Annotated in this window: 69 protein-coding genes, 1 tRNA gene and 1 pseudogene (1 of these 71 cut by a window edge); 58 read left to right on the top strand and 13 right to left on the bottom strand. The window is 60.0% G+C overall.

The annotated features are described in order from the left end of the window. The 35 genes from ACYAR8_RS08345 to ACYAR8_RS08175 form a co-directional block, all read left to right on the top strand. Positions 1-78, top strand: partial view of a hypothetical protein gene (locus tag ACYAR8_RS08345; protein ID WP_463579619.1) — the end only. Its footprint begins 486 nt before the window's first position; the window shows 78 of its 564 coding nt (coding positions 487-564); its start codon lies off the left edge, out of view; it ends in the stop codon at positions 76-78. A 152-nt stretch (positions 79-230) separates the two neighbouring features. Further along, entirely contained in the window at positions 231-794 is a 564-nt protein-coding gene (locus ACYAR8_RS08340) for a hypothetical protein (RefSeq protein ID WP_463579618.1), read from the top strand. Positions 795-964: 170 nt separating this feature from the next. After that, a complete protein-coding gene (locus ACYAR8_RS08335; protein ID WP_037010788.1) occupies positions 965-1,333 on the top strand; it encodes a DUF3450 domain-containing protein in 369 nt (122 codons plus the stop codon). Next, on the top strand, positions 1,333-1,671 hold the full coding sequence (locus ACYAR8_RS08330) for a hypothetical protein (RefSeq protein WP_463579617.1): 339 nt from the start codon (positions 1,333-1,335) through the stop codon (positions 1,669-1,671). The genes ACYAR8_RS08335 and ACYAR8_RS08330 overlap by 1 nt, the downstream gene beginning before the upstream one ends. After that, entirely contained in the window at positions 1,671-2,168 is a 498-nt protein-coding gene (locus ACYAR8_RS08325; protein ID WP_463579616.1) for a DUF2514 family protein, read from the top strand. Before ACYAR8_RS08330 ends, ACYAR8_RS08325 begins: the two co-directional genes overlap by 1 nt. Then, entirely contained in the window at positions 2,165-2,293 is a 129-nt protein-coding gene (locus ACYAR8_RS08320; RefSeq protein ID WP_369304320.1) for a hypothetical protein, read from the top strand. Before ACYAR8_RS08325 ends, ACYAR8_RS08320 begins: the two co-directional genes overlap by 4 nt. 274 nt (positions 2,294-2,567) lie before the next feature. Next, the gene (locus ACYAR8_RS08315; RefSeq protein ID WP_463579615.1) at positions 2,568-2,927 is read left to right on the top strand and encodes an HNH endonuclease; all 360 of its coding nucleotides are present in this window, start codon (positions 2,568-2,570) and stop codon (positions 2,925-2,927) included. A gap of 182 nt (positions 2,928-3,109) precedes the next feature. Further along, entirely contained in the window at positions 3,110-3,595 is a 486-nt protein-coding gene (locus ACYAR8_RS08310; protein WP_282372748.1) for a phage terminase small subunit P27 family, read from the top strand. Beyond that, positions 3,595-5,328 carry a terminase large subunit gene (locus ACYAR8_RS08305; protein ID WP_463579614.1) on the top strand — a complete coding sequence of 578 codons (1,734 nt, stop codon included), beginning with the start codon at positions 3,595-3,597 and terminating at the stop codon, positions 5,326-5,328. Before ACYAR8_RS08310 ends, ACYAR8_RS08305 begins: the two co-directional genes overlap by 1 nt. Continuing rightward, positions 5,325-5,489 carry a hypothetical protein gene (locus tag ACYAR8_RS08300; protein WP_463579613.1) on the top strand — a complete coding sequence of 55 codons (165 nt, stop codon included), beginning with the start codon at positions 5,325-5,327 and terminating at the stop codon, positions 5,487-5,489. The genes ACYAR8_RS08305 and ACYAR8_RS08300 overlap by 4 nt, the downstream gene beginning before the upstream one ends. Continuing rightward, positions 5,482-6,792, top strand: coding sequence for a phage portal protein (locus ACYAR8_RS08295; protein ID WP_463579612.1), 1,311 nt, complete (start codon positions 5,482-5,484; stop codon positions 6,790-6,792). Before ACYAR8_RS08300 ends, ACYAR8_RS08295 begins: the two co-directional genes overlap by 8 nt. 3 nt (positions 6,793-6,795) lie before the next feature. Continuing rightward, positions 6,796-7,638: a head maturation protease, ClpP-related gene (locus ACYAR8_RS08290; protein WP_074891347.1), complete on the top strand. Its 843-nt coding sequence runs from the start codon at positions 6,796-6,798 to the stop codon at positions 7,636-7,638. Positions 7,639-7,649: 11 nt separating this feature from the next. Next, positions 7,650-9,026, top strand: coding sequence for a phage major capsid protein (locus ACYAR8_RS08285; RefSeq protein ID WP_463579611.1), 1,377 nt, complete (start codon positions 7,650-7,652; stop codon positions 9,024-9,026). A gap of 48 nt (positions 9,027-9,074) precedes the next feature. Further along, on the top strand, positions 9,075-9,503 hold the full coding sequence (locus ACYAR8_RS08280; RefSeq protein ID WP_463579610.1) for a hypothetical protein: 429 nt from the start codon (positions 9,075-9,077) through the stop codon (positions 9,501-9,503). Positions 9,504-9,506: 3 nt separating this feature from the next. Continuing rightward, complete coding sequence (locus tag ACYAR8_RS08275) at positions 9,507-9,992, top strand: head-tail connector protein (protein WP_463579609.1); 486 nt, start codon at positions 9,507-9,509, stop codon at positions 9,990-9,992. Then, positions 9,992-10,354, top strand: a complete 363-nt coding sequence (locus ACYAR8_RS08270; protein ID WP_463579608.1) for a head-tail adaptor protein — start codon at positions 9,992-9,994, stop codon at positions 10,352-10,354. The genes ACYAR8_RS08275 and ACYAR8_RS08270 overlap by 1 nt, the downstream gene beginning before the upstream one ends. After that, a complete protein-coding gene (locus ACYAR8_RS08265; RefSeq protein ID WP_463579607.1) occupies positions 10,347-10,808 on the top strand; it encodes a hypothetical protein in 462 nt (153 codons plus the stop codon). The genes ACYAR8_RS08270 and ACYAR8_RS08265 overlap by 8 nt, the downstream gene beginning before the upstream one ends. Positions 10,809-10,823: 15 nt before the next feature. Next, the gene (locus ACYAR8_RS08260) at positions 10,824-11,411 is read left to right on the top strand and encodes a phage tail terminator protein (RefSeq protein ID WP_463579606.1); all 588 of its coding nucleotides are present in this window, start codon (positions 10,824-10,826) and stop codon (positions 11,409-11,411) included. Continuing rightward, the gene (locus ACYAR8_RS08255; RefSeq protein ID WP_463579605.1) at positions 11,408-11,605 is read left to right on the top strand and encodes a DUF2635 domain-containing protein; all 198 of its coding nucleotides are present in this window, start codon (positions 11,408-11,410) and stop codon (positions 11,603-11,605) included. The genes ACYAR8_RS08260 and ACYAR8_RS08255 overlap by 4 nt, the downstream gene beginning before the upstream one ends. Beyond that, entirely contained in the window at positions 11,602-13,101 is a 1,500-nt protein-coding gene (locus ACYAR8_RS08250; protein WP_463579604.1) for a phage tail sheath subtilisin-like domain-containing protein, read from the top strand. Before ACYAR8_RS08255 ends, ACYAR8_RS08250 begins: the two co-directional genes overlap by 4 nt. A gap of 57 nt (positions 13,102-13,158) precedes the next feature. Further along, positions 13,159-13,506, top strand: coding sequence for a phage tail tube protein (locus tag ACYAR8_RS08245; protein WP_074891334.1), 348 nt, complete (start codon positions 13,159-13,161; stop codon positions 13,504-13,506). 35 nt (positions 13,507-13,541) lie between these two features. Then, entirely contained in the window at positions 13,542-13,826 is a 285-nt protein-coding gene (locus tag ACYAR8_RS08240; protein ID WP_463579660.1) for a phage tail assembly protein, read from the top strand. Positions 13,827-13,956: 130 nt separating this feature from the next. Beyond that, positions 13,957-16,044: a phage tail tape measure protein gene (locus ACYAR8_RS08235; protein ID WP_463579603.1), complete on the top strand. Its 2,088-nt coding sequence runs from the start codon at positions 13,957-13,959 to the stop codon at positions 16,042-16,044. Further along, a complete protein-coding gene (locus tag ACYAR8_RS08230; RefSeq protein WP_463579602.1) occupies positions 16,045-17,331 on the top strand; it encodes a DNA circularization protein in 1,287 nt (428 codons plus the stop codon). It begins immediately after the preceding gene. Between the two features lie 6 nt (positions 17,332-17,337). Then, positions 17,338-18,441 (top strand): phage baseplate assembly protein, encoded by a 1,104-nt coding sequence (locus ACYAR8_RS08225; RefSeq protein ID WP_463579601.1) that lies wholly within the window; start codon positions 17,338-17,340, stop codon positions 18,439-18,441. Continuing rightward, positions 18,438-18,950 (top strand): phage baseplate assembly protein V, encoded by a 513-nt coding sequence (locus ACYAR8_RS08220; RefSeq protein ID WP_463579600.1) that lies wholly within the window; start codon positions 18,438-18,440, stop codon positions 18,948-18,950. The genes ACYAR8_RS08225 and ACYAR8_RS08220 overlap by 4 nt, the downstream gene beginning before the upstream one ends. After that, on the top strand, positions 18,947-19,351 hold the full coding sequence (locus ACYAR8_RS08215) for a phage GP46 family protein (protein ID WP_463579599.1): 405 nt from the start codon (positions 18,947-18,949) through the stop codon (positions 19,349-19,351). The genes ACYAR8_RS08220 and ACYAR8_RS08215 overlap by 4 nt, the downstream gene beginning before the upstream one ends. Further along, on the top strand, positions 19,341-20,378 hold the full coding sequence (locus ACYAR8_RS08210) for a baseplate J/gp47 family protein (protein ID WP_463579598.1): 1,038 nt from the start codon (positions 19,341-19,343) through the stop codon (positions 20,376-20,378). Before ACYAR8_RS08215 ends, ACYAR8_RS08210 begins: the two co-directional genes overlap by 11 nt. Continuing rightward, positions 20,369-20,965, top strand: a complete 597-nt coding sequence (locus ACYAR8_RS08205; RefSeq protein ID WP_463579597.1) for a YmfQ family protein — start codon at positions 20,369-20,371, stop codon at positions 20,963-20,965. The genes ACYAR8_RS08210 and ACYAR8_RS08205 overlap by 10 nt, the downstream gene beginning before the upstream one ends. A 9-nt stretch (positions 20,966-20,974) precedes the next feature. Then, on the top strand, positions 20,975-21,844 hold the full coding sequence (locus ACYAR8_RS08200) for a glycine-rich domain-containing protein (RefSeq protein WP_463579596.1): 870 nt from the start codon (positions 20,975-20,977) through the stop codon (positions 21,842-21,844). 4 nt (positions 21,845-21,848) lie between these two features. After that, positions 21,849-22,247 carry a tail fiber assembly protein gene (locus ACYAR8_RS08195; protein WP_463579595.1) on the top strand — a complete coding sequence of 133 codons (399 nt, stop codon included), beginning with the start codon at positions 21,849-21,851 and terminating at the stop codon, positions 22,245-22,247. Positions 22,248-22,300: 53 nt separating this feature from the next. After that, positions 22,301-22,726 carry a cell wall hydrolase gene (locus ACYAR8_RS08190; RefSeq protein ID WP_463579594.1) on the top strand — a complete coding sequence of 142 codons (426 nt, stop codon included), beginning with the start codon at positions 22,301-22,303 and terminating at the stop codon, positions 22,724-22,726. A 45-nt stretch (positions 22,727-22,771) separates the two neighbouring features. Continuing rightward, positions 22,772-22,990, top strand: coding sequence for a hypothetical protein (locus ACYAR8_RS08185; RefSeq protein WP_463579593.1), 219 nt, complete (start codon positions 22,772-22,774; stop codon positions 22,988-22,990). Further along, positions 22,987-24,231 (top strand): SGNH/GDSL hydrolase family protein, encoded by a 1,245-nt coding sequence (locus tag ACYAR8_RS08180; RefSeq protein ID WP_463579592.1) that lies wholly within the window; start codon positions 22,987-22,989, stop codon positions 24,229-24,231. The genes ACYAR8_RS08185 and ACYAR8_RS08180 overlap by 4 nt, the downstream gene beginning before the upstream one ends. 210 nt (positions 24,232-24,441) lie before the next feature. After that, entirely contained in the window at positions 24,442-25,212 is a 771-nt protein-coding gene (locus tag ACYAR8_RS08175; RefSeq protein WP_463579591.1) for a DNA adenine methylase, read from the top strand. Here ACYAR8_RS08175 and ACYAR8_RS08170 read toward each other — a convergent pair. Then, positions 25,196-25,906, bottom strand: coding sequence for an SOS response-associated peptidase (locus ACYAR8_RS08170; RefSeq protein WP_463579590.1), 711 nt, complete (start codon positions 25,904-25,906; stop codon positions 25,196-25,198). The genes ACYAR8_RS08175 and ACYAR8_RS08170 overlap by 17 nt on opposite strands. A 98-nt stretch (positions 25,907-26,004) precedes the next feature. Between ACYAR8_RS08170 and ACYAR8_RS08165 the strand changes: the two genes are divergently transcribed. The 4 genes from ACYAR8_RS08165 (at position 26,005) to ACYAR8_RS08150 (ending at position 27,840) form a co-directional block, all read left to right on the top strand. Continuing rightward, the gene (locus tag ACYAR8_RS08165) at positions 26,005-26,301 is read left to right on the top strand and encodes a hypothetical protein (RefSeq protein ID WP_133773017.1); all 297 of its coding nucleotides are present in this window, start codon (positions 26,005-26,007) and stop codon (positions 26,299-26,301) included. Further along, positions 26,294-26,644, top strand: a complete 351-nt coding sequence (locus ACYAR8_RS08160) for a LexA family protein (protein ID WP_463579589.1) — start codon at positions 26,294-26,296, stop codon at positions 26,642-26,644. The genes ACYAR8_RS08165 and ACYAR8_RS08160 overlap by 8 nt, the downstream gene beginning before the upstream one ends. Positions 26,645-26,646: 2 nt before the next feature. Further along, positions 26,647-26,925 carry a hypothetical protein gene (locus tag ACYAR8_RS08155; RefSeq protein ID WP_463579588.1) on the top strand — a complete coding sequence of 93 codons (279 nt, stop codon included), beginning with the start codon at positions 26,647-26,649 and terminating at the stop codon, positions 26,923-26,925. 156 nt (positions 26,926-27,081) lie between these two features. Beyond that, positions 27,082-27,840: a COG4705 family protein gene (locus ACYAR8_RS08150; protein ID WP_463579587.1), complete on the top strand. Its 759-nt coding sequence runs from the start codon at positions 27,082-27,084 to the stop codon at positions 27,838-27,840. Between the two features lie 40 nt (positions 27,841-27,880). Here the strand turns inward: ACYAR8_RS08150 and ACYAR8_RS08145 are convergent, their stop codons facing one another. Further along, complete coding sequence (locus ACYAR8_RS08145) at positions 27,881-28,060, bottom strand: DUF3606 domain-containing protein (RefSeq protein WP_463579586.1); 180 nt, start codon at positions 28,058-28,060, stop codon at positions 27,881-27,883. 305 nt (positions 28,061-28,365) lie between these two features. Between ACYAR8_RS08145 and ACYAR8_RS08140 the strand changes: the two genes are divergently transcribed. From ACYAR8_RS08140 to ACYAR8_RS08130, 3 genes are all read left to right on the top strand, one after another. Next, positions 28,366-28,472 (top strand) — tRNA-Pro (locus ACYAR8_RS08140). Between the two features lie 301 nt (positions 28,473-28,773). Beyond that, a complete protein-coding gene (locus ACYAR8_RS08135; RefSeq protein WP_463579585.1) occupies positions 28,774-29,145 on the top strand; it encodes a hypothetical protein in 372 nt (123 codons plus the stop codon). A gap of 127 nt (positions 29,146-29,272) precedes the next feature. Further along, positions 29,273-29,614: a hypothetical protein gene (locus ACYAR8_RS08130; RefSeq protein WP_463579584.1), complete on the top strand. Its 342-nt coding sequence runs from the start codon at positions 29,273-29,275 to the stop codon at positions 29,612-29,614. A 63-nt stretch (positions 29,615-29,677) separates the two neighbouring features. Here the strand turns inward: ACYAR8_RS08130 and ACYAR8_RS08125 are convergent, their stop codons facing one another. Beyond that, positions 29,678-30,178, bottom strand: a complete 501-nt coding sequence (locus tag ACYAR8_RS08125) for a hypothetical protein (RefSeq protein ID WP_463579583.1) — start codon at positions 30,176-30,178, stop codon at positions 29,678-29,680. A gap of 307 nt (positions 30,179-30,485) precedes the next feature. Between ACYAR8_RS08125 and ACYAR8_RS08120 the strand changes: the two genes are divergently transcribed. The 10 genes and pseudogenes from ACYAR8_RS08120 to ACYAR8_RS08075 all read left to right on the top strand — a co-directional run bounded on the left by ACYAR8_RS08120 (position 30,486) and on the right by ACYAR8_RS08075 (position 37,405). After that, entirely contained in the window at positions 30,486-30,905 is a 420-nt protein-coding gene (locus ACYAR8_RS08120) for a hypothetical protein (RefSeq protein ID WP_074887397.1), read from the top strand. 578 nt (positions 30,906-31,483) lie between these two features. Then, positions 31,484-31,615 carry a hypothetical protein gene (locus ACYAR8_RS08115; protein WP_463579582.1) on the top strand — a complete coding sequence of 44 codons (132 nt, stop codon included), beginning with the start codon at positions 31,484-31,486 and terminating at the stop codon, positions 31,613-31,615. Next, positions 31,602-32,882, top strand: a complete 1,281-nt coding sequence (gene umuC / locus ACYAR8_RS08110; protein ID WP_463579581.1) for a translesion error-prone DNA polymerase V subunit UmuC — start codon at positions 31,602-31,604, stop codon at positions 32,880-32,882. The genes ACYAR8_RS08115 and umuC overlap by 14 nt, the downstream gene beginning before the upstream one ends. Positions 32,883-32,976: 94 nt before the next feature. Beyond that, complete coding sequence (locus ACYAR8_RS08105) at positions 32,977-33,324, top strand: metalloregulator ArsR/SmtB family transcription factor (protein WP_074887525.1); 348 nt, start codon at positions 32,977-32,979, stop codon at positions 33,322-33,324. 75 nt (positions 33,325-33,399) lie between these two features. Further along, positions 33,400-33,870 (top strand): arsenate reductase ArsC, encoded by a 471-nt coding sequence (locus ACYAR8_RS08100; protein WP_074887402.1) that lies wholly within the window; start codon positions 33,400-33,402, stop codon positions 33,868-33,870. 11 nt (positions 33,871-33,881) lie between these two features. Further along, positions 33,882-34,583 carry an arsenical resistance protein ArsH gene (arsH, locus tag ACYAR8_RS08095; protein WP_463579580.1) on the top strand — a complete coding sequence of 234 codons (702 nt, stop codon included), beginning with the start codon at positions 33,882-33,884 and terminating at the stop codon, positions 34,581-34,583. 133 nt (positions 34,584-34,716) lie between these two features. After that, a pseudogene (locus ACYAR8_RS08090) lies at positions 34,717-35,742 on the top strand (methyl-accepting chemotaxis protein); the annotation flags it as partial. Positions 35,743-35,772: 30 nt separating this feature from the next. Continuing rightward, complete coding sequence (locus tag ACYAR8_RS08085) at positions 35,773-36,645, top strand: methyl-accepting chemotaxis protein (RefSeq protein ID WP_463579659.1); 873 nt, start codon at positions 35,773-35,775, stop codon at positions 36,643-36,645. Positions 36,646-36,819: 174 nt separating this feature from the next. Next, entirely contained in the window at positions 36,820-37,038 is a 219-nt protein-coding gene (locus ACYAR8_RS08080; RefSeq protein WP_463579579.1) for a hypothetical protein, read from the top strand. A gap of 148 nt (positions 37,039-37,186) precedes the next feature. Further along, entirely contained in the window at positions 37,187-37,405 is a 219-nt protein-coding gene (locus tag ACYAR8_RS08075; RefSeq protein WP_108120191.1) for a hypothetical protein, read from the top strand. Positions 37,406-37,464: 59 nt separating this feature from the next. On the opposite strand, the gene pseH is transcribed toward ACYAR8_RS08075, so the two are convergent. Next, a complete protein-coding gene (pseH, locus tag ACYAR8_RS08070) occupies positions 37,465-38,019 on the bottom strand; it encodes a UDP-4-amino-4,6-dideoxy-N-acetyl-beta-L-altrosamine N-acetyltransferase (RefSeq protein ID WP_074887414.1) in 555 nt (184 codons plus the stop codon). 169 nt (positions 38,020-38,188) lie between these two features. Between pseH and ACYAR8_RS08065 the strand changes: the two genes are divergently transcribed. Continuing rightward, positions 38,189-38,521, top strand: a complete 333-nt coding sequence (locus ACYAR8_RS08065) for a glycine zipper domain-containing protein (RefSeq protein WP_074887418.1) — start codon at positions 38,189-38,191, stop codon at positions 38,519-38,521. Between the two features lie 10 nt (positions 38,522-38,531). After that, positions 38,532-38,930, top strand: a complete 399-nt coding sequence (locus ACYAR8_RS08060) for a DUF2934 domain-containing protein (protein WP_463579578.1) — start codon at positions 38,532-38,534, stop codon at positions 38,928-38,930. Positions 38,931-39,003: 73 nt separating this feature from the next. Here ACYAR8_RS08060 and ACYAR8_RS08055 read toward each other — a convergent pair whose 3' ends face one another. After that, complete coding sequence (locus ACYAR8_RS08055) at positions 39,004-40,215, bottom strand: MFS transporter (RefSeq protein ID WP_463579577.1); 1,212 nt, start codon at positions 40,213-40,215, stop codon at positions 39,004-39,006. A gap of 153 nt (positions 40,216-40,368) precedes the next feature. Next, positions 40,369-41,529 carry a murein transglycosylase A gene (mltA, locus tag ACYAR8_RS08050; protein WP_463579576.1) on the bottom strand — a complete coding sequence of 387 codons (1,161 nt, stop codon included), beginning with the start codon at positions 41,527-41,529 and terminating at the stop codon, positions 40,369-40,371. 301 nt (positions 41,530-41,830) lie between these two features. Here mltA and ACYAR8_RS08045 point away from each other — a divergent pair, with 301 nt between their 5' ends. Next, positions 41,831-42,517, top strand: coding sequence for a hypothetical protein (locus tag ACYAR8_RS08045; protein WP_425438854.1), 687 nt, complete (start codon positions 41,831-41,833; stop codon positions 42,515-42,517). Between the two features lie 118 nt (positions 42,518-42,635). After that, complete coding sequence (locus tag ACYAR8_RS08040; RefSeq protein ID WP_463579575.1) at positions 42,636-44,630, top strand: methyl-accepting chemotaxis protein; 1,995 nt, start codon at positions 42,636-42,638, stop codon at positions 44,628-44,630. 68 nt (positions 44,631-44,698) lie between these two features. Here the strand turns inward: ACYAR8_RS08040 and ACYAR8_RS08035 are convergent, their stop codons facing one another. From ACYAR8_RS08035 to ppnN, 3 genes are all read right to left on the bottom strand, one after another. Beyond that, on the bottom strand, positions 44,699-45,145 hold the full coding sequence (locus ACYAR8_RS08035; protein ID WP_074887530.1) for a CBS domain-containing protein: 447 nt from the start codon (positions 45,143-45,145) through the stop codon (positions 44,699-44,701). A gap of 150 nt (positions 45,146-45,295) precedes the next feature. Beyond that, positions 45,296-45,889, bottom strand: a complete 594-nt coding sequence (locus tag ACYAR8_RS08030) for a GNAT family N-acetyltransferase (RefSeq protein WP_463579574.1) — start codon at positions 45,887-45,889, stop codon at positions 45,296-45,298. Positions 45,890-46,098: 209 nt separating this feature from the next. Continuing rightward, a complete protein-coding gene (gene ppnN, locus ACYAR8_RS08025) occupies positions 46,099-47,472 on the bottom strand; it encodes a nucleotide 5'-monophosphate nucleosidase PpnN (RefSeq protein ID WP_065991552.1) in 1,374 nt (457 codons plus the stop codon). A gap of 200 nt (positions 47,473-47,672) precedes the next feature. Here ppnN and ACYAR8_RS08020 point away from each other — a divergent pair, with 200 nt between their 5' ends. Together ACYAR8_RS08020 and ACYAR8_RS08015 are read left to right on the top strand one after the other, a co-directional pair. Further along, positions 47,673-48,200 carry a sterol desaturase family protein gene (locus ACYAR8_RS08020; RefSeq protein WP_463579658.1) on the top strand — a complete coding sequence of 176 codons (528 nt, stop codon included), beginning with the start codon at positions 47,673-47,675 and terminating at the stop codon, positions 48,198-48,200. 131 nt (positions 48,201-48,331) lie between these two features. Next, complete coding sequence (locus ACYAR8_RS08015; RefSeq protein WP_108120205.1) at positions 48,332-49,051, top strand: dienelactone hydrolase family protein; 720 nt, start codon at positions 48,332-48,334, stop codon at positions 49,049-49,051. Between the two features lie 21 nt (positions 49,052-49,072). Here the strand turns inward: ACYAR8_RS08015 and ACYAR8_RS08010 are convergent, their stop codons facing one another. From ACYAR8_RS08010 to ACYAR8_RS07995, 4 genes are read right to left on the bottom strand one after another with little or no spacing between them, the layout of a single operon-like run. Further along, positions 49,073-49,792, bottom strand: coding sequence for an SDR family oxidoreductase (locus ACYAR8_RS08010; RefSeq protein ID WP_463579573.1), 720 nt, complete (start codon positions 49,790-49,792; stop codon positions 49,073-49,075). Positions 49,793-49,848: 56 nt separating this feature from the next. Further along, a complete protein-coding gene (locus ACYAR8_RS08005) occupies positions 49,849-50,832 on the bottom strand; it encodes a sugar-binding transcriptional regulator (protein WP_463579572.1) in 984 nt (327 codons plus the stop codon). A 36-nt stretch (positions 50,833-50,868) separates the two neighbouring features. Then, on the bottom strand, positions 50,869-51,735 hold the full coding sequence (locus ACYAR8_RS08000) for a carbohydrate ABC transporter permease (protein WP_463579571.1): 867 nt from the start codon (positions 51,733-51,735) through the stop codon (positions 50,869-50,871). A gap of 1 nt (position 51,736) precedes the next feature. Further along, entirely contained in the window at positions 51,737-52,642 is a 906-nt protein-coding gene (locus ACYAR8_RS07995; protein ID WP_463579570.1) for a carbohydrate ABC transporter permease, read from the bottom strand. Positions 52,643-52,810 lie beyond the last annotated feature (168 nt).

Raw genomic sequence — 52,810 nt, 5'->3', positions numbered from 1 at the left:
GAGCAACTGGAGGAGGCGGCCGTTATCCATGCGACCCACATCTTCGACGCCGAACAAATTTTCATCGATGCCGCTTGACCATGATTGCCGTTTGGCCGTAAATTAACCCCATCATGTCGATCTTGCGTGTTATGAGAGAGACTTCAGAAGCCCCGCCAATGTGCGGGGCTTTTTGTTGGTCCTGATTTGTTGATAGCATCCGGAATCAATGGAAAATGGACTGACCGGATATGATTGCCCGACTGCTTTTGCTGAGTTTGATCGTCTTACCGATTGCCGCATCGGCTGACAAAAAGAAGGCGGATGACGTCGAGTATCTTTTGCCTGCAGATTTTGACGATGCAAGCGTCTCAGATAAGTCCGATCAAAAGCCCGGACTGCAACTAACGGCGAAAGCATTTCAGGCCGGCATGAAGAAATTTATCGGTGACGATGTTGATTGTAAGACTGCGAAACTGACTGCCCCCAGCAGCATGAAAAAGGGCAAAGTGGTTTATCAGCAGATTGATGTTTCGGGCTCCAAGCTGGACGTGTTTTTGGACATGGGAGCCGAAAGCCGTATCACCAATGTTCGCTTCGAGTCCGCCATTAAGGATCAGGATCACTTGGTAGCCATGTTGTGCGCAACGTACGGCTTGATGCGGACCATTGAGCCAAATCACATAACGCCTGCGGCCGCCAAGAAAGACGCGCTACATCTCTGGCAGGAGGCGCAGACCAAGCCTTTCTCGAAAGCCTTCATGTTCAACACCTTTAAGGCTCAGATGGTGCCTTTTCAGGTGAACGTCTTTTGATGTAACAGCTACCCGATCCCCGCATTAAACATTTACGAGCCCCGGCATTTGCCGGGGCTTTTTCGTTTTCGGCTCTGCCACACCCATCGCTCCAAGCTGGGAGTGCTGCTGTAGCCGTCTCAAATGCTCCGTCTTGCCCGCATCCTCGGGCTTTTTTATTCGAGGTAACGATGGACCCAACCGACCTCGGCCCAGGCACAGCTACCTGGCTGGGCGGTACTGGGACTGTTCTATTGGCAGGCTTCCTGTGGTTGAGGAAGTTCCTGTCCCGTGATGCAGCAGATCGCGCCATGGACAACGCCGATATCGGCACTGTCCGAAGGCTTAACGAGCTGCTCGACTCGGAGCGTGCTGCTCGGAAGGAGTCTGACGCCCGGGCCGACCAGTTCGCGAAAGAACGCAACGAACTTGCAGCCGCTGTAGGCCGTATGGAGGGAAAGATCGAAGCCCTCACAAGCCAGGTCGCACAACTCACAGATAAGGTGGCCAGCCAGAGCTCGGAAATCGCCCGGCTGTCCCAGCTTGGAGGAGCAGCCTGATGGACAGATGCGCAATGGAATTCATAGCCCGCCGCTGGTGGCGTCGGGTGGAGGTATGGGTCATCGCTTTGCTGATGGTAGCCGGATCGTTTTCGCTAGGATTCGGTGCGTCGCAATGGTCGCTCGCGAGTTGGTACAGCAACCAGGTTGCGCAGGTCCGCGCTGGCTACGACGAAGCGCTGAAGCAGCGTGATCTGCGCCTGAACACGCTGGCAGACAAAGCGGGTAAGGCCGCGGAGAAGGTGGAGGCTGCCGCCAGCACCGCAACCGAGGCCGCCGGTGTTGCCAGCAAGGCTGCTGACAAGGTCAACGAGGCCGTCGACAGAGTGTCGCCGTAATGGGTGCGCTCAAGCTGGTACCTGTGTGGGCATGGCTGCTGTTGGTTCTCCTGGCAGTGACTGGTTATCTGTACCTCCGGCTGGACCACACGACCACAGCCCTGGCTACCGTGACAGGCGAGCGGGACGTCGCCACTGCGCGCGCTGCATCGATCAGCAAGACGTTGAGCCTGCAACGCCAACTCACTGAAGACTCGAACAAGGCGACAGACCATGCCACCGAACAAGCTGAACATGTCACGGCTGCTGTTGCTGTTTCTGATGACCGCGCTCGCAGCCTGCAGCAACAAGTCACCGATCTGCTTGCCAGCCGAAAGCGTTGTTCTACCGACCTTGCCAGCACAGGCAAGACAAGAGACGACCTCGCCGCTGTGCTCGCCGACCTGCGTCGAAGCGCTGACGAAGAAGCGGGAAGCCTGGCAGCAGCGCTTGACCGAAGCCGAATAGCTGGTCAACTGTGCGAGGCAATGTACTCCGCAGCAATGAAGGCGAGATGAAGAAGTCCTGGTACGTCACCGTGCCGGGCTATCCACCATTCCCCATGATCATGCCGGAAGACCACGACTATGCAGGCGCGCTGGCAGTTGCGCGTTGCAAGTGGCCGGAGTGCAGCGTTGAGTAGTCCGATGGACAATCAGAGACCGCCTCTCCGGAACCCGCCACCTCCGACCACCGAGTGGTTTGGCCGGCCTGCTGGCTGGCAACCACCACCTACGCCGCCGCCTATGCGCGGCGGATCAATGCCGCACGCGCATGGCGTTCCAGTCCTGATCATCGCTGTTGCCCTTCTTGTGGGGGTTGCGATTGGCTTTAGGATGGCTGGCGGCTTGTGACGGGCTCATGGTGATCCGCACCTTCACCGACGGTTAGCCGTCACACCTTATACGGAGGCGCAGATGCCGCAGAGAACTCTCAAACCGTGCGCCGCCCGGGGTTGCAATGTTCTGACGCGAAACACTAAGTACTGCGACACCCATCTGGATCTCGCCAAAGCATGGGGAACCAGGCAAGGCTCAGGCCGTGGCGGCAGGCCCTGGCGCCGGCTGCGAGATCAGATTCTGGCCCGCGATCATTACCTGTGCCGCTGCGAGGAGTGCGTGCGGCTTGGCCGAGTGCGTGCTGCGACTGAGGTCGACCACGTCGTGGCGCTGGCACATGGCGGCACTGACTACCCAAGCAACCTCAGGGCGATCCATCACGACTGCCACAAGCTGAAGACGGCGCGCGAGGCGCAGGCTGCACGCGCCAACGGGTGAGGCGTGGCGGGATGCTGTGGCACGTGAGTGGCCCTGTGTGGCACGTCAACTACCCGACCGCTCGTCGGTCCTGCACCGTTTTGGGGCGGGGGGAGGGTCGAAAGTCCAGGGGTTTACGAGGCGGACACCGCCTGCCCGTCGTTTTTTTACACCCGCGAAATTAAAAATTCAGGAGTTGCGCGATGGGAGGCACCGCCACGGTCGCCGGCCGTGGTCGCAAACCCAAACCAACGGCCAAGAAAGCATTGGCCGGGAACCCGGGCAAGCGTGCGCTGAACACCGCCGAGCCCCAGTTTTCAAAGATCACCCAGGTAGATCCTCCTGAGTGGTTCAGCCCTCGGGCCGCCACGATGTGGAACATGATTGTTCCAGAGCTGCTGCGCGAGAACGTGGTTGCCATCACCGACTTGCATAACGTGGAAGCCTTCTGCACCGCCTATGACAACTGGCGCATGGCGCAGGAGTCGATCAAGGCGCACGGCATTGTGGTGACCGGCGCCACCGGTGGCCCCATGAAGAACCCAGCCTTGACCGCGGCGAACGAGACGATGCGTCAAATGGTGACCTTCGGTTCGATGCTCGGCCTGGACCCGGCCAGCCGCACGCGCCTGATCGGCGGCAACAAGGAAAAGGAAACCAACGAGTTCGCCAAACTATTGAGTAGCTGATGCCCAAACTTTCCCATCCCAACGTCGACAAGGCGATGGCGTGGGGTCGGTCATTGCTGCGCGGAAAGGTGCCGGCCTGCCGTTTCATTCACCAAGCTGTGCAACGTCACTTTGATGACCTTGCCGCCAGCCGCAAACGAGGCTTCCGCTACAAGTTCGATCCGATCAAGGCTGAGAAAAAGCTCAAGCTGATGCAGCTCCTGCCGCACACAAAGGGCGAGTGGGCTTTCAAGCGTCAGCTGATCAGTCTGGAGCCTTGGCAGTTGTTCGGCCTGGCGGTCACGTTTGGCTGGGTCAAGAAAAAGGGCGGCCACCGTCGCTTCCGCGAGAGCTACTGGGAAGTGCCTCGCAAGAACGGTAAATCCGTTGTCGCCGGTGGCGTTGGTATCAGCATGTTTGTAGCTGACGGCGAGTTCGGCGCCGAGGTGTACGCAGGTGCAACCACAGAGAAGCAGGCGTGGGAGGTGTTCCGGCCTGCGAAACTGATGGTCAGCAAATCGCCGATGTTGATACAGGCGGCCGGGATTGAGGTCAACGCCTCGAACATGAATATCCCGTCCGACTTCAGCCGTTTTGAGCCTCTGATCGGTAACCCTGGCGACGGTGCGTCGCCCAGCTGCGCGATCGTCGACGAGTATCACGAACACCCGACGTCGGCCCAGTACGACACGATGCTCACAGGTATGGGCGCGCGCCGTCAGCCGCTGATGTTCATCATCACCACTGCGGGCGCGGATATCGAAGGGCCGTGCTACGACAAGCGGCGCCAGGTTGTAGAGATGCTGGCCGGAACGGTTCCGGACGAAGAGCTGTTCGGCTGGATCTGGACTCTGGACGAAGGGGACGACTGGACCGATCCAAAAATGCTGGCCAAGGCCAACCCGAACCATGGCGTATCGGTGTTTCAGGAGTATCTGGAAAGCCAGCAGGCACGGGCGATTCGTTCTGCTCGCTTCGCAAATACGTTCAAAACCAAGCATCTAAACCTTTGGGTCAGTGCCAAGGCCGGCTTTTTCAACATGGAAAGCTGGAAGGCCTGCGAAGACACGACGCTGACGCTCGAACAATTCGAGGGCCAGGAATGGATTGCCGGTTTCGACTTGGCCCGCAAGCTGGACATGAATTCAAGGGCTCGCCTTTTCTGGCGGGTCATCGATGGCAAGACCCATTACTACAGCATCAAGCCGAAATTCTGGGTCCCTTACGACACCGCTTACAACACCGATAACAAGCGCATGGCCGAACGGTTCCAGGCTTGGGTCAACTCCGGGCATCTGGAGGTGACCGATGGGGCGGAAATTGATTACCGCGAGATCCTCGAGGACACGAAGGAAGCCAATCATCACGCCCCTTTGAGCGAATCACCCATCGACCCCCACGGTGCTACGGGTCTGAGCCATGACTTGGACGACGAGGGCTTCAGCCCGATCACGATTACCCAGAACTACACCAACATGTCAGACCCCATGAAGGAACTGGAAGCGGCTATCGAAGCCGGCCGCTTCCACCATGACGGCAACCCGGTCATGACCTGGTGTATTGCCAACGTAATTGGCAAGCATCTACCAGGCAACAACGACGTCGTACGCCCGATCAAGCAGGGCGACGACAACAAAATCGATGGCGCGGTTGCGCTGATCATGTCGGTCGGTCGGGCGATGACGAAAGTCGTTGTCGGCGATGGCGGCGTGGACCGATTCATGGATTCAATCCGGGACCCCATATTCGAATGAACACAGCATCGATTATTTATTTGCTGATCGCAGTGCTGGGCTTCGCCTGTGCTGTGGCAGGCGTTTACATCCTGCTCGGCGTCGGCTGGGCACTACTTGCCGCCGCCTCATCGTGCTTCGTTGCTGCGGCCTTCATTAGAAGGGGACTGACCAGTGGCTAAGTCTCTGCGATCTGTTTTAAGCAGTGCGGTGACGGCGCCACGCTCTTCGATCATCGATTGGGTGGGGCGATCGATCTCTGGCGGTGCTTCCGGGATTTGGGCGCAGACAGTCGGCAGTACTTCTGCCAATGGCAAGACAGTGACGATCAACAAGGCCATGCGACTGGCGGCCTGCTGGTCCTGTGTGCGCCTCATTTCCGAAACGATCGCCACGCTGCCCCTCGGCTTGTATCGCCGAATGCCGGACGGCGGTCGAGAGGTTGCCGGCGACAACGACCTGCACTGGATACTCAATACCAATCCCAATAGCCGAATGACGGCGGTCCAATTCTGGGAGGCCGTAGTTGCTTCCATGTTGCTGCGAGGTAATGCCTTCGTCGAGATCATCCGCATCAGCGGCCGAATTGTGGCGCTTGAATTCTTGCTGCCCAACCGGGTGGAGCTTGATGTAGCTGAAAACGGTGAGCTCCTCTACCGGTACCGGGAGAAGAACGGAAAGCTACGCGATATCGCCGGCAGCGACATGATGCACATTCCCGCGTTCTCTCTGGACGGGCAAGTCGGGCTCTCACCCATCGCTTACGGCGCCGATGTCTTTGGCGCCGCGATGTCGGCTGAAGACGTGGCCAGTGCCACCTTCAAGAACGGTATGCACCAGACCGTCGCCTTCGAAGTTGATCAGACGCTGAACAAGCAGCAACGCGACGACTTCCGGGATTACGTTCAGCGTATCAGTGGCGCGATGAACGCCGGCAAGTCACCCGTTCTCGAGAAGGGCGTTAGTGCCAAGGTAATTGGTATCAACCCCATTGATGCTCAACTGCTGGAATCTCGCGAATACAGCGCCGAGGAAATCTGCCGGTTCTACATGGTAGACCCGACGCTGGTTGGCTACAGCGATAAAGCTTCGAACTGGGGCACTGGCCTGGAGCAGAAGCTGCTGCGGTTTCTGACCTTCACGCTGCGCAGTTACATGCGCCGCATCGAGGAGGCGATCAGCCGCAAGTTACTGACGCCTGCTCAGCGCCGGCAGATCTATCCGGAGTTCTCCATTGAAGGCTTGATGCGGGCTGACAGTGCCGCGCGCGCCACGCTGTATTCGCAGATGGTGCAGAACGGCATCTATACCCGCGACGAATGCCGGATGAAGGAGAACCTCCCAAGGATGGGAGGCAATGCCTCAGTGCTCACCGTACAAACCAACCTCTCCCCAATCGACCAACTCGGCCGGGGCGACGACGGGCAAGCCGCAAAAGCTGCTCTGCAGAACTGGCTCGATCAGCCGGCAAATTCGAAGGACTAACTCATGCAACCAAAAACCAGAGCTGGCAGTTTCAACTGCGAGCTGAGTCCGCGTGCGCTCGATAAATGGAATCCGGCCATCAAGGCCGCCGTGGAATCAACCAACGACACCATCACCATCTACGGCGTGATCGGCCAGGACTGGTACGGAGAGGGTGTGACCGTCTCACGTATTGATGCCGCCCTGCGCTCCATCGGCGACAAGCCGGTCGACGTCTATATCAACTCGCCGGGTGGCGACATGTTCGAAGGCCTGGCCATCTACAACCGTCTTCGCGAGCACAGCCAGGCGGTAACCACAAAGGTGCTTGGTCTGGCTGCCTCCGCTGCCTCTGTCATCTACATGGCGGGCGAAAAGCGCGAGGTCGCGAGTAGCGGCTTTCTGATGATCCACAACTGCTGGACCGTTGCCGTCGGCAACCGCCACGACCTGCGCAACACCGCAGACACCATGGAAGAGTTCGACGCGGCAATGGCTGATCTGTACGCGGAAGGCAGCGGCCAGGCCGTCGTGGACATCACCGAAATGCTGGATGACGAGACCTTCATCCGAGGCAAACGAGCGGTGGAGCTCGGTTTCGCAACCGGACTGCTGTCATCCGACGAGATCACCGAACGCGAAGACGAGCAGACCCAGCAAAGCAACGCGCTCAAAGCCATGGATGTGGCTCTCGCAAAAGCGGGGATGGCCCGCAGCGAGCGCCGCGAACTCTTCGCCAATTTCAAGTCCAGCACGCCGCGCGCTGCTGGCGGGGGTACGCAACACGCTACCTCGTCCGACAGGCCTCGCGCTGTCGAGCTCGACCTTGCACCCCTGCCAAAACTCTCTTTCTCAATTCCTGCGTGAGGCTTCACACCATGATGAAATTTCGTCTGTCCCCGGCATTCTTGATGGCGGTGCTGGCCATCGCTGCCTTGATTCCGCTGACCTTCGGCGTAACCCCCCAAGCCATCGGCGGCGCGGTTTTTTTGGTCGGGTTCGCGACCACGCTCGTGAAACGCGGTACCTCCCGCTATACCGGCTGGAATGCCCAGATGGGCAAGATCGGTGAGGCCGACATCGAAACCCAGTACAAGGAAACCCAGGCCAACCTCAAGGACATCGGCGATCAGCTCAAGGCACATGCCGAGATGGCACAGAAGCACGTTGATCGCCACGAGGGCCTGAGCAAGGAAACTTCGGCCAAGGTCGACGAACTGCTGATGAAGCAGGGCGAGCTCCAGGCCCGCGTGCTTGAGGCCGAGCAGAAGCTGGTTAATGCCAACCGCGACACTCAGCGCAACGAGCCACCAAAGTCCGCTGGCGAACTGTTCGTTGCCAGCGATCAAATGGAAGGTGTCAACTCGTCCTTCCGTGGCTCTCGTCGCGTCTCTGTACCGCGCGCCGCAATTACCACCACCTCTGCCGGCGGCCTCGCTGCTACCGAGCGCTTGGACACTGTCGCCCTGCCGGGCGTGCGCCGGGCGACCATTCGCGATCTGGTCGCGCCTGGTCAAACCGAAGCAGGCTCGCTCGAGTACGTTCGCGAGACAGGCTTCACCAACAACGCCGCGATCGTGGCGGAAGGGGCGGCCAAGCCTTATTCCGAAATCACCACCGCGTTGATCACTGCACCGGTCCGCACCATCGCTCACCTGTTCAAGGCGTCTCGTCAGATCCTCGACGATGCAAAGGCGCTGCAAAGCTACATCGACGCTCGTGCTCGCTATGGGCTGCTGTTGACCGAAGAGGCCCAGCTGCTTTACGGCAGCGGCGCCGGCGCGAACCTGCAAGGGCTGGTTCCGTTGGCAAACATCTACGCCGCTCCAGCGGGTTGGAGCGCAACCGGCGAGCAGCGCATCGACCGCCTGCGCTTGGCTCTTCTGCAAGCCGAGCTGGCTGAGTTTCCTTCCGATGGCATCGTGCTGAACCCGACTGACTGGGCCCTGATCGATCTGCTCAAGGACGACACCGGTCGCTATCTCATCGGTCAGCCACAAGACGGCACCGCGGCTCGCTTGTGGAACCGCCCTGTCGTAGCCACTCAGGCGATGAAGGCAAACGACTTCCTGGTTGGTGCCTTCAAGTTGGGCGCGCAGATCTTTGACCGCATGGAAGTGGAGGTCCTGATCTCTACCGAAAACGACAAGGACTTCGAGAACAACATGGTCACGCTACGCGCCGAAGAGCGCCTGGCCTTCGCCATCTACCGAACCGAAGCGTTCGTCACCGGCAAGCTCGCTGCAGCTGCTTAAACCCGACCCCTGAAATGGGGCGGCGGTGCCGTCCCATCGAGGTGAGATATGCCAGACGTATTGATCAAGCCGCTGCGGGCCTACGAGGACCGCGGCACCATCCGCGACGTTGATAACGAGCCTTACGCAGCACCGGTATGGCTTGCGAAGGAGTTGGAACAGCTCAAGCTCTGCCAGATCGTGAGAGAAGGTGGCGCATCGGTGATGGATCTGCCAGCCAAATCTGACCCGACCTTTGCGTTGAAAGTCGCCAAGAAGGGGCAGCGCTGGATTGTCGCTGACGCCCAGGGTGTCCAAGTCGGCGACTTCATCGGCAAGCGAGATGAAGCCGAAACCGAACTCGCAAAACTAGTGGCGGCCGCGCAGTTAGCCTCTGCTGATGCACCGGAAACGCCAATCGCTCCACCCACCGAGCCGTTGGTCGCGGACGAAGATTCACCTCCGCCGATCGAGTCGGACGAGACCGTTCAGGAGTAAGCAATGTCCGCGATCAGTATCGATCTCGCGATCGAGTATCTGCGCGCCGAGGACGATGATCGCGAACTCATCCAAGGCTTGCTGGAAGCGGCAGAGGAATCAGCTTGCAACTTCATGGCGCGCCATCTTTACGCTGATGCTTCCGCTAAGGCGGCAGGGCGTGCAGACGCTATTTATTTGCAAAGCCAGGCCAGATTCACCTATAGCGCAGCTATAGCAGCGGCCGGGCTCATCTATGAAGAAGATGATCGTTTGTCTGCGGTTGAGATTGCTGAATACGACCTTAAGCATGCGATCACTCAGTCAGAAGCTATGAGCCTGGGCATTGTACTCACTCCTGCGATTCAGGCTGCGTGCCTGCTCATCCTGGGGCACCTCTACACCAACCGCGAGGATGTTGTGGCCGGCGCCGGGACGATGACTGCAGTTGCGCTGCCGCAAGGTTCGAGGTCTTTGCTTGCACCTTATCGTGTGCAGATGGGGGTTTGATGGCGATGTCTGAACCTGGTGCCGGCGACTTGAACCGCCGCGTTACCCTGAGGCGGCGCTCAGATTCTCCTGCCGATGGCGGTGGTCTGGCTTCGCAGTTCAGTGGAGAAAAAAAACGCTGGGCACGCATCGAGCCTGTTGGCACTGCCATTTACCATGACAGTGTGCAGACCGATTCCAAGATTACCCACCGCATTACCTTGCGGTATCTAGGCGTTCTGCCCATCGATTTTGAGGTGGTTCACGGCGCCGTTGTTTACCGTGTCAGCCGTGCAACCGATATGAACGGCAGTCACAAATTCACCGTTCTTGAAGTCGAGGAGCTTGGCACGGATCAGCCAGGAGGTAGCCTGTATGGCTAGACCTGCAGCTTATTTGCACTTCGGCGACTTCGACAGCTACGGCAAGCTCGACTTCGACAAGAAAGAGATCCGCAAGGCGATGCGGCGTGCGGGTGTTCTGGTTCGTGCCAGGTCCCGAAAGCTCGTCAGCAAACGCGGGGCATCGGAAACAGGTCAGTACCCTGGCTTACGAAAGGGCAATCTGCGCCGGTCGATCTCCTACCGGGTGAGTCACTCGGGATTCATGGTCAAGATCGAGCCGAAGAAAACAGCGGAGATGAAGGCCTTCTATCCGGCATTCCTCTGGTACGGCGTTCGCCGCGGCGCCAAGCGAGGAAAGTCGCACAAGAAGCAGGCATCAACAGGCGCATGGCGAATCGAGCCGCGGCAGAACTACATGGTCGATGCTTTGGAAAGCAGCGCCAACGATGTACGAGCCATTCTTCGCCAAGCCTTCGCCGCCGCGCTTCGATGATCCCAGAGGCAACCTATGAAAATCACCCCTGTGGTGCTGCAACTGCGGCAGCGCTGCCCTGTGTTCGGTGGGCGGGTCGCAGGCGGTATCGACTTCGACGCGGTGAAATCCAGCCAGCAGGTTGACCGGCCTGGAGCGTTCGTCATCGCCACCGGTGACGACGCGACGGACAACGACCTGCAGAACGGCATCCGGCAAGACATCACAGACGCATTTGATGTGGTGGTCATCCTGGATGCCAAAGACCAGCGCGGGCAATTGGCGGTGGATGTGCTGCACGACATACGTGCGCAGTTGTGGCTCGCGTTGGTGGGCTGGAGGCCCGCCGCTGAATACGACCCGATCACCTACGACGGCGGCGACCTGGTGCAGATCGACCGGGCGTTGGTGATCTATCGCTACTCCTTTGTGACTGCATTCCAGCTGGGTCGCAACGCTGACAGCCAGCCGCCCGAAACTTGGCACGAACTCGAACTCGATGGGCTTGCGCGTCTGGAGGGCTACGACATCAACGTCGATTGCATCGACCCTGCAGACCGCAATCTCAAATACCCCGGCCCTGATGGGCGCATTGAAATACAAATCAAAGAGGACATGCCATGAACCGCATTACCGTGGTGCCGGCCAAGGGCCGCGCGGTGCCGGATCCGGAAACCGGGGAGCTGTTGCCCGCTGAAGGGCGCGAGGTGCCGGATGATATCTACTGGCGCCGCCGCATCAACGATGAGGACGTGAAAATCAAGGAAGAAGACGCGCCCGCCAAAACCCCGTCCGCCAAAGAGGTCTCGACCAAATGAGCGTAGGATTTCAGCAAATCCCGCAGGACATCCGTGTTCCGCTGTTCTATGCGGAAATGGACAACTCAATGGCAAACAGCGCACCGAGCACGCTGCGCCGTTTGATCGTCGGTCAGGTCAACGAAACATCGACCTCAGCACAGATCGGCAAGTTGACGCTGGTGTCCAGCGTGGCGCAGGCAAAAGCCATCGGCGGTCAGGGTTCGATGCTCGCCGCCATGTACAGCGCCTGGCGCGAAAACGATCCGGTCGGCGAAATCTGGTGCTTGCCGCTGAAAGTAGCCACCGGCGCGGCAGCCACCGGCAAGGTGTCGTTTACCGGCACGGCCACTGAACCCGGGTTGGTCAACCTGTACATCGGCGGCGATCGCGTTCAAGCGAGCATCCCTTCCGGTAGCAGTGCCACGGCAGCCGCTGCAGCGTTGGCGACAAAAATCAACGCCGCCGCCGATCTGCCAGTGTCGGCAACGGCGGACACCGGCGACGTCACGCTGACTTCCAAATGGAAAGGTGCCTCTGCGAACGACATCAGTCTGGTGCTCAACCGACTGGGCCAGAGCAATGGAGAGGTGACGCCTGCCGGTCTGACCGTTGCCATCACCGCGCTTGCTGCGGGCGCTGGCTCGCCAGACGCTACCGCTGCATTGGCCGCTCTCGGCGATGCCCCATTCGAGTTCCTGTGCGTGCCTTGGACCGACGCCACCACGCTCGATGCGTGGAAAGTCGCGATGAATGACATGAGCGGGCGCTGGTCGTGGGCCAAGCAGCTTTACGGTCATGTGTTCGGCGCGATGCGCGGCACGCTCGGTGTTCTGGTTGCAGCAGGCCAGGCGCGCAACGACCAGCACGCCACCATCTTCGGTTTTGAACCAGGCGTTCCCCAGCCTTTTTGGCAGGTGGCGGCAGCCGCTGCGGCCCGTCAGGCGGTGTTCATCTCCGCCGATGCCAGCCGGCCGACCCAGACGGGTGCGCTTGTAGGCATCGACCCGGCACCGGAAGGCAGCCGCTTCATGATCAACGAGTACCAGTCGCTGCTGCAATACGGTATCGCCACGCTGTACTTCGAAGGCGGTTACATGCGCATTCAGCGCGCGATCACCACCTACCAGAAGAACGCGTACGGCCAGCCGGACGACTCTTACCTGGACAGCGAGACCATGCACCAGAGCGCATACATCGTGCGTCGTCTGAAGTCGATCATCACCAGCAAGTACGGTCGTCACAAGCTGGCGAACGACGGCACGCAGTTCGGTGACGGGCAGCCTATCGTCACACCGAATGTGATCCGAGGCGAACTGATCAGCGAGTACGGAAAGATGGAAGACGACGGCCACGTCGAGAACTCGGAGATGTTCCAGCAGTATCTGATCGTCGAGCGCGACAGCAACAACCCGAACCGCGTGAACGTGCTGTATCCGCCGGACTACATCAACGGCATGCGCCTCTTCGCGTTGCTCAACCAGTTCCGGCAACAGTACGCCGCCGACGCGGCGTAAGGCTGTCCCATCACCCAAGCCCGCCTCGCGCGGGCTTTTTAGTTTGGAGGCCCAGCCATGGGGCAGAAAGTTGCAGGTACCTGCTACGTCAAGGTCGACGGTATGCAGTTGACCCTGAAAGGCGGGATGGAAGCGCCGCTGTCGGACAAGACCCGGGAAACCGTGGTCCCCGGTTATTTCAAGGAAGAAGACGTTGCGCCGTTCATCAAGGTGACGGCCGTGCACACGCCGGGTTTCCCGCTGAAGAAGCTGGTAGACGGCACCAACATGACCATTACCGGCGAGTTCAAGAACGGCAAGGTCTACACGCTTTCTGGCGCGTATATGGTGGAGCAACCCACCTCGAACGGCGAAGAAGGCACCATCGAATTGCAATTTGACGGCATCAAAGGGGTTTGGTCGTGAACGAAGAAGAAACCGTTGTAGATCAAAACGCACCCATCAAATTGAGCTCTCCCATCCAGGCCCACGGCGAAACGTTGACCGAGTTGACGCTGCGCCGGCCAACCTCGAAAGAGGCGCGGGCGATCAAGGCGTTGCCTTACCGCATGGGCATGGACGAATCGATCGCGATCGATCTGGACGTGGCCGCCAAGTACATCGTCGCTTGCGCTGACATCCCGCCGAGTTCGATCGATCAGCTCGACCTGTCTGACCTCAACACCCTGGCGTGGAAGGTGGCGGGTTTTTTCATGACGCCGGCGTCGACTCCATCGAAGGCCTGATCAGCAGCGTGTATGACCTGGCGTTCTTCTGGAAGGTTGACCCCGAACAGATGATGGCCAGGCCATTGGATGAAATCCTTGAATCGCTGGCGCACGGACAGCGGATCAATCGCACCCAGCAGGTGAATTGATGGCAGATAAATTTCAGCTCAAGGCGCTCATCACGGGCGCCGACAAGCTGTCTCCGATGCTGGCCGGCATTCAGAAGAACATCTCGGGCTTTCGCAAGAATCTTCAGGCAACAGGGCTGGGCAGCATCGGGTTCAAGGAAGCGATTACGGGTGGTGCCCTGGCTGCGCCGTTCGTGGTGGGCACGCATGCTGCCATCCAGTTCGAATCGGCGATGGCTGACGTGCGCAAGGTCGTCAACTTCGACACCCCGAAACAATTTCAGGAGATGGGCGACGACATCACCAAGATGTCAGCACGTCTCCCGATGGCCGCCACCGATATCGCGAAGATCGTTGCGGCGGGTGGCCAGGCCGGCATCGCTCGGGACGAGCTGAAAGGGTTCGCCGAGGATGCGGTCAAGATGGGCATTGCCTTCGATCAGACCGCCGAGGAAAGCGGCGACATGATGGCGAAGTGGCGGACCTCTTTTAAGCTCACGCAGACTGACGTGGTCGGCCTTGCCGACAAGATCAACTACCTGGGCAACACCGGTCCGGCAACCGCCAAGCAGATCTCCGATATCGTCACGCGTGTCGGCCCGCTCGGCGAAGTGGCCGGTGTGGCCTCGGGGCAGATCGCGGCGCTGGGCGCGACAATGGCCGGCGTCGGCGTTGAGCAGGAGGTGTCGGCAACCGGCATCAAGAACTTCATGCTGGCGCTGACCAAGGGCAGCGCCGCAACCAAGCAACAGGCACAGGCGTTCAAGGCGCTGAGGCTAGACTCCAAGCAAGTCGCGGCAGGTATGCAAAAAGATGCGCAGGGCACGATGCTCGGCGTTCTCAAGCGCATATCTGCCGTCGATGCGACCAAGCGGCCAGCATTGCTGACAAACCTCTTCGGCAGCGAGTCGATCAGCGCTATTGCGCCGCTGCTGACCAACATGAAGCTGCTCGAAAGCAACTTCAAGAAGACCGGAACTGCTGAGCAATACGCAGGATCCATGCAGGCGGAGTACGCATCCCGCGCTGCAACGACTGAGAACAACCTCACGCTGATGCGCAACGCCGTGATGCGCAACAGCATCATGCTCGGCAATGCTTTCCTTCCGGCGCTCAACGCGGTCGTGACTGCATTGCAACCGTTGCTGAACGGAGTGGGCGACTTCATCCGTGACAACCCCAATCTCGTCCAGGGCATTGCCGCAGCCGCGGTGGCCTTCACGATTCTGCGGGTGGGGATCATCGCCGCGGTGGTGGCCACAAAGCTGTTGAGCCTGGCGCTGCGGGCCAATCCCATCGGCTTGATTGCAACAGCGATTGCCCTCGCAGTCGGACTTATCGTTGCCAACTGGGACACCATCGGGCCCTACTTCATGCAGCTCTGGTCAGTGATCAAGTCGGCCGCGCAGGTTTTTTGGAACTGGTTGAAGATCGCTTTTAGCTGGTCGCCAGCCGGGATGATCGCTGCGAATTGGGGGGCCGTGAGCGACTACCTTCAAAAGTTCTGGGACTTCATCAAGTCAGCAGCCGAAGGCTTTTGGGCATGGATAAAAGCTGCATTTGCCTGGTCACCCGTCGGCCAGATCATTGAAAATTGGGAGCCACTCAAGACGTTCTTTTCGGCGCTTTGGGAATTCATCAAGGTGGCGGCCGAAGTTGGCTGGACCAAGCTCAAGGACCAGATCGGCTTTGACCCGGTGCAGCTTGTCACCGAGAAGTGGGAGCCGCTGGTGGCGTGGTTCAAAGGGTTCTTTGATCGCATCAAACCTTACATTGAGCCACTGATGGATGCCGGGAAGTGGGTTAACGGCAAGGCAGCAGGCGCTGCTGACTGGGTTAAAGGAAAGGCGTCTGGCGTTGCCGACTACTTTTCCGGCAGCGACCCGACCGCCGCCGGCGCCGGTTTGCTTGGGCGTGGTACCGCAGGTCTTCAAGGCGCGACCCAAAGCCTGTTGGCCGGCGGTAACAAGACCCAGCTTCAAGGCGAGATGGTGATGCGCTTCGAAGGTGCCCCGGCCGGTCTGCGGGTGGAACCAGCCAAAACCAATCAGCCAGGCCTCACCGTCACACCAAGCGTTGGTTATCGATCCCTGTCCGGAGCACAGTAAATGGCCGACACCTGGCGCGACCAGCTGTTGCCGGCGTCCTTCCGTGGCGAGACGTTCCTCATCGAGGACACGTCCGTTCCGGTCGGGCGCAAGGTTCAGCTTCACGAATACCCCAAACGGGACCAGGCTTTTGCTGAGCAGATGGGCAAGGTGGCCCGGGTTCACAAGGTCAGGGCCTTCATCATTGGTGATGACTGCTTTGCCCGCCGGGACAAACTGCTGACGGCGCTCGAAAAGGAAGGCGAGGGGACCCTTGTCCATCCCTGGCTGGGCCAACTGTCAGTTGTGCCTGGCGCTTGCGAGATGTCCCACAGCCGCCGTGAAGGCGGCATGGTCAGCTTCGATCTGACGTTCTATCCCGGCAATGCGGTGCAAAACCCTGCGGTCAAAGCCAACACTGCGAAGATGCTGGGGCAGACCTCCGCAAGCTATTGGAGCGGGGCGCTTGATCGGTACCACTCCGCCATGGCGAAAATCGACACGGCGCGCATCAACCTGATCGGCCTGCAGAACCAGGTCACAGGGGTATTCGGCATTCTGTCCGGGCAGTTCTCACCGCTCTCCGGCGTCATCGGCACGGTGACCTCGATGGCGCAGATGCTGATCAATGCGCCCGGGTCACTGTCGGGTTTATTCACCGGCTACTTCAGCGATCTGGGTCTGTCTTCCCTGGTGCCCAAGGGCTCAGAGAAAAAGAGCAGTGCCAACGCGGCAGCGTTCGACAGTTACACCACGGCGGTGGCCACAGTCTCCAGTCAGGCAGAAGACGCGTCGACCATCAATGAGGTTGCCGGCGGCAGCGGCGGTGATACCACTGCCGCCGCGCAAGCGTTGGCCGACTTGGTGCAGGACGCGCTGCTTGTCCAGGCGGCGGCGACCGTTGCCGAAATGCCGGTGGTGACACCGCCGGAAGCCGACGCACCCGCCGCCTCGGTCGAGCAGCAGTTAGTTGACCCGACAGAACGACCTGAAGTCCCGGTCGCAGACGACGTCATCGCGGCACGCGACGAACTGGATGAAGTGTTCTGGCAGGCGGCGCTGAAGTCTGATGCCACCTATTACCCGCTGGTCAATGCCACCCGGCAGCATGTAGTCCGCCACCTGACAGCCGTCGCCGCATCCGGCGCCCGGCTGGAGACCGTCACACCGCTGGAAACCTCTCCGGCGCTGGTGCTGGCGTTTCGGCGCTTTGGAGACGCCACCCGCGAGGGCGAGGTGGTTCAGCGCAACAAAATCATCCACCCCGGTTTCGTGCCGGCCTCACCGCTGCAGATCGCCCGGGAGTAAATCAGCATGTCCGATCCATCAACGGCTGTGACCCTGACCGTTGATGGTCTGGACTATTCCGGCTGGACCTCGGCGGAGATCACCACAGGACTTGAACGACAGGCCGCCAGCTTCAACATCGGCATCACTTGGAAGTGGCCGGGGCAAAACATCCTGCGCCCGGTCAAGCAGGGCGCGCGTTGCGAAGTGCGGATCGGGGGCGACCTGATCATCACTGGCTGGGTGGATGCCACGCCGATCAACTACGACGACGAGAAAATCACCACGTCCATCACCGGCCGCTCGCTGACGGCCGACCTAGTGGACTGCGGCGCTATCAACAAGCCCGGGCAGTGGAAGGGGCAGAGCGTCCAGAAGATCGTTCAGGCCATCGCCGCCGAGTACGGACTCACCGTCAAGAGCGAGATTTCCACGACAGGAGGGTTGGCTGATCACACGATCGAGCCAGGGGAAACAGCGTTCGAATCCATTGACCGGTTGCTCAGCCTGTTCCGCGTGTTCAGTACCGACAACTCCCGCGGTCAGGTGGTGCTGGCCGAGGTCGGCAGCGGCGGCCGGGCGAGTGAAAGCCTGGAACTGGGGCGAAACATCCTCAAGGGCGACGCGCCGCTGGATTTCACGCGGGTGTTCTCCGATTACCGAGTGATCGGGCAACGATCCGGTACCGACGAAGATTTCGCCAAGACCACCACCGAGGTCAACGCCGCCGTCAGCGATCCCCGAATGACCCGCCGCCGCGTGAAGGTGATCCACGAAAGCGGCCAGCTCAGCGACAAGATGGCGGCAGACCGGGCCAACTGGGAACGCGGCACGGCGCTGGGCAAGGCGCTGGAGACGACCTACGAAGTACAGGGTTGGCGACAGACCAGCGGAGCACTCTGGCGGCACAACACGATCGTGCGTGTCATCGACCCTCTGATTGGTTTTGACCGCGACATGCTGATCGCCGAGGTGACTTATCGCCAAGACGAGAACGGAACCACATGCCGCCTGCGTGTCGGACCGCCCGAAGGCTACCTGCAAGAACCTGACGATCCGCACAAACACCGCAAGGTGAAAAAGCAAGACGGCTTCGAATACCTGCTCCCTGCGGACTGGAAAGACAAATGAATAGATTGATGAACGTGCTGACGCGCGGCGTGGTGGCGCTTGCCAATTCGGCAAGCAAGCTGCAGACGCTGCAGATGCGCCTGACCGCCGGCGAGCTGAAGGATGGCATGGAGCATCTGGAGCCTTACGGCTTCACCAGTTGCCCGCACGCAGGTGCCGAGGCGCTTGCCGGTTTCATGGGCGGCGACCGTTCCCACGGCGTGGTGATCGTGGTGTCGGATCGGCGTTATCGAATTCAGGAACTGGAGCCAGGCGAGGTCGCGATCTACACCGACGAAGGCGACAAAGTCCACTTCAAGCGCGGAAGGGTGATCGCAGTAGAGACCGGAACGCTCAACATCACCGCCGCCGATTCGGTGAACTTCAACACGCCGAAGATCACGCAAACGGGACAGATCATCAGCCAAGGCGACCAGTTGGCCGGTGGCGTCAGCCAGATCAACCACATGCACAGCGGTGTGCAGTTCGGCAACTCCCAGAGCGGGCCGCCCGTACCGGGTGCCGCATGACGATCATCACGATTGACGACCAGAAGACCAGCCTTCGCCGCGCCGTCGAAATCAGCTTGTTCACCTGGTGCCGTGCTGCGCCTTCCGATCAGTTAGATGACGACGAACGATATGGCTATTGGGGCGACAGCTTTCCGCTTGTTACAGGGGACAGGCTCGGGTCGAAGCTCTGGCTGCTACGCCGCAGAAAGCTCACCCCCGAGACGATAAGCGATGCCGTGACATACGCCCGTGCTGCTCTGCAATGGCTGGTGGATGACAACCATGTCACGGACGTCCAGGTGCTGACCGATCGCGCCGGGCCCAGCCGATTAAACCTCGGCACGATCTTGACGTTGCCCAATGGGGAGCGGCTGGAAATATTTCCCAACGAGACTTGGCAGGTGCTCTATGCCGTTTGAAACCCCGAACCTGCCCACGCTGGTCAGCCGCACCGCTGCGGATCTGGCAAGCGAAGCCCTGCGAAAGTCCGATGCCCAGGTGCTGGCGCGCGCGTTGAGCGGCGCTGCTTACGGCCTTTACGGGTACATCGATTGGGTCGCCAAGCAGATCCTGCCGGACACGGCGGACGAATCAACGCTCGAGCGTCAGGCCTTATTGAGGCTTGAAACTCCGCGCATTCCCGCGAAGGCGGCAACCGGGTCCGCCTCTTTCCAAGCGGCCGCCGGCGCTGTGCTCGATGCAAACCAGGTACTTCAGGCGAGCGACGGTCGCCAGTACCGAGTGGCCGCTGCTGTTACGACCACCGCTGGCAACAACGTCGCCACGCTGGCCGCAGTCGATGGCGGAGCACTCGGTAACGCCGGGGCGGGCCTCCTGCTAACGCTGGTGCAGCCTGCTGTGGGAGTGGCAGAGACCTTCACCGTGCTGGCACCCGGGATTACTGGCGGCACCGAAAGAGAATCGATCGAGTCGCTGCGCTTTCGAGTCATTCGCAGTTACAAGGTCATTCCTCATGGAGGCGATGCAGACGATTACGTCACTTGGGCGCTGGAGTGCGCAGGTGTCACCCGCGCTTGGACGGTAAAGAATTACATGGGGCCCGGAACGGTCGGCGTGTTCTTCGTCCGTGATGGGGACGCGGTAATCATTCCGGACGCCAACGAAATCGCAGTCGTTCAGGCCTACCTGCAAAGCAAGGCGCCGGTGACGGCCGAGGTCTTCGCGCTAGCGCCCGTTCTGAAAGCAGTGAACTACGTCATTCACCTTACTCCGGACACAACGGCCGTTCGGCAAGCTGTTGCCGCGGAACTGTCGGACCTGCATGCCAGGGAAGCAGGGCTGGGCAAGACGCTGCTGATCAGCCGCATACGAGAGTCAGTAAGCGGTGCGCAGGGGGAGCAGGATAACGCTGTGGTGGCACCGACTGCCGACGTTACCGCCAATGCCAACCAATTGCTGACGGTAGGGACCATCACATGGCAGTGAGATCCGCCGACGATTACAGGGAGCAGTTGCGGCAGTTGCTGCCCCAGGGCCCTGCCTGGGACTTGGAGCGGGTGCCCGAGCTGGCGCAAGTGCTGAGGGGTCTTTCGGTCGAACTGTCCCGCGCGGATGCACGGATCGTAGCGCTGTACGCCGAAATGGATCCGGCCTACGTAACCGAATTGGTTCCGGATTGGGAACTGGTGATGGGGCTGCCGGACTCCTGCCTCGGCGACTCGCCCGGCTTCGGCGACCGCCAGCTTTCTGTGCGCCAGCGCTTGACCGCGATCGGGGCACAGACCCCCGCCTATTTCATTTCGATAGCGAAAGGGCAGGGTTACCCAAACGCCTCAATCACCCAATACCGCGCCCCGCGTTTCGGTCGTTCGCGCTTCGGCAAAACCCACTTTGGAACCTGGCGCATCCAGTTCATGTGGACGCTCAACACCGGAGGCCGGCAGAGCGTCGGCCGCCGCTTTGGTGTGAGCTATTGGGGTGAACGGTTCGGTGTCAATCCGGGCAGCGCGCTCGAATGCCTCATCCGCCGCTACGCGCCGGCGCACACCGTCGTGCATATCAATTACAACTGAGGGAAGACAGTGGACTATCCAAAGAGTGTGCCCAACGTAGGGCTATCGGGTGGCAAGTTTGTAGACGAAAACATCTCCACTGGCGTCGTCGGCTCGCTGATCCCTTCCGCTTGGGGCAACGCTATTACTGATGAACTCTTAGCAGTCATCAAGGCCGCTGGATTTGAGCCAGCTGAAAACGACAACGGCCAGCTTCTCAAGGCCATCAGGGCTATGGGAAACATTCAGCGCTTTACGTCCAACGGCTCATTCGTCGTGCCGGCTGGCGTCAACGTGATTTGGTTGACTGCATGCGCTGCAGGTGGTGGGGGTGGGGCTGGTGGCACTGGCGGTGCAAACTCCTATTACGGAGCGGGTGGGGGTGGAGGCGGCGCAGGTGAAGCGGCAATTCGTGTGCCCTATCTGGTCACGCCTGGCCAGGTGATTTCGATCTCGATCGGGGCGCCAGGAGCTTCCGGGTTGTCGACCAACGCTGCCGGAAACTCTGGCGGAAATGGCGGCAACACGACAGTTTCAAACCTGAACGTCGGAACTGTCACTTTGATCGGCGGAGGCGGGGGTGGCGGCGGCTCCAGCAGTTCTGGGTCGGGTTTCATCGCGGGGGGCGGTGCTGGTCAGGGTCGGCCAAACGGTGGATTCGGCGGAGACACCGATGGTAATTCCGCTTCGGGTGTAGGCGGTTATGGCGCATCTGGCCCGTTCGGCGGTGGTGGAGGTAACGGGCGGGCATCTACTGCGGCCGGCGTCCCCGGTTCTAATGCATTCGGATTTGGCTCGGGCGGCGGTGGTGGCGGTGGTAACTACAGCAAGCCAACAGCTACCAGCGGTGGGGGTAACGGTGGTCTCGGTGCACCTGGTTTAGTCGTGATTGAGTGGTGATGAAATGCGATACGTAATTATTGATGTTGCGACTGGCTTGGTGACCAACACTTCGCTGTGGGATGGCGAAACTGAATGGAATCCGGACGAAGGTTTTATTGCGGTCAGGTCCGACGATGCGCAGGCCGGCTGGCTTTTCAAGGATGGTAAGTTCGTTGCTCCACCCGTCCCGGAACCTGATCCGCCTACTGCTGCGCAAATCCTGAGCAGCAACACAGCGCGGCGAGATGCCTTGCTGGCTGAGGCGACACTAGCTATCGCGCCACTCCAGGATGCGGTCGATCTTGATATGGCCACAGACGAAGAGATTGCCCTACTCAAAAAGTGGAAGCTGCACCGCGTCAACGTCAACCGTGTGGACCTGAAAGTGCTCAACCCCACTTGGCCTCCTCAACCCGTTTAATCAAAGCTTCGAAGACGCCGCCATGAGCGGTTTTTTTTCGCCTGGAGAAAAGTATGACCGTCACCGAACGAGATCGCGATGTGCTGGCACGCACGCTATGGGGCGAAGCGCGCGGCGAGGGGCTGGCCGGAATGGTGGCCGTGGCCTGGACGATGCGCAACCGCGTGGACGATGGCAAGGACAAGTCATGGTGGGGCGAAGGTTACGCCGGCGTCTGCCAGAAGCCGTACCAGTTCAGCTGCTGGAACCGCAACGACCCGAACTACCAGTTCCTGAGTGGCGCGCGGCAGATCCCGTTCCGCGAGTTGGCGCAGTGCCGGATTGCTGCTGACCAGGTGATCGACGGCAAGGTCCTAGACCCCACCGGCGGCGCGACCCACTACTACGCAACCACGATGCCCAAGGCGCCTGACTGGGCCGCTAAGGCGAAGCGAACGCTGAAGCTCGGCAACCATGTGTTTTTCCGCGATGTGCCCTGATCCCTACCATCAATATTGGAAGGGGAGACCCTGACGGAGAGTGCTGTGCAGACGACGATGAAAGAAGAGACCTTCCCACGCCCGATGCGCGTGACATTGGGCGTAAAAGCGAACGGCGGATCGGTCGCTATTCAGATCAAAATGGCCGACACCTGGCTGACCTCCGACACACTTTGGAATGACGGGGCGTATCCACTCAACATCCCGCGCGCGACGATACGCTTTGTGCCGGCGAACGGCGCTGCATTCGAGGTGTTCGCATGACCCTGCTCGCCGAGGCGCAGCCAACCCGGCGCCGCATTCGTCGCGGTCTGGGATTGCTGGGCGATAGCTTCAGCGCGAACTGCCACACGATTGATCCGAAAGCGTTCGGTACCGAAGCGTATGGATACGCCGGGGCGATCGCTGCGAAGACCGGCCTGTTCCCAAGTTACCTGGACAATCAGGGGAAGGTCGGCGACCACTCCGGGCAGTTCATGGCGCGTTTGCCGTCCTGCCTGGCTTCTGTCACGGCAGATCTGTGGATGCTGCTGTCGCGGACCAATGACGGTACTACCCCAGGGATGACGCTGGCGGACAGCAAAGCCAACGTGATGAAGATCGTTACCGCTTTCCTGAACACGCCCGGCAAGTACCTGATCGTCGGAACCGGAACGCCGCGGTTCGGCACCAAGGCGCTTGTCGGCCAGGCCTTGGCGGATGCGATCGCCTACAAGGACTGGGTTCTGAGCTACGTCCGGCAGTTCGTACCCGTAGTCAATATCTGGGACGGGTTCACCCAAGACATGACCGTCGACGATCTGCACCCTAACCTGATCGGCGCCGACTTCATCCAGTCCCGCTGCGTGCCGATCATCAACGCCAATTTCGAGTTCTTCGGCGTGCCGCTGCCCACCGATGCTGCCGACCTGTACTCGGCGATTCGTCCGTTCGGCTGTCTGAACGCCAACCCGCTGATGGCGGGCTCAACCGGCGTGATCAACGCATCGGTCAACCCAATCGCCGGATCGGTGCTGGCGGACAACTACAAAGCCTCCGGCTCGGGCCTGACTGGCATCACCACTCGCTGGTACAAAGAGCCTGCGGCATTCGGCGAGGCGCAGTGCATCGAGTTGGCCGGGACCATGGCGGCGGCCGGCGGGTACATCTATCTGCAGCCGGCCACGAACGTGACGCTTTCGAATCTCTTGGCAGGGGACATCATCGAGATGGTTTCGGCTCCGGAGATCGTTGGTAACAGCCGGGGCATCCTCGGCTGGGAGGCCGAACTGATCATCACCAAACCAGTGGCGAGCACGTCTACCACGATCTATTACCGCTCGATGGACAAGTATCAGGAGCCGTTCGCTCTGCCAGCGAACTGGAAAGGGGCGCTGGAAACCCAGCGCTACCAGTGCGATGTCACTGAGACGGTCGTTACGGCAAGGATGGGGCTTTACCTGGCGACCGGCATCAACCAAGACTCGAAAGTCAAAGCCGCTCAGTTCGGGATTCGAAAGGTCTGAGCCGCTGTTAGTGGCAGCCCTCCAACTGGAGGACTGGTCGAGAAGGAGCGCTTCGCGCCACAAAAAGGAGCGGCCAGCAGGATGCGTCAACATCCAAGCTGGCCACCAAACCCGCAGACTATCCCTGCAAGTCCAGCCAAGGCTCCCGCTCTGTGCACAAAGCGCGGCGAGCCTAGCACCTGTTTATCCATACAGTAAAGGCTTGCATAAATGACCAACCCAATTGTTCCGTGGATGGGCGGCAAACGCCGCCTCGCAAAACCGTTGCTCGCGCTGTTTCCTGAGCATGATTGCTACGTTGAAGTGTTCGCCGGCGGCGCAGCGCTTTACTTCAAAAGGCCAGAGCCTGCAAAGGTCGAGGTCTTAAATGATCTCAATGGTGAGCTGGTCAGCCTCTACCGGGTTGTGCAGAACCACCTCGAGGAATTCGTTCGCCAGTTCAAGTGGGCGCTCAGCTCACGGCAGATTTTCGAGTGGCAGAAGATGACCCGGCCGGAAACGTTGACTGACATCCAGCGCGCTGCCCGATTCTTCTACCTTCAGCACCACGCCTTCGGCGCGAAAGCGACCGGCCAAACCTTCGGCACCGCCACAACTGGGCGCCCGATCAACCTGCTGCGTATTGAAGAGACGCTCTCGGACGCGTGGCAGCGTCTGGCCGGCACCTACGTGGAAAACTTGCCCTGGCTGAAATGCGCCGAGAAATACGATCGCCCGCATACGTTCCATTACATGGATCCGCCATATTGGCAGACCCAGGGGTACGGGACAGAGTTCGGGCTGGGCGAATACCAGGCGATGGCCGACTTCATGCGGCGGTGCCAAGGGAAGGTGATGGTCAGCATCAATGACCACCCCGACATCCGCGAGGTGTTCGCGGGCTTCCGGATGCAGGAGCTGAGTATCAGGTACAGCACTGCAAACCCCAGAACCGGAAAAGCCGCGGTGACGGGTGAGCTGGTGATCATGAACTGGGAGTAGGCTTCGACGGCTTTATCAGGTGCTCGCCCTGATTCCGGACGTTTCCAACATCCCTGCTCACCTCAAACCAGGTGAATTCCTCAGTCGGCCTGCAGCACTCCTTTGCGATCTCGGCGGCGCGCTCCGGCGTCGTTTCGGGATCCACCCATTCGCGGGCGTGCTCTGGGCTCAGCACCACCGGCCGCCGATCGTGAATGTCGACCATCCCTTGATCGCTGTCCGCGGTGATGATCACGAAGCCGTCCTGCGGATCGGGCTCAAGCCCCTGATGCACTTCCGCCAACGCGGCGAAGAACATCGGGCCTTCCTCTTTCAGCCTGATGAAGTAGGGCTGCTTCTTCTTCGGGTCGCTCGGATCCTTGACCCATTCAAACCAGCCGTTCGCCGGAGCCAGCGCCCGGCAATTCGGCCATAGCTGCTTGAAGTACTTCCCTGTCATCACCGTTTCGACCCTGGCATTGATCGGGGCCGGACGCTTCCCTTCACCTTTCGCCCAGAACGGCGACCATCCCCAACGCACCTTATCCACGCTCAAGCCGTCCTCGGTCGGTCTGATGATCTCAACGCGGGTCGTCGGCGCGACGTTGTAGCGCTCGATCGGCCAAAGGTCGTATCCATTGATGACCAACTGCTCTGGCGCAAGCGTCTTGAGGTAATGGTCCATTGGCTCGTAGATCGAGTAGCGTCCGCACATGAGGTCACCTGTCGCAAATCGGCTTATACAGTGTTGACCACAATCCTCGCGCTTAGTTAACTGTACGCATATACAGTAATTTCAAGCGAAGACTTCCCATGTACGTCCTGATCACTCCGCGCCGCCAGATGGGCGTCGCCGTGCCGAAAGACCAGCTCAGCAAGCTCCCGCCGTTCAAAGGCGACGTGCAGATCGTTGAGTCTCAGTGCTCCGCCCTCGGCCGCATTACCCGGGAAGCCTTCATTTTGAACAGCGTCGGCCACGCGCGGGATGCTTTGCCAAGGCTTCTCGATGCCAGCGTGACGAGCATGGGTACCCAGGGCCTTATTATTTCCGGCATCGAGCAGATCGAAGAGGCGTTCTACTTCCAGTCGTGGTGGTGCCGCTTTGAATGACGACACGGCGCCTGGCCACCTGGACCTATCACTGGATGAGCTCCTGAACATCCGCGCGCCGGGCACTTACCTGGTGAAGGTTGAGGGCGACAGCATGGAGGGGGCGGGCATCTTCTGTGGTGACCTGCTGATTGTGGACAAGGGGATCGACGCCAAGGCTGGACAGGTCATCATCGGCGTGGTGAACCAGCAACCGCTGGTCAAGTACCTGGCGTTCGTGGGCTGTCACGCTGTGCTGCGCTCGGCCAACCGAAAATATCCCGACCGGTTCATCATGGAGGGGGACGACTTCGACATCTGGGGGGTTGTTACCCACAGCATTCGGGATCACTGGAGGAAATGAGCATGGACGTCAAAGCGCGAGAATTGAAGATATGGAACGACCTGCTCGAGCATGAGGCTCGGCGCGAATGTGCGATCGATCATTGGGCAGGCGAGCTGTCCGGCCACGCCAAGGCCCTACACCGGGTCGGCTTCATTGAGGAAGCTGAGCTGCAGGAAATGCTCGAATACGCAGATGCTGCTTACCACCATGTGGTGGAAGAACTGGTGCATAAGAAGACCATAAGGGCAGGCGTGTTGGAAAAAAGGGAGCTTTTGTGCCGGCATAAACGCGGTAGCTGAGGTGCGGAGGTCGGCAGCATAGTGGCGGATAGAAAGCCAAGGATCACAGTAATACGTTGATACATTTATGACGTATTTTTAACAGGCTTCGTTCAAAGATGGCCCACCTCCGCACCTGGAGCCACTTCGTCGATGTTCAACGGTTAGGCCAAAACAATGAACAAACTGCCTCAAATCACGCTGGCTTTCTGGATAATGAAAATCTGCGCTACCACTCTGGGAGAGACGGCAGGAGATCTGCTCTCGATGACCCTCGACGTGGGATATGCCGTCAGTTCCATGATCCTGATCAGTTTTTTTGTGCTGACGCTTCTTGGGCAGATAGCATCCAACCGCTACAAGCCGGTGCTGTACTGGTCAGTAATCTTGAGCACAAGTACCGCCGGAACCACCATGTCGGATTTCATGGATCGCACCCTGGGCATGGGCTACGCGGCTGGATCAGCCACTCTGATCGCTATCCTGGCCATAACGTTTTACTTGTGGTATCGCAGCGAAAAGTCACTCTCGGTGCACAGCATCAGCAGCACCAAGGGCGAATTGTTCTACTGGTTCGCGATTTTATTTTCAAACACCTTGGGCACAGCTCTGGGCGACTTCCTGGCGGACGATTCTGGTCTGGGATTTGCGGGGGGAGCCTTGCTCATCGGCAGTTCCATTGCCGTGATCGCACTGCTGCACTACACAACGAGGATCTCGTCCGTACTCCTGTTTTGGCTCGCGTTCGTGCTGACCCGGCCGTTCGGCGCGACCTTGGGAGATGTTCTCACCAAATCCCATGAAAAAGGCGGACTGGACTTTGGCACGGTTGGGTCATCGGCCGTTTTACTTGCCGTCCTACTGACACTAGTTGTCGTAGCCACACTCTACAACCGCCAACGTGCCGCAGATCTACCTGTCCGAATAAACGACTAGCGCTACGTCGTTACTGACGCTGGTTTTGAGCCGCGCCACATTACCGCCGGGACCTAAAGTAGTCGGTCACGGCGGTCAACGAATCCCCTACCTCAGTGACCGCGGCCTGAATATCGGCCTTCTTAACCCCGAACTTAGTGGACCAGTATTTCAGCTCTGTGCCATCGCCAGTGTTGATCTTGATATCATCAGTACCTCTCACAGCCTTTCTTCTTTCCATGTGTGTCACTCCTCCTTTTTGGGTAGGTTAGCAGATGATGCGTTCTGCCCTGCCTCTCATTCATCTACTGGAGGGAAAGAAGAGGCCTGACTAGGAAGTCGAGAGCGGCATGTGACGTCGCAGACGTGACATCGGCACGTCGAGGATGTGCCGCGAGGACGTCCATATACCCTGGTCGGCTGCGGGTCGCTGATCTAACAAACAAGGGGGCGGTGTAGGGTGGCAGAAGGCCGGAGACGTGCGCAAAACCTCCTCTGAAGGCCGCGTGTTTTCGTTTGCGAAATCACAAAAAGGGCCGTATTTTGCGGCGTCGATTAGGTGTATTTCTCTTTACAGTTCAACGGCTTGCGGTCCCACAGTCACCAGCATGGGGTGCTAGGGGTCGAGTGTTCGAATCACTCCGTCCCGACCATATTTTTCAATGACTTAGCCCAATCTTCTCAGGTTGGGCTTTTTCATGTCTGGAGATTTTCGGGGCTCATCCTGACTTCATTGTTGCAGACACGTCATCTCTGAGCTCACGGAACTGGCAATTCAGTCGATGCTCGGCGAGCAGTTCTTACAGCCCCGCCCATGATTTTCTGGTGCTCAGGTTTCAGGCTCACCAGGCAGCATCTTCGCGGCGGCCTCGACGATTTGCTTCCGAAGGGCCGGTGGCGATAGGGGCTGAATTAAGGTATTAAAGCGGCCTGCTTACTGAATGGATTCGAGCTATGCGCTACTGGATTGGTTTTATGCTGCTCGCGGCCTCTGCCGCTGCATGGGCTGATGAAGCACAGATGAAACAATGGGCAAAAATGGATCGCTGCTCAAACGCAGCGTCCGTCGTTGTTTCGATAATCGAAGAAACCTCCGATACGTTAAAGCAAGCGCTCGCTCTTCAAGGCGCGATAAACGGACTTAAAACCAATTCGAAGTTGGGTGAGGCGACCCCTACACCCACTGAGGTGTCGGGCTCCTACAATATGGCGCTTCGGATATCTGCGGGAATGCCGCGACCATTCGGGAAACGGGATCACGACTGGTTGATCGCACAATCTGCATCAGCGTGCTCATTGTGGATACCGGACGCCAAGCCTGAGTAGTTAGCCTGATGATTGTTTCCGACGGTGGCGGATAGCTTGGTCTGACGGGTTTTGGTGCGCGATAAGGTGCGAGTCGCTTTGGCTGCTAGCGTGCGGGCCGAAGTTTCTATCAATAGGGAGTTTTTGAATGTTGTCGATCAGAATGTCTGCTCTGCCGCTTTGTCTGGCTCTGTTGGGCTATGCCGGCAACTCTTTCGCGAGCCCGGAAGATGAAAAGCAGCAAGGCCTTGTAGTGCTGGTTGCAATGGAGCAGGTCTGCAATAACGCGAATCCTGGCATGAAGAGCGATGTTGAGAACGCCATGGCATCGGATTCCACCATTGATGAGGCAACAAAGGCAGAAGTGAGAAAAATCAAATCTGACCCTGCCTATAAATTCGAGGTTAGCAGCATGGCCGACAACTTGATGCACTCCCCAATGGGGGCGTATGTCGCCAAAGACATGTGCAAGAATTACGGCTCGAAATAGTCAGTTCCACCGCAGCGCACCCGACAATCACCGAGATCGTTGCTCAGTATTCGAGGCTGAGACTCAGTATTTCGTATGGAGGTGCTGTGTGTCATCTCGCTTCATGGCGCTGATGCGACCGAGCGTCCAGAAGGAAATCCCGAAGAAGAGCAGCGAAATCAGTACGCCGCCGCTCATGATGTAAAAACCTGGCCGAAAGCTATGGACGTTGGCTGCGACGGCGCTGTAATCCGGAAACCAGCGCGAATAGATCAGGGTGACGTCTTCGTCTACTCCACAGTTTTCCCTCTCGCCGCATCCAGTGTCCAGGTATTGCCCTTCGTGAGGCCGGTTATCTTGGTCCACGTAACGGTAGTGGACGATTTTTGCGAGTGGGTTTCTCGGGATTTCTTCCAGCTGCGTCACCGTGCCGGTCACTTGGTTCCCATTCCACTGAAGGGCTGCGTAGGTGAAACCTTCGTTTCTAGCCATCGCGGCAAATGCTAATAAAACACAGCATGCGATAGTTAGCAGGACGACCCGGTTGTACAGATGGTCTAGTTCTGCCTCACGTGGATTAAACATCCAATGCTCCATGGCTTACGGGGGAATGTGTACCTATCGGCGAGGTGCACAAGAACTTTATCGTCATGGCCAGCCTGTTGCCCGGACTGCCTTCAATGGTTCAGAAGGCGATGTACCCCATGCAGAGAGTTGGCACTTCATCGAACTGACGCCCCTTTTCCATGCGCGGACGGGCAGGGGGGAATGACACCTCATATGAGAAGTAAGAGAAATGTAGCATTAGGCCATCTATGGCCGATTTAAGTGTGTACAATGCGCGGCGCTCAGTTCCAGCTCTGGCTGAGCATTATTTATATAGGGAATTCAGATGTACGCTCTTCGCAACTTGTCAGCAGCCGTTTTGTTAGTTTTGACTGCTGGCTGCGCTTCCGGTTTGGATCACACGCAGGAATCTGAACTGGCGGGCTATCGTGCCAACCATCTTGATGTTCAAGAAAAAAGCCCAGGCCTGGCCGCAGGACTGGGCCTCCTGCCTGGCGGTGGGTCGTTCTACGGGCGCGCCTACGGCTACGGTGTTGTCAACCTGTTGCTGTGGCCATTGTCCATTATCTGGGATCCTGTCAGTGGCTACGACGCAGCTGAGTCCATCAACTATCAGGCATCAAAGGCTCATGTAGCCAGCTTGAAGCGCCGGGACATGGATCGTCTTGACGCCAGGCTTTCAGCTAACGAGATTGATCTGAAAACCTACACGCTGGAAAAGCGAAAAGTTGACAATCTGTACTAACAATTCCTAAACATGGATGGAGCCCGCTGTAATGAACTGAGCGTCATGCGCAGTACTTACGGTGGCCCAGCCTTATCCTTTCCCACCGGCAGGGAATTGACTCTGCCGAGCTGGGTATAGCCTCCCGTTGAAAGAACGGGGTCTGGTCGAAACGATACTGCGGCAACACCTCGACAAGCTCGTCGATAGAGCGCTGCATGACCCGGTGGCAGGCAGCGAACTGGCGCCTCTCAGTACCGACCTACATCAGGGATGTGTGCCTTCAATAACACCCTGGCTGATTCGCAGGTTGGCCATTGCAGGGTATGGCCCACTTCGAACCCAGTGGATTGCTCGGCCGGCGTGCCCCACATCTTCATCATCTCGACGCGAGTCGTCGGCGTGACATTGTAGCGCTCCACATGAATAACCAACTGCTCTGGCACAAGCCCCTCAGGGCAATGGTCCGCAGGCTCGTCGATCGAGTAGCGTCCACACCCACGGTCACCCGTCGAAAATTCCTGCACAATACATTGACCGGAAGCAGGCTAGAACGTTAACTGTATATACGTACAGTTATTCACGGCAAGGCTTGCATCATGAGTGTCACTATTCTTGGCCCATCTTCGGCCGGCGGCGAAAAGCTGCGTCTTTACTCCTTTCACGTACTGGCCGAGCGGGTGATCTTGGCCGTGGTGAAATACAGCGTCCGCGATCATGACAAAGCCTGAGCCCGTCTTCGCGTTGATTGACTGCAACAGCTTTTATGCCAGTTGCGAGCGTGTCTTTCGGCCTGACCTCGCCAAAACGCCCATCGTGGTGCTGTCCAACAACGACGGCTGCGTGATTGCCCGAAGCTACGACGCTAAGCCGTTCGTGAAGATGGGTGCGCCTTACTTTCAGATCAAGGACCAGTTGCGCCGCGACGGTGTGATCGCGTTCAGCAGCAATTACGCACTGTATGGCGACATGAGCGAGCGGGTCATGAGCATCATCGAATCGATGGTCCCCGCGCTGGAGGTCTACAGCATCGACGAGGCCTTTGCTGACCTGTCTGGCATCCCCGGCGACCTGAGGGCGTTCGGCAGGCAGATTAGGGCGACGATCTACAAGCGCACCGGCATCCCGGTGGGCGTGGGCATAGCCCGCACCAAAACACTGGCAAAGCTCGCCAATCACACGGCAAAACGCTTGCTGGCGAAGACCGGCGGGGTGGTCGATATCTGCGATCCGTTCAACCGTGACTGGACGTTGCGTAACACGGACGTCGGCGAGGTCTGGGGCGTGGGCAAGCGTATGAAGGCCCACCTCGAAACCATGGGGATCAAGACCGCGATGGATCTGGCCAAGGCCGATCCCTGGACGCTGCGGCAGAAATTCAGCGTTGTGATCGAGAAGACTGCGCGCGAGTTGTCGGGAACCCCATGCCTGGAATTGGGGGAGGTCGATCCGCCCAAGCAAGAGATCTGCTGCAGCCGAATGTTTGGAAGCCGTTTGACGACTATTGAGCCCATTAAGGAAGCCGTCGCCACCTACACCCAGCGCGCTGCGGAAAAGCTCCGGGCACAGAACTCGCTGTGCAAGAGGATCCGGGTCAGTATCCGAACGGGGATGTTCAATCCCGAGGAGGCCAAATACGCCAACGGCGCCATGGTCGAATTGCCGTATCCCACCAACGACGTGCGCTTGATGACGAAAGCGGCGACGGAGGCGGTCAACCGGTTATTCCGGGAAGGCTTCAAATACAGCAAGGCCGAAGTCCTTCTAATGGATCTGCGGCAGCCCGGTGAATTTACCGACGACCTGTTTGCCCATTCGCAACCTGTGGAAGCCGAGAAGGTGATGAACGTGCTGGATGAGATCAATGCCAAGTGGGGGCGTGGAACGTTGCGCGCGGCAAGTGTGCCAGCTGACCCTGCGTGGGCCATGCGGCGTGATCTGATGAGCCAGAGCTTCACCACGAAGATCGGCCAGCTGTGGATCGTGAGGTGCAACTAGGATCCACGCAGCCGAAATCATGTCGCAAGCGCAGACTTGCGTTAAATATATGGATATCCGTATATTCGTATGCTTGTAAACCACCGTGTCCACCATGATCACTCCACCCGAATTATTTAAAAGCCTGGCCGATGAGACACGCGCCCGCGCCACCCTCCTGATTGCCAGCCAGGGCGAACTCTGTGTGTGCGAACTGATGTTTGCTCTCCAGGACAGCCAGCCAAAGATCAGCCGTCACCTAGCCCAACTGCGCAGCGGCGGGGTGTTGCTGGATCGCCGCCAGGGGCAGTGGGTTTATTACCGCCTGAATCCGCACCTTCCCGCGTGGGTGACAGAGATGTTGCAGTTAACGCTGAACGCCAACACCGAATGGCTGCACCACAGCGCGCAGCGCCTGCTGAGCATGGAAGGGCGGCCCATTCGGGACGTTTCCTGTTGCTGACGTTTCGCCGTTCACCCTCGGTGCCTGGGCATTACGCCGGCATCGGTTTACCGCTAACGCCGGAGGAAAAAATCCATGCGAGTACTCTTCATGTGCACGGCCAATAGCTGCCGTAGCATTCTGTCGGAAGCCATGTTCAATCACCTTGCGCCGCCAGGGCTTGAGGCAGTGAGTTCCGGAAGCTTTCCCAAAGGACAGGTGTTGCCGCGCAGCCTCACCACGCTTCAGCAAGCCGGTATTGCCACAGACGGCTTGAGCAGCAAGGGCAACGAAGCCTTCGCGGACAACCTGCCAGATATCGTCATTACCGTCTGTGATAAAGCGGCGAACGAGAGCTGCCCGGTGTATTTTGGCCCGGCGCTCAAATCCCACTGGGGGCTGGAAGATCCATCCGACGTGAAGGGTGATGAAGCGACGGTTGACGCGGCTTTCCGCGCAACGCTGGCCCGGATCGAGGCGCGCTGCAGAGCGTTTATCGCGCTCCCTTTCAGCACCCTCAGTCGCGATGAGCTCAAGCGCGAGCTTGATCGAATCGGCGGTCTTTGACAGGAGGAGATATGCAAGAGGAACTCCCTAATCTCGATCTTTCACTTTTCGACGGCATGCAGGCCTCGCCCAGCCTGAGCGATCACAAACCACGCATCCTCCTGCTCTACGGGTCGACCCGGGAACGCTCGTTCAGCCGTCTGTTGACTGAGGAAGCTGCTCGTCTGCTGGCGTATTTCGGTGCAGAGACGCGCCTGTTCAATCCCTCTGGATTGCCGCTGCCGGATGACGCTCCGGTGGATCATCCCAAGGTCCAGGAGCTGCGCGAGTTGGTGCTATGGTCTGAGGGCCAGGTGTGGTGTTCACCAGAACGGCACGGTGCGATGTCCGCTGTGTTCAAGGCGCAGATCGACTGGATTCCACTCGAACTCGGCGCCGTTCGCCCCACGCAAGGTAAAACCCTGGCAGTCATGCAGGTGTGTGGCGGCTCACAGTCCTTCAATGTGGTCAATCAGCTGCGCGTGCTGGGGCGCTGGATGCGGATGTTCACCATCCCCAATCAGTCTTCTGTGCCCAAGGCCTACATGGAGTTCGACGAGGCCGGCCGGATGAAGCCTTCCGCGTATTACGACCGGGTGGTTGACGTGATGGAGGAGCTGGTCAAGTTCACCGTGCTGTTGCGCGGCCGCCAGGCTTATCTGGTGGATCGCTATTCTGAACGCAAGGAAACGGCGGAACAGCTCACCGCGCGCGGCATGGGAGCGGCGCCTTGAGCGATCCATCCTTCGCTTGAAACGATAGATAATTTCGAACCGAATCATCAGTTTTACCGATGACCCTTTTGATTAACTTTTCGACTAATGAGTCGATAACGGAGCATTACGAAAAAATCAAAGGTTTGAGGCGATGAAATCCAACTGGTTGGATAATTTGAAAGTCGGCAAGAAGCTGGGCATAGGCTTCGGTGCCATTCTGCTCGGCGTCCTGGTGGTTACCGGGATTGGCTATAACAGCGCGGACCTGCTGATCAAACGACTGGAAAAAGCAGGCAGAGTCGCTGAGGTGAAGGCCAATATGCTCGACGTTAAAGTGGCGTCGCAAACTTACGCGTCCAACCCCAGTGCGAGCGCTGCGGAGGCATATAGCGCAGCTCTTGTGTCATTAAACGGCACCATCGATAGAGGTCTGCAGATTCTGACCGTCCCCAAAAACGTGGACATGCTCAAGGCAATCGATAACAAGGCAGCAGAACTCAGGAAAACCTTCGATCAACTGGTCAGCAACAACCAGAAAATCGATGGGGCGATGAAGCCGTTGATCAAGGTCTCCGATGAGGTCAGCGCTACCTTCGAGAACCTGCTGCAGAAGACGCTGGAGGATGCTTCACGCTCGCCAGACCAGGCCGGTATCGACCATGTGAAAATTGCAGGCGACCTGCGCAATGGTATGACCAACTTCCGCCTGGTATTCCGTCGTTACTTGAGCATTCCTAACGCAGACAATCGCCAAGCCACGTTCGCGACTGCCGACGCACTGCTCGCCCAGGTGGCCGCAGCCCGCAGCCAACTACCCGTACAGTCAAGTGCAGCCGTCGACACCTCGCTTGTCGCGCTTCGGCAGTACAGAGAGAACATGGCGATCATCTCGCAGATGCTGCAGCAAAATGATCAGATGCGCGACGCGTTACAGCAGCTCACGACCGACACCGTTAAAAGTGCCGAGGACTTGATGGCCTCACAGGTCGTTGCGGCAAATAATGAAAAGAGCAACGCGATCATCCAATTGTTCAGCGTAGCGTTAGTTGTGCTGTTACTGGGCGTCCTCGCGGCGGCATTGATCACTCGTCAGATCACTCGTCCACTTAACGACAGTGTTATTGCGGCCCGGCGCATCGCCGATGGCGACCTGACCCACGACATTGGCACAGACCGGCGAGACGAGTTGGGCCTGCTGCAAAACACCATGCAGCATATGACGTCTTCCCTGCGCGAACTGATTGGCGGCATTGGTCAGGGCGTTACCCAGATCGCAACCGCCGCCGAAGAGTTGTCGGCCGCGACCGAGCAGACCAGCGCCGGCGTCACCCAGCAGAAACTGGAAGTTGACCAGGTTGCAACGGCCATGAATGAAATGGCGTCGACCGTGCAGGAGGTCGCGCAAAACACCGAAGACGCTTCGCGCGCGGCCAGGCAAGCCACCGAGCGCGCGGCCCATGGCAGTGCGGTCGTGCAGCATGCAACCAAGGAAATCAGTCAGTTGTCTGGAGAAGTCGGGCAGTTGGGCGTGGCGATGCAGCGTTTGACCCACGACAGCGATAAGATCGGCAGCGTCATCGACGTGATCAAGGCTGTTGCGGAGCAAACCAACCTGCTCGCCCTCAACGCAGCCATCGAAGCTGCTCGCGCCGGCGAACAGGGTCGCGGTTTTGCGGTGGTGGCCGACGAGGTCCGTTCACTGGCTCAGCGGACACAAAGCTCGACCACTGAAATCGAAGCGCTGATCCAGGCCCTCCAGCACGGCACCGTGGAAGCGTCGAGCTTGATGGACGCCAGCATGCGCCGGACAGAGGGCACCGTAGAGCTTGCGCGTCAGGCCGAGCAAGCACTCATCGAGATTACCCATTCCATCGGCACCATAGAGCAGATGAGCCAGCAAATTTCGGCCGCAGCTGAGGAGCAAAGCGCGGTGACCGACGAAATCAATCGCAGCGTCATCAGTGTGCGTGACGTCGCCGACCAGTCCGCCACTGCGACGGAGCAGAGCGCGGCCTCGACATTGGAACTGGCACGCCTGGGCAACACCCTGCAGAACATGGTGGCTCGCTTCAAGGTGTGACACCAACGGGGTTGGGCTGTACAAAAGAAACCGCTTCGGCGGTTTTTTTGTTCGCAGGATTCAGTGCGTCGCACGGTGTTCACGCGCCATTCATCTTCCTCCGGCCACTAATCCGTGCTGATGCACCTCTGTCCTGTAAGCGCAGATTTCCTGCGTCTCGTATTGGAGATCATCATGGGTATCGAAGACAACGGGCCGGATAACGCGTACCAGGGGCCTGCCGAGCCGGGCAGCAAAGAAGAGGTTTATCCCGACACCCACGCTGATACCGAGTCCACCCATCAGGGTGAAGACGCGGCAACCGAAGCCCGAAACAAGGGGCTGGATGAGATGGAGATTCCTGACAATCCCCCTGTCGATGAAGACGAAGAGTCCTCCCCGGGCAACAGCTGAAAGGCCCACTGACATCAGGCCCCACCTTCGTGTGGGGCTTTTCTTACAACACCACCGTTGTGTTAAACAAAACAGCCATTCGTCGGAACGCGCGCACTATCAAGGGGTTGGGCACTCCATTCATTAATCAAAAAATAAGGTGCCCCGGATGAGACCTCAGATCTACGACATTCCCAACGCACTCGACCTGATCAGCGAGTTGGATCAGGCGACCGAGCAGATGATGTCGATCCCCGTCGAGCATATCGGCGGCGTGCAGTGGGAAGTGGCCTTCGTCCGGCAGCAGAGCGCGTTCAGAAAATGGCGGGACTATTTGTATTGCAAAGCCGATGAACGCCCAGCCGTTCGGCTCTTGAACATCGCCTGATCTGCATTCATCGTTCTCCGCACCAAAATGCGCATGGGCACGCATGCCGGCAGCATGCGCTAACGGCGCCCCGAAATCCGTTCCACCGCTGCCAGCACCTTGGGCCGCTGCGCCTGCCATTCACTGTTGGTGATGCCCAGCAACACTGCGCCGATACGTTTGCCATCGCGCACGATGTGTTCCCGCCGCACCCCCTCAATCACGAAGCCGAATTTCTGGTGCATTTTGATCACTGCCGGATTGATCTCCAGCACTTCGCAGTTGAGTTTCTCCAGACCTGCGGCGCCGAACGCGTGGTCGAGCATCCAGAACTCCACCTGACTGCCGAGGCCTTTGCCCTGCAGCGTGGTGTCGAGGTAGAAGGCCCAGTCCGCCGTGCCATGGGTGGTGTTGATCGCGCTCAGCGAAACAACGCCCACAGGCGATGCGTCGATCACGATGACGAAGACCTGCTGCCGGACGCTGGAGCGGAGCGCCTCTAGCCAGCTCAAATGCTCGGCTTCGCTGATTTCATGGTCGGTGTACATGAACTTGCGCACGTCTGGCTGGTTGCGCAGTTGCCGGACGCGGGCTTGCTGGTCGGCGGGCAGCTCGAGTATCGGCACGACTTTCATGGATTCCCTCTTGAACACGGCATACGGCTATTGAGTCCCCATTCAGTCTGCGCGGCGAGCGATGGTTGATCGCTTGCAGCGCGGCATAAAGGGGTTTTTTCAAAGTCACTGGAACGAATCGATTAGCGCTTCAGTCAACCTTTCTCACACCCCAGGAGGCAGAATTATTATGGCAAGCGATATCACAGAAAAACTGCGTGACGATCTTTATCAGAAAACCCGTTCCGAGCTGAACACTTTTCTCGATGAGACCAATGCCTTGCTGGCGGCAGGGGATGCCTTGAACGAAGATCGCACCACCCAGGCCCGTGAGCGGCTGAAAGATTTTCTCGCCCGTGGGACCAGCCCGGTGACTGAGATCGAAATGGCTGCGCAGCCTGCGCTGACCCGCGCGGTGGGCAATGCGAAATCCTACGTCACCACCCATCCGTGGGCGGCCGTGGGTGTTGCAGCGGGCGTGGGCCTGGTGGCCAGCCTGCTGCTCAAACGCAACAGGGATTGAGGCGGCCATCGTGGTTCGCCGTCGATTTCCGGTGGATCCGTTAAGTCCGGTCAGCGGCCGGCTTGCGTTCACCGGTCATTGCACGCCCGTCATTTACCCTCGTTATCGGCTGGTACTGTTCATGGCGGGTACCGTAGCGGACGATGGATTCGGCACCGCGCTGGCGCCGGCCAATGTCTTGCGCAAGCATAAATGGGGGATACGCATGAATGTCGACGAAGACACTGTTCGTCAGTTGGCCCAGTTGATCTGGGAAACCGAAGGCAAGCCTGAAGGGCAGGAGTCCCGTCACTGGGAAATGGCCACACGCCTGGCGGAGTCCGCTGCCATGGCGCCGGTCCGCACTTCAAGCAAGCACAAGGTCGATACGTTGTTTCCGTCGCCCGATGAGGCAGACCCCGACGTCTGAAAGGTCCAGGCTCGCCCGGACACGGTGTCAGGGCGACGCACGGATCAACGTCGCACGTAAACAGCTCGCGGCTTCAGGCTGACCCTGAAGCCTGCCGGGCAAAGCGGCGATCAGCCTGCCGCGCATCCATCAGCGCCCAATACCACATACCCAGACCGCCCAGCGTTAACGCTGCTGCCGCATAGCCAGTGGCCGGCAAACCGTAGCCCGCTGCGATCACCACCCCACCCACGAGCGGGCCGATGGCGTTGGCGACATTGAACGCACTCTGCACCAGTGCGCCCGCGAGAGACTGCGCATGGGGCGCAACGTCCATCAGGCGGGTTTGCAGGATGGCCGCCAGGCCCACGCCGCAACCAATGAAGAACACCAGCGGAATGAGCAGCCAGAGGTTGCCGGTGGCCGAGGGATAGAGCGCCAGCACCAGTGCGGTGAAGCCCAGCGAGACACCGGCGGCGAGCATCGTGGCGCGGTCGGCGGCCCAGCCGCAGATCAGGTTGCCCACCGTGGTACCCAGGCCAAACACGGCCATGACCACCGGAATCATGAAATCGGACGCGTGGGTGACCTCGATCAGCGTGGCGGCCAGATAGGTGTACACGCAAAAGATCCCGCCAAAGCCGATGCCGGCGATACCCAGGGTCAGCCAGACCTGCCGCGAGCGCAGGGCGTTGAGTTCGCGCAAGGGGCTGGCGTCGGCCTCGGCAGGTGTAGCGGGTGCCAGGAAACGGATCAGCAGCGCAGTGATGACGGCGAGCCCGGCAACGATGGCCATGCCCCAGCGCCAGCCGATGGTCTGGCCGATCCAGGTGGCGAACGGCACGCCGACGATGGTGGCGATGGTCAGGCCCATGAACACGCGGGATACCGCTTGGGCACGGCGGTTCTTCGGCACCAGCGAAGCAGCCAGCAGCATGGCCACGCCAAAATACGCGCCATGGGGAAACCCGCTGAGGAAGCGGAAGAACACCAGCCATGGCAGCGAAGGTGCGACGGCGCTCAGCGCGTTGGCGATTCCGATGAAGGCGGCCAGTGCCACCAACAAGGCCCGGCGCGGCAGACGCACGCCTAAGACCATGATCACCGGCGAGCCGATGACCACGCCCAGGGCATAGGCGCTGATGGCATGCCCGGCCAGGGGCTGGGTGACATGGAAGTCGCTGGCAATGAACGGCAGCAAGGTCATCGACGCGAATTCGGTGGTACCGATGGCAAACGCGCCCATGGCGAGGGCGAACAGCAGCCAGGCCATGTTGAAGTCATGCGGAGTGTTGGAGGTATTCATGGCAGATCAGGAAGGGTTTCCGGGAAGAAGCATGCTGTGATACTTGAAACCGATTTCAGTTCAACCCGGGAATGACTCATGGCGCGGGAGTGAGTCAACCCTGAAGTGACGCCGGCTGACGCGTGGGGCGCATCAGTCGGCGGTTCAGCTTGATCAGTCCTTGGGTTTGGCATCGGGCAGCGCGGCGCCCTTGGGCCACAGCATCCAGATCTGACCTTGTTGCTTCATATTCCCGGCCAGTTCGCCCGCCGCGTCACCGGTACCCCAGAACATGTCGGCGCGAACTTCGCCGGCAATGGCGCCGCCGGTGTCCTGCGCCGCCACCGGGCGTACCAGCGGCGTGCCGTCGGGGCGCGTCGACGACAGCCACAACAGGCTGCCGAGTGGGATCACCTTGCGGTCAATCGCCACGCTGTAACCGGCGGTCAGCGGCACATTCAGCGAACCGCGCGGGCCTTCGGTGCTGTCCGGGCGCTGGGTGAAAAACACGTAGCTGGGGTTACTGCCGAGCAGTTCATTCACGCGGTCGGGGTGCGCAATCGCCCAATCACGGATGCGCCCCATGGACACTTCGTCCTTGGTCAATTGCCCTTGCTCCACCAGCCAGCGGCCAATCGGCTTGTACGGGTAGCCGTTCTGGTCGGCGTAGGCGATGCGCAACTGACGACCGTTCTCCAACTGAACCCGCCCCGATCCCTGGATCTGCAGGAACTGCAGATCAATGGGGTTTTCAAGCCAGGCCAGTACGGGGGCATTGGCGCCTTTGTTGCCGATGGTGGCAGCGTCGTCGTAGGGACGCAGCACCCGGCCATCAAGGCGCCCGCGCAGGCGCTTGCCCTTGAGCTCGGGATAGATGCTGTCGAGGTTGACGATGATCAGGTCATCGGGCACGCCATACACCGCCACCGGATGCTCATCGTTGCGCTGCTCGCTGCCTTTATAGATGGGCTCGTAATAACCGGTGATCAGCCCGTTGGCGCCGTGCTCGGACGAACGCAGGCTGTAGACCTGCAGCTGATTCTTGAGAAAGTCGCGCACCGCCGCAGGGTTTTGCGGGACCTGGGCGGCGAGGGCGCACGTACCGCCCCAGACCGGGTCCTTGGCCAGGCGCTTGCACGCCGAGAACCAGCTGTTGTAGCCCGCCATCAGGTCGGTGTCGTTCACCGCCGGGAGTTTGTCCCACTCGACGCCGACGTAGGTCGTTGCTTCGGAGGGCTTGGTCTTCGGCGCGCCGCCGTCGCAGGCAGCGAGCAGGGCGATCAGTGGAGCGAGGCAAAATACGAAACGGCGCCAGTGCAGGCTTGTAGTGATCACGCGGGGTGTTTCCTGAAAATCATGCGAAGGCGGCTAGCTTGGTGAAAGCCGAGGGCTGCGTCAAATGGATGAGGGAATCATTTGCGTGAAAGCCGACATGACGGCCGCCTTACAGTCGACGCGCCGTAAAGCGCCGCGGATTTGCCGCCCAAAGGGCACTTTTTCGCCGTGAGCCGTTCTGACCTTCCCCGGGACGCGGCGATTGACGCGGCGTCCAGTTCGTTCAAGCTTGGGATTGATGCTCGCCGTGTTCTCTGTTTTATCCGTTGGCCGACGCCTGAGCCCGCTGTTTGCCCTGTGCATGCTCGGGCTCGGCGCTGCGGGTTGTACGCGCCAGGACGGCCGGGATGTCGCCACGCAGTTCAGCGAGACGCGTCCCCAGGAGTTCTTCCAGACCAGCGTGGACCGCATGGCGACGCTGTCCATGGCCGACAACCTCGACAGCCTTTACCTGCTGATGAACAAACTCTACCTGCGCAATCCCGGCGAGTGGCGCAAGTCCGGCTTCGTCGACGCTGCGGCTGCCGAACGCAACGTGCGACAGGCCATCGAGCAACAGAAGCCGTTGCCGCAGTTGGGCACGCGACGTGACCTGGCGGCGCTGAGCTACGCCCTGAGCCCGGAATTCCTTGGCGATCGCGTCGGCGCGTTCATTTATGCCATTGGCAGCATGCTGGTCACGGCCCACGGTGGGCGCCTCGAATTCTTCATGACCGACCAGATCAACCCGACGTTCGTCAACAATGCTGCGCGCAATATCGAGAAGGCTACCTGGCTGTTAAGCCAGCGGCAAAACGCCAATGGCGAGCTGCTGTTGTTCTCCAACGAGATTTCAGAGGAGGGCAGCAACCTCAGTTTCGCCACCGAATTCGGCAAGATCGTGGCGCGCCTGGATCTGCTCACCCAGATGCTCGACGAGCGATATAGACGCATCGGTTTGAATTACGCCCAGAGCCTGCTGTTCCTGAACTTCCTCCCGGTGCAGTGACGCCCCTGCTGCGCCGGGAAAAAACAATTTTCCGGCCCCTCATCCTTGTCGGCTTTCGGTCGATAGCTAATTTAGCGTTGCGCAAAACAACTACAAAATTCATGGCATGGGGTCGACGATGTTTAAAACAGTGCAGGCGCGCTATACGGTCATATTTGTGGCCTTGATGGTGGTGATCGCAGTGATCACCGAGCAGGGCATCGTCCACTTGGTGACGCCCAAGGTCCGCGCGACCCAGGAGCAGGTGGTGCTGGGCCAGGTTGATCAGATCGGCACGCGTATCCTGTCGGACCTGGCGCGTGTAGAGGCGCAGTCCCGGGCGATCACCCAGGCAGTGCCGCTGCTGGACAGCGATGGCATCGACAAAGTGCTGCCAGGCCTGGTCGATCAATACGGCGATCAGAAAGTCTTCGGCGGCGGCGTGTGGCCGATGCCGGACAAGCGCACCCCGGGGCGCAACAAACACAGTTCGTTTTTCCACCGTGACGGCAGTGGTCAGTTGGTGGTGAGCACGTTCTGGAACTCCGACCCTGCGCCCAATTACTGGGAACAGCCATGGCACCGCGCCGGGCAGAACGCACCCAAGGGCAAATGCGCCTGGGCGGCCGCCTATCAGGATGAAGCCAGCCCGCAGCCGCGCACCAACTGCGCCATGGGCATCTACAAGGATGGCGCGCTGTACGGCGTTTCGACCATCGACGTCACCCTTGGCTTCTTCAACGGCCTGATCCAGGAAAAGGAAAAAGACATTCAGGGTCAGGTGATGATCGTCGAGCGCGACGGCAAGATCCTCACTAACCAGAGCCGCATTCCCGGCGAAATCATCCTCAAGAACATCGCAGGCTTCAGTGGCGAGTCGATGTTCGCCAAGGCCATTCAGGACGGTCTGGGCAAGGTCTCTGGCGACGCTGTGTATTCCCGTGAATACATCGACCCGCAACTGGGTGACCTGACCTTCTTCCTGCGTCCGGTGGTGGGCACGCCGTGGATGATCGCCACCTCGCTGCCGACCGCCATGCTCACCGCCAGCAGCACCGAGGTGCTGAAAACCTTGGGCTGGCTGCAGATTCCACTGGTCATGCTGTTGCTGGTGGTGCTGGGTTTTGCCTTCCATCGCCTGCTGGCACGCTTGACGGTTTTGCGCACCAACATCGACGCGCTGTCCTCGGGCGAAGCCGACCTGACCCGCCGCATTCCGATCAAAGGCCAGGACGAACTGGACGCTGTCGGCCACTCGGTCAACAAGTTCATTGCCTTCCAGCAAGCCATGATTGTCGAAGTGCGCAGCGGTACCGAGCAGATCTCGGCCGGGCTGGTGCAGTTGCAGGATCAGTCGCGCAACATCAACCAGATCCTCAACCGCCACGCCTCGGAAACCGATCAGGCGGTGACCGCGATCAACGAGATGAGCGCCACCGCCGACAGCGTCGCCGAGAGCGCTACGCAGACGGCGAGCTTTACCCAATCGGCAAACGATGCCGCCCAGCGCTCCCGCGAAGTCGTCGACGAAGCGTCGGTCAGCGTGCGGGCCTTGGTGGCGGAAGTTGAAGACGCGACCAAATACGTGCAGGAAATGCAGGTCGACGCCAAGCGCATCACCGATGTGCTCGGGGTCATCGGCGGCATTGCTCAGCAAACCAACCTGTTGGCGCTCAACGCGGCCATCGAAGCGGCGCGGGCCGGCGAGCAGGGCCGGGGCTTTGCCGTGGTGGCCGACGAGGTGCGGGCGCTGGCCGGTCGCACCCAGCAGAGCACGTCGGAGATCAACGAGATGCTTGCGCGACTGGAGCAGGGCGTGAGCACCGCGGTGGGCGCGATGGAAAAAACCAAGGTCAGTTGCCAGTCGACGGCCGACCGTACCTCGCGGGTCAACGAGGGCCTGGACGGGATGGCCGGTTCAGTGCTGCGCATTCATGACCTGAGCGCGCACATTGCAACGGCGGCAGAAGAGCAGAGTGCGGTGACCGAAGAGATCAATCAGAACATGATCGCCATTCGGCACATGGTCGGCGAACTGGTGGGTTGTGGTCAGCAGACCGACACCAGCGTGGACGCGCTGATGGCTTCCAACGAGCGACTGGTGGCAATGATCGATCGCTTCAAGGTCCGCTAACCGGCAATCCATTCACACGCGCAAAGCAAAGCCGGAGCCCATGAAGCTCCGGCTTTTGCTTGGTGGGCTCAGTAGCTTTCGCCGCGAATGTATTCCTGCATTTTTTCGATCAGCCTGGCCTGTTCCGCAATAGCTGCCTTGACCAGGTCGCCGATGGACAGCAGACCGATCAGTTGGCCTTCGTCCACCACCGGTAAATGGCGCAATCGGCGGTCGGTCATGATGTTCATGCAGTGCTCGACCGTGTGCTGCGAACCCACGGTCTGTACGTCGTGGGTCATGATGTCGCTGATCGGGGTGCCGGCCGAGGCGCGGCCTTTGAGCTCCATCTTGCGGGCGTAATCCCGCTCGCTGACGATGCCGACTACCTTGCCATCGCGCACCACCGGCACGGCACCAATGTTTTTCTCGGCCATCAACTTGATCGCCTCGATGACCATCTGCCCGGGCCCGACGGTGTGGACGTCAGCGTGATGCGGGTCTTTCAACTTCAGTAGTTCGGCTACGGTCGTCATGCTGGCCTCTCCGGCGCGTTTCTTGTGAGCACGGCCAATCCGGCCGTGCATAGAGAATCGTCGAGAGATGGCATTCCGGCAAGTTTGAAAGCGCCATGCAGAGCCCCAAAAGCGTCATGCCGGCGGGCAGTTGCCGATTCTCTGAAAAGATCAGGCCGATCCGTCAGAGTGCTTGCGTCGGGGGCGAGAGATCACCGATTCGATGTTCTTGCGTCCTATCAGTAACGGGCTTTTGGCTTTGCGCGAGGCCGGCATGTCGGCCAGCCATTTGTACATCACCAGACAATCCACAAGCCCGAGCCGGGCATGGCGATAAGCGCGAGGCAGACGGCCGACGATCTCAAAACCGAGTTTCTGCCAGAGCGCGACGGCGACGTCGTTGGTGGCCACCACCGAGTTGAACTGCATGGCCGAAAATCCGCTGTCCAGCGCCAGCTGTTGGGAGTGCTCGCACATTAGGCGCGCGACGCCGCGACCGCGCGCGGCCGGGGTAACCATGTAGCCGCAGTTGCTGACATGACTGCCAGGGCCGGCCGCGTTGGCCTTGAGGTAATAGCTGCCGAGCAGCACGCCGTCTTCTTCGGCGATCAGCGTGTGCAGCGGGTATTCCAGCCACAGGTGCCGGGCTTGCTCGAAGGTCAGGTCGGGGGCATAGGCGTAGGTTTCCTGCGCCCGGACCACTGCCTGAAAGGTGGGCCAGAAGATCTCGAAGTCGTCGGCGGTCATGGGGCGGATGTGGATCATGGGGCGATTCCGGAATGCGAGGGAGATGCAGGTCTTACGAACAATGTGGTTCATGTGGGAGTGACCGGGGTGGCGCTCCACCTTGCTCACGAAGGCCGTTTCACTACCGCGAGATATACGTTGGCCGATCGGGCCTCTTCGCGAGCAAGCTCATTCCCACAGGGAGGTGCGGTATGGCGCCTGAAGTATGACAACAGGCGGATACAGTGTTATGAAACCACCCGATAACACGGCACGTAGGCCGCGCCGCCCGGCAGCTTCATCCGGTGCTGCTCGACGAAGGCCTGCAACAGCTTGTCCAGCGGCTGCATCACTTCAGCGTCACCGTGGATTTCATACGGGCCGTGCTCCTCGATCAGGCGAATGCCCTTGTCCTTGACGTTGCCGGCCACGATCCCGGAAAACGCCCGACGCAGGTTGGCCGCCAGTTCGTGGGGCGGCAGGTCGCGGCGCAGTTGCAGGCTGGCCATGTTGGCGTGGGTCGGATCGAAGGGGCGCTGGAAGCTCTCTTCGATCTTCAGCAGCCAGTTGAAGTGGAACGCGTCGGCGCGGTCGCGGCGGAACTGGCGCACCGAAGCAAGGCCAAGGGTCATCTGCCGCGCCACTTCCGACGGGTTGTCGATGATGATCTGGTAATGCTTGTGGGCTTCTTCGCCCAGGGTCGCGCTGACAAACGCGTGCAGTTGCTCCAGGTACGGAGCGGTGCTTTTCGGGCCGGTCAGGATGACCGGGAACGGCAGGTCCTGGTTGTCCGGGTGCATGAGGATGCCCAGCAGGTAGAGGAATTCCTCTGCCGTACCCGCGCCACCCGGGAAAATGATGATGCCGTGGCCGACCCGCACGAAGGCTTCCAGGCGCTTTTCGATGTCCGGCAGGATCACCAGCTCGTTGACGATCGGGTTCGGCGCTTCGGCCGCAATGATGCCCGGCTCGGTCAGGCCGAGATAACGACCGCCGGTGATGCGCTGCTTGGCGTGGGCAATGGTTGCGCCCTTCATCGGGCCTTTCATCACGCCAGGGCCACAGCCCGTGCAGATGTCCAGTTTGCGCAGGCCCAGCTCATGGCCGACTTTCTTGGTGTATTTGTATTCTTCGGTGTTGATGGAGTGGCCGCCCCAGCACACCACCATCTTCGGTTCGACGCCGGGGCGCAGGGTGCGGGCGTTGCGCAGCAAGTGGAAAACGTAATCGGTGATGCCCTGGGAGCTGCTCAGGTCGATGCGCTGGCTGTCGAGCTCGCTCTCGGTGTAGACGATGTCGCGCAAGGCGCTGAAGAGCATTTCCCGGGTGCTGGCGATCATCTCGCCGTCGACGAAGGCGTCGGCCGGAGCATTCAGCAGTTCAAGGCGCACGCCGCGGTCTTGCTGGTGGATGCGCACTTCGAAGTCCTGGTAGGCCTCGAGGATGGTCTTGGCGTTATCGACATGGGCGCCGGTATTGAGGATGGCCAGGGCGCACTGGCGGAACAGGGTGTAAATGCTGCCGGAGCCCGCGGCACTGAGCTGCTGGACTTCACGTTGCGACAGGGTTTCCAGGCTGCCCTTCGGGCTGACCGAAGCGTTGATGACGTGTCTTGGAGCCATTCTTGATTCCTTGAAAGCGGTGCCGGCCGCCGCGAGGGGGCAGGGCACGAATACAGTGAACGTTCGAGACGCTCACCCATGGGGCCATTTTTTACATCGGTTGGTCAGGAAAGCAAACGTTGTGAGCGTGAATCTGGAAATTTCCCGTGACCCCGGTATGCTGCTCCTCGACGCCCAGACCCATCGGCCTTCCCGACGCTATGATCTTCAACTTCATCATTTTTCTCCTGACCCTTGTCGCCATGGAAGGGGTCGGCTTCCTCGCCCACAAGTACGTCATGCACGGCTGGGGCTGGTGCCTGCACAAGTCCCACCACGAAGAACAGCTCGGCGCCTTCGAAACCAACGACCTCTATCTGCTGGCCCTGGCCCTGGTGGCGATCGCGCTGATCGTTGCCGGCAACAGCGGCCACGACCCGCTGCAATGGGTGGGCGCAGGCGTTGCGGCGTTCGGCTTGATTTACGTGCTGGTTCACGACGGCATGGTCCATCGCCACTGGCCCGCGCGACCGCGTCCGCGCAGTCGCTACCTCAAACGCCTTTATCACGCGCACTTGATGCACCACGCGGTCAAAGGCCGGCGCAACAGTGTGTCCTTCGGCTTCCTTTATGCGCCCTCGGCGGCCACCCTGAAAAAGCAGCTGCGCGATCGTCGTTCGGCCCCACGTGACGAGCGTTGCCGGGATCTCAGTGGCGCTGCCATGGGCACGGATCTGCAGAACGGCTGAACGGATGCCACGCCGAACCTGTCATTAATTTCATGTGCGTCGCGCTGTTCAGCGCTGCGTTGCTGTCGTAGAACTGACGGTCAGTCGGCTCACGCTGTTAACCCAACCGAATTTCTTCTCCGGAGAACCCCATGACTCAGGCATCGACACAGGCAACGGGCAAGACCATCACGTTCAAGCGCCCGGACGGCAAAGAACTGAGTGGCTATCTGGCCAGCCCGGCCAAGACCGAAGGCGCACCGGCGGTGGTGGTGATTCAGGAATGGTGGGGCCTGAACGATCAGATCCGTGGCGTGGCCGATCGGCTGGCGGCGTGCGGTTATCTGGCGCTGGTGCCCGATCTGTACCGTGGCGAAATGACGGTCGAGGAAGAAGAAGCCCATCACCTGATGGACAAACTCGACTTCGCCGACGCCGCCACCCAAGACATTCGCGGCGCGGTGCAGTACCTCAAGGGCCACAGCCAGAAAGTCGGTGTCACCGGCTTTTGCATGGGCGGCGCGCTGACCCTGCTGGCACTGAACTTCATCCCCGAGCTGTCCGCTGGCGTGGTGTTCTACGGCATGCCGCCGCTGGAATTCCTCGACCCTGCGGCGATTAAGGTGCCGGTGCTGGCGCATTGGGGCACCCAGGATGAGTTCTTCCCGGCGGAAGGCGTCGATCAGCTCGAAGCCAAACTCAGCGAAGGCGGTGTCGACCTGGAATTCCACCGCTACCTGGCGCACCACGCCTTCGCCAACGAAGAAGCCGTCGGGCCTGGCCGGATCCCGGGCACGCAATACGATCCGGTCTGGGCACAGCTGGCCATGGACCGTACGCTGACGTTCTTCGGCCGCACATTGTGGGGCTAAGCGAATCCTTGGCCGCGCGCGTCAGCCGGCGCTGAAACCGCCATCCACGGTCAGCGTCACGCCGTTGATCATGCCGGCGTCGTCGCTGAGCAGGAACGCGATGGTCGCGGCGATTTCCCCGGGCTGTACGAAGCGGCCCAAGGGAATGCGCGACAGCATCGCACCGGCCTTCAAGGGGTCGCTCCAGGCCTTGTCCGCCATCGGCGTCAGCGTCACCACCGGATTCACACTGTTGACACGAATGCCGTGAGGGCCAAGCTCGACGGCCATCACCCGGGTCATGGCATCCAGCGCGGCTTTCGACGCGCAGTAGGCCAGATGATCCCGGGTGCCGACCGCCGCAGCCAGGCTTGAGACGTTGACGATGGCGCCCGGCACACCGCGAGCGATCAGGTCGCGGGCGACGATTTGCGCCACGACCATGGGCGCCCGGGTGTTCACCGCCATCAAGTGATCGAAGGTCTCGACCGAGGTGTCGAGAAACGATTCCAGCTCGACCACTCCCGCGCAGTTGACCAACAAGTCGATGGGCAACACTGAGGCCACGGCCGCGCGGGTCGCGTCGACGTCGGCCAGGTCCGCGACCGACGTGAGCGCGCAATACGCCAGATCATCCGGGTTGCGCCCCATGGCGATCACTTGCGCACCGCAGCGCTCCAGCCATTGCACCGTTTCCCGGCCAATGCCCTTGCCCGCGCCGGTGACCAGAATCCGCTTGCCGCTAAAGTCATGATGGGCCATCGCGATCGCTCCATAGGGGAAGGTAGGACTGGCTTTAGCCGGGAAGGCGGCAGTCGTCATAATGAGTTGTCATCGAGCAGTTGCCGGGCCGCGCTTTCGTCGATGACCAGTTCATGGACGACATTGCGCAACAGCACCGCGCGAATGATGTCGGCCTTGTACGGACCGCCGGAGACCAGCACCACCTTTTTGATCCGGCGCAGGTCTTCCAGGTCCAGCGACACGGCGCGGCGGTTCAGCGGGTGATTGACTTCGTTGCCGTCGCGGTCCAGCCAGCGGCCCAGCAAGTCACCCACGGCACCGGCGGCACGCAGCGAGCGCGCGTCCTCATCGTTGACCAGGCCCAGTTCCAGCATGAGTGAGCGCTCGCTCAAATCACCGACGGTGAGCAACGCCAGGTCGGCCTGCCGCGCCTTGCCGAGCACGGCTTGCACCGAGGCTTCTTCGAGGTACATATCGCGGTATTGCTCTGAAGGCGCGAACACCGGCGCGGCGAGGTAGTACCAGGAGCCGCCGAACAGCCCGGCAAAACTCGAGGCGATTTCCACCGTGTTGTTGGCCGAGCCGTAATGCAGGCCGCCGAGCAGCGACAGCACGGTCAGGTTCGGCAGCGCCCGCGCCGAGAGTTCGCGCACCGCCTGGCGCAGCGTACGGCCCCAGCCCACGGCGACGATGCTGCCGTCGACGAGGTATTCCTCGATGCTCGGCGCAATGCCAACGCCGAGCACGCGAAAGATGCTTGCCGGGTCATCCGGCGAGGGCACCACGGTGACGCGACGCAGGCCGAAACGCGCCTGCAGGCGGTCTTCCAGTTCGATGCAGGCGGCCAGCGGCGAAGTAATGCGAATCTGCACCACACCGGTTTCGCGGCAGGTGGCCAGCGCCTTGTTGACCCGCACGCGGGTGATGCCCAGCCGGTCGGCGATCTGCTGCTGGGTCATGTTGTTGACGTAATAGGACCAGGCGATGCGGATGTTGAACTGGTCCTCGGTGTTCACCGGTTCGGCGTGGGCGGTGGTGTCCGGATAAAGGTTTTGCACGGCGGTGTCCTTACTGTGGCCGGTAAAGCGGGGCGTCTATTTCACGGCGCCCATGGTCAGCCCTTGTACCAGATGCTTGGATACCATCAACGCGAAAATAATCACCGGGAACACGATCAGTGTGCCGGTGGCCATGATCTCGCCCCAGGGCAAGTCGTAGCCGCTCATGAAACTGGTGGCGGTTACCGGCGCGGTGCGGGCGGTGTTGCGCGTGAGCACCAGCGCATAGAGCAGCTCGTTCCAGGAGAAGATGAACGAGAAGATCGCCGACACCGCCACCCCCGGCATCGCCAGGGGCAGGGCGATGCGCCAGAAGATGGTGAAGCGTGACGCGCCCGACAGCCGCGCGGCTTCGTCCAGATCCTTCGGCACGCCGCGAAACTGGTCAGTGCAGATCCACACGACGATGGGCAGGTTGAAGGTCAGGTAGATCAGGATCAGCACCAGATGGGTGTCGATCAGGCCCATGTTGCGCGCCATCAGAAAGATCGGCAGCGCCACGACGATAGGACTGAGCATGCGGTTGGTGATGAACCAGAACCACAGATCCTCCTTGCCCTTGAATTCAAACCGCGCCAGCGCATAAGCCGCCGGCGTGCCGAGGCCAACGGCGAGCACCGTGGTGCAGACCGCGACGATCAGCGAGTTGCCCAGGCTGTGCAGGACATCGCGCTCGAACAGCACTTTTACGTAGTTATCCAGGTGCGGCGTGAACGCCCAGATTGGTGGCGAGGCCAGGGCTTCTGCCTGGGTCTTGAGGCTGGTGGCGACCATCCAGTAGAACGGAAACACCGCGAACAGGAAGACCGCCAGCAGGCCGACCAGATGCCAGCCATTGACTCTCGCCCGTGGCCGCAGGTGGGCAGGGGTGGCCGAGGTTTTCGCGCCCGTAACGGTCGCCATGTCAGATCTCCCGATAAACGAATTTGATGTACAGCCGGGCCAGCACGATGGTCAGAATCAGCATGAGGATCGCCTGCGCCGACGCGACGCCCTGATCGAACACCCGAAAGCCGATGCGCTGGATGTACACGCTGACCAGTTCGGTTGCCGCCCCAGGCCCGCCGCGGGTCATGGTGAACACGGTGTCGAACATCTTGAGGATGTCAGCGGTGCGCAGAATCAGAATCACCGTCGCGCTGGGCAATAGAAACGGCAGCTGCACGTAACGCACGATCTGCCAGCGGCTGCGGGTTTCCAGGCGCGCGGCCTCTTCAATCTCATTGGGGACCATGGTCAGCCCCGCCAGCAGCACCAGCGCGCAGAAGGGCGTCCATTGCCAGATGTCCATCAGCGCCACGGCAATGAACGCGTTGGTGGTGTCGCCCAGCCATTCGACCGGCCCGGCATTGACCAATGAGAGCAGGGCGTTGGCCACCCCGAAATCGCGGTTGAAGATCAGCCGGCCAATCAGCCCGGCCACGGCGGGCGCGGTGGCCAGAGGGATGACCAGGCTCATGCGTGCCAGCAGTTTGAAACCGGAAAGGCCAGGCTTGTGCAGCATCAGCGCGATGATCAGCCCCAGCGCCAGCTGGATCGGCACCACGGTGATGAGAAACAGCCCGGTTCGCCCCAGCGCGGCCCAGAACGACGCGTCGTTGAGCACATTGAGGTAGTTGTCGAAGCCGATGAAAGGCGTCGCGTCTTTTGGCCGGGCCAGGTTGTACTGGCGGAACGAGTTCACCAGCGCGAACACCGTCGGAAAGATGCCGATCAGCGCCAGGGCAACGGTGGCCGGCGCGAGAAAGGCAAAGGCCGCGCGGGTGTTATTCCACAGGGTCGGGAAGGGTGGTTTTTTCTTGTGGGTCATGGGGGTGAGTCTCGAGTCGATCAGGGACAGACGGCCGAGCCCCTGTAGGAGCGGGGGGGGGGGGGGGGGGGGGGGGGGGGGGGGGGGGGGGGGTGGGGGGGGAGGCGGAGAAGCGGGGGGGGGGGGGCGGCCAGGGGGGGGGGTGGGGGTAAGCGGTGGGTGGTGGGG

This window comes from Pseudomonas sp. HP_01 (assembly GCF_055284355.1).
This window is presented reverse-complemented; position numbering and strand designations above follow the sequence as displayed.

Coding starts and splice junctions, on each gene's coding strand:
- ACYAR8_RS08000 (WP_463579571.1), bottom strand. CDS start 51,735: ATGGCGACCGTTACGGGCGCGAAAACCTCGGCCACCCCTGCCCACCTG.
- ACYAR8_RS07995 (WP_463579570.1), bottom strand. CDS start 52,642: ATGACCCACAAGAAAAAACCACCCTTCCCGACCCTGTGGAATAACACC.
- ACYAR8_RS08030 (WP_463579574.1), bottom strand. CDS start 45,889: ATGATCCACATCCGCCCCATGACCGCCGACGACTTCGAGATCTTCTGG.
- ACYAR8_RS08290 (WP_074891347.1), top strand. CDS start 6,796: ATGCAACCAAAAACCAGAGCTGGCAGTTTCAACTGCGAGCTGAGTCCG.
- ACYAR8_RS08255 (WP_463579605.1), top strand. CDS start 11,408: ATGAACCGCATTACCGTGGTGCCGGCCAAGGGCCGCGCGGTGCCGGAT.
- ACYAR8_RS08285 (WP_463579611.1), top strand. CDS start 7,650: ATGATGAAATTTCGTCTGTCCCCGGCATTCTTGATGGCGGTGCTGGCC.
- ACYAR8_RS08135 (WP_463579585.1), top strand. CDS start 28,774: ATGCGCTACTGGATTGGTTTTATGCTGCTCGCGGCCTCTGCCGCTGCA.
- ACYAR8_RS08270 (WP_463579608.1), top strand. CDS start 9,992: ATGGCGATGTCTGAACCTGGTGCCGGCGACTTGAACCGCCGCGTTACC.
- ACYAR8_RS08265 (WP_463579607.1), top strand. CDS start 10,347: ATGGCTAGACCTGCAGCTTATTTGCACTTCGGCGACTTCGACAGCTAC.
- ACYAR8_RS08015 (WP_108120205.1), top strand. CDS start 48,332: ATGACTCAGGCATCGACACAGGCAACGGGCAAGACCATCACGTTCAAG.
- ACYAR8_RS08210 (WP_463579598.1), top strand. CDS start 19,341: ATGCCGTTTGAAACCCCGAACCTGCCCACGCTGGTCAGCCGCACCGCT.
- ACYAR8_RS08075 (WP_108120191.1), top strand. CDS start 37,187: ATGAGACCTCAGATCTACGACATTCCCAACGCACTCGACCTGATCAGC.
- ACYAR8_RS08035 (WP_074887530.1), bottom strand. CDS start 45,145: ATGACGACCGTAGCCGAACTACTGAAGTTGAAAGACCCGCATCACGCT.
- ACYAR8_RS08130 (WP_463579584.1), top strand. CDS start 29,273: ATGTTGTCGATCAGAATGTCTGCTCTGCCGCTTTGTCTGGCTCTGTTG.
- ACYAR8_RS08225 (WP_463579601.1), top strand. CDS start 17,338: ATGTCCGATCCATCAACGGCTGTGACCCTGACCGTTGATGGTCTGGAC.
- ACYAR8_RS08165 (WP_133773017.1), top strand. CDS start 26,005: ATGTACGTCCTGATCACTCCGCGCCGCCAGATGGGCGTCGCCGTGCCG.
- ACYAR8_RS08260 (WP_463579606.1), top strand. CDS start 10,824: ATGAAAATCACCCCTGTGGTGCTGCAACTGCGGCAGCGCTGCCCTGTG.
- ACYAR8_RS08195 (WP_463579595.1), top strand. CDS start 21,849: ATGCGATACGTAATTATTGATGTTGCGACTGGCTTGGTGACCAACACT.
- ACYAR8_RS08230 (WP_463579602.1), top strand. CDS start 16,045: ATGGCCGACACCTGGCGCGACCAGCTGTTGCCGGCGTCCTTCCGTGGC.
- ACYAR8_RS08040 (WP_463579575.1), top strand. CDS start 42,636: ATGTTTAAAACAGTGCAGGCGCGCTATACGGTCATATTTGTGGCCTTG.
- ACYAR8_RS08300 (WP_463579613.1), top strand. CDS start 5,325: ATGAACACAGCATCGATTATTTATTTGCTGATCGCAGTGCTGGGCTTC.
- ACYAR8_RS08205 (WP_463579597.1), top strand. CDS start 20,369: ATGGCAGTGAGATCCGCCGACGATTACAGGGAGCAGTTGCGGCAGTTG.
- ACYAR8_RS08155 (WP_463579588.1), top strand. CDS start 26,647: ATGGACGTCAAAGCGCGAGAATTGAAGATATGGAACGACCTGCTCGAG.
- ACYAR8_RS08045 (WP_425438854.1), top strand. CDS start 41,831: ATGCTCGGGCTCGGCGCTGCGGGTTGTACGCGCCAGGACGGCCGGGAT.
- ACYAR8_RS08085 (WP_463579659.1), top strand. CDS start 35,773: ATGCAGCATATGACGTCTTCCCTGCGCGAACTGATTGGCGGCATTGGT.
- arsH (WP_463579580.1), top strand. CDS start 33,882: ATGCAAGAGGAACTCCCTAATCTCGATCTTTCACTTTTCGACGGCATG.
- ACYAR8_RS08010 (WP_463579573.1), bottom strand. CDS start 49,792: ATGGCCCATCATGACTTTAGCGGCAAGCGGATTCTGGTCACCGGCGCG.
- ACYAR8_RS08335 (WP_037010788.1), top strand. CDS start 965: ATGGACCCAACCGACCTCGGCCCAGGCACAGCTACCTGGCTGGGCGGT.
- ACYAR8_RS08175 (WP_463579591.1), top strand. CDS start 24,442: ATGACCAACCCAATTGTTCCGTGGATGGGCGGCAAACGCCGCCTCGCA.
- ACYAR8_RS08215 (WP_463579599.1), top strand. CDS start 18,947: ATGACGATCATCACGATTGACGACCAGAAGACCAGCCTTCGCCGCGCC.
- ACYAR8_RS08190 (WP_463579594.1), top strand. CDS start 22,301: ATGACCGTCACCGAACGAGATCGCGATGTGCTGGCACGCACGCTATGG.
- ACYAR8_RS08325 (WP_463579616.1), top strand. CDS start 1,671: ATGGGTGCGCTCAAGCTGGTACCTGTGTGGGCATGGCTGCTGTTGGTT.
- umuC (WP_463579581.1), top strand. CDS start 31,602: ATGACAAAGCCTGAGCCCGTCTTCGCGTTGATTGACTGCAACAGCTTT.
- ACYAR8_RS08180 (WP_463579592.1), top strand. CDS start 22,987: ATGACCCTGCTCGCCGAGGCGCAGCCAACCCGGCGCCGCATTCGTCGC.
- ACYAR8_RS08330 (WP_463579617.1), top strand. CDS start 1,333: ATGGACAGATGCGCAATGGAATTCATAGCCCGCCGCTGGTGGCGTCGG.
- ACYAR8_RS08080 (WP_463579579.1), top strand. CDS start 36,820: ATGGGTATCGAAGACAACGGGCCGGATAACGCGTACCAGGGGCCTGCC.
- ACYAR8_RS08100 (WP_074887402.1), top strand. CDS start 33,400: ATGCGAGTACTCTTCATGTGCACGGCCAATAGCTGCCGTAGCATTCTG.
- ACYAR8_RS08245 (WP_074891334.1), top strand. CDS start 13,159: ATGGGGCAGAAAGTTGCAGGTACCTGCTACGTCAAGGTCGACGGTATG.
- pseH (WP_074887414.1), bottom strand. CDS start 38,019: ATGAAAGTCGTGCCGATACTCGAGCTGCCCGCCGACCAGCAAGCCCGC.
- ACYAR8_RS08340 (WP_463579618.1), top strand. CDS start 231: ATGATTGCCCGACTGCTTTTGCTGAGTTTGATCGTCTTACCGATTGCC.
- ACYAR8_RS08065 (WP_074887418.1), top strand. CDS start 38,189: ATGGCAAGCGATATCACAGAAAAACTGCGTGACGATCTTTATCAGAAA.
- ACYAR8_RS08220 (WP_463579600.1), top strand. CDS start 18,438: ATGAATAGATTGATGAACGTGCTGACGCGCGGCGTGGTGGCGCTTGCC.
- ACYAR8_RS08115 (WP_463579582.1), top strand. CDS start 31,484: ATGAGTGTCACTATTCTTGGCCCATCTTCGGCCGGCGGCGAAAAGCTG.
- ACYAR8_RS08125 (WP_463579583.1), bottom strand. CDS start 30,178: ATGTTTAATCCACGTGAGGCAGAACTAGACCATCTGTACAACCGGGTC.
- ACYAR8_RS08280 (WP_463579610.1), top strand. CDS start 9,075: ATGCCAGACGTATTGATCAAGCCGCTGCGGGCCTACGAGGACCGCGGC.
- ACYAR8_RS08250 (WP_463579604.1), top strand. CDS start 11,602: ATGAGCGTAGGATTTCAGCAAATCCCGCAGGACATCCGTGTTCCGCTG.
- ACYAR8_RS08320 (WP_369304320.1), top strand. CDS start 2,165: ATGAAGAAGTCCTGGTACGTCACCGTGCCGGGCTATCCACCATTCCCC.
- ACYAR8_RS08315 (WP_463579615.1), top strand. CDS start 2,568: ATGCCGCAGAGAACTCTCAAACCGTGCGCCGCCCGGGGTTGCAATGTT.
- ACYAR8_RS08235 (WP_463579603.1), top strand. CDS start 13,957: ATGGCAGATAAATTTCAGCTCAAGGCGCTCATCACGGGCGCCGACAAG.
- ACYAR8_RS08145 (WP_463579586.1), bottom strand. CDS start 28,060: ATGGAAAGAAGAAAGGCTGTGAGAGGTACTGATGATATCAAGATCAAC.
- ACYAR8_RS08120 (WP_074887397.1), top strand. CDS start 30,486: ATGTACGCTCTTCGCAACTTGTCAGCAGCCGTTTTGTTAGTTTTGACT.
- ppnN (WP_065991552.1), bottom strand. CDS start 47,472: ATGGCTCCAAGACACGTCATCAACGCTTCGGTCAGCCCGAAGGGCAGC.
- ACYAR8_RS08275 (WP_463579609.1), top strand. CDS start 9,507: ATGTCCGCGATCAGTATCGATCTCGCGATCGAGTATCTGCGCGCCGAG.
- ACYAR8_RS08055 (WP_463579577.1), bottom strand. CDS start 40,215: ATGAATACCTCCAACACTCCGCATGACTTCAACATGGCCTGGCTGCTG.
- ACYAR8_RS08310 (WP_282372748.1), top strand. CDS start 3,110: ATGGGAGGCACCGCCACGGTCGCCGGCCGTGGTCGCAAACCCAAACCA.
- ACYAR8_RS08305 (WP_463579614.1), top strand. CDS start 3,595: ATGCCCAAACTTTCCCATCCCAACGTCGACAAGGCGATGGCGTGGGGT.
- ACYAR8_RS08170 (WP_463579590.1), bottom strand. CDS start 25,906: ATGTGCGGACGCTACTCGATCTACGAGCCAATGGACCATTACCTCAAG.
- ACYAR8_RS08150 (WP_463579587.1), top strand. CDS start 27,082: ATGAACAAACTGCCTCAAATCACGCTGGCTTTCTGGATAATGAAAATC.
- ACYAR8_RS08020 (WP_463579658.1), top strand. CDS start 47,673: ATGATCTTCAACTTCATCATTTTTCTCCTGACCCTTGTCGCCATGGAA.
- ACYAR8_RS08105 (WP_074887525.1), top strand. CDS start 32,977: ATGATCACTCCACCCGAATTATTTAAAAGCCTGGCCGATGAGACACGC.